56 protein-coding genes, 1 tRNA gene and 1 riboswitch (1 of these 58 only partly in view) are annotated in these 53,901 nt (G+C 65.5%); of the genes, 22 read left to right on the top strand and 35 right to left on the bottom strand.

The window, feature by feature from the left end:
• Nucleotides 1-407, bottom strand: partial view of a phytanoyl-CoA dioxygenase family protein gene (locus tag ACK4SV_RS11075; RefSeq protein ID WP_409917891.1) — the 5' end (the start) only. Its footprint begins 490 nt before the window's first position; only the first 407 of its 897 coding nucleotides appear in the window; it begins with the start codon at nt 405-407; the stop codon falls past the left edge of the window.
• A 12-nt stretch (nt 408-419) separates the two neighbouring features.
• Entirely contained in the window at nt 420-992 is a 573-nt protein-coding gene (locus ACK4SV_RS11070) for a TetR/AcrR family transcriptional regulator (RefSeq protein ID WP_409917890.1), read from the bottom strand.
• A 194-nt stretch (nt 993-1,186) separates the two neighbouring features.
• Here ACK4SV_RS11070 and ACK4SV_RS11065 point away from each other — a divergent pair, with 194 nt between their 5' ends.
• The gene (locus ACK4SV_RS11065) at nt 1,187-2,488 is read left to right on the top strand and encodes an MATE family efflux transporter (protein ID WP_409917889.1); all 1,302 of its coding nucleotides are present in this window, start codon (nt 1,187-1,189) and stop codon (nt 2,486-2,488) included.
• Nucleotides 2,489-2,514: 26 nt separating this feature from the next.
• On the opposite strand, the gene ttcA is transcribed toward ACK4SV_RS11065, so the two are convergent.
• Nucleotides 2,515-3,402 carry a tRNA 2-thiocytidine(32) synthetase TtcA gene (gene ttcA / locus ACK4SV_RS11060; RefSeq protein WP_409917888.1) on the bottom strand — a complete coding sequence of 296 codons (888 nt, stop codon included), beginning with the start codon at nt 3,400-3,402 and terminating at the stop codon, nt 2,515-2,517.
• Between the two features lie 151 nt (nt 3,403-3,553).
• On the bottom strand, nt 3,554-4,957 hold the full coding sequence (gene trmFO, locus ACK4SV_RS11055) for a methylenetetrahydrofolate--tRNA-(uracil(54)-C(5))-methyltransferase (FADH(2)-oxidizing) TrmFO (protein WP_409917887.1): 1,404 nt from the start codon (nt 4,955-4,957) through the stop codon (nt 3,554-3,556).
• Between the two features lie 111 nt (nt 4,958-5,068).
• Here trmFO and ACK4SV_RS11050 point away from each other — a divergent pair, with 111 nt between their 5' ends.
• From ACK4SV_RS11050 to ACK4SV_RS11040, 3 genes are read left to right on the top strand one after another with little or no spacing between them, the layout of a single operon-like run.
• The gene (locus ACK4SV_RS11050) at nt 5,069-5,887 is read left to right on the top strand and encodes a hypothetical protein (RefSeq protein WP_409917886.1); all 819 of its coding nucleotides are present in this window, start codon (nt 5,069-5,071) and stop codon (nt 5,885-5,887) included.
• Nucleotides 5,888-5,920: 33 nt separating this feature from the next.
• Nucleotides 5,921-6,895 (top strand): hypothetical protein, encoded by a 975-nt coding sequence (locus tag ACK4SV_RS11045; RefSeq protein ID WP_409917885.1) that lies wholly within the window; start codon nt 5,921-5,923, stop codon nt 6,893-6,895.
• Between the two features lie 17 nt (nt 6,896-6,912).
• Nucleotides 6,913-7,848, top strand: coding sequence for a hypothetical protein (locus ACK4SV_RS11040; RefSeq protein WP_409917884.1), 936 nt, complete (start codon nt 6,913-6,915; stop codon nt 7,846-7,848).
• Between the two features lie 17 nt (nt 7,849-7,865).
• On the opposite strand, the gene uvrA is transcribed toward ACK4SV_RS11040, so the two are convergent.
• Nucleotides 7,866-10,847 carry an excinuclease ABC subunit UvrA gene (gene uvrA / locus ACK4SV_RS11035; RefSeq protein WP_409917883.1) on the bottom strand — a complete coding sequence of 994 codons (2,982 nt, stop codon included), beginning with the start codon at nt 10,845-10,847 and terminating at the stop codon, nt 7,866-7,868.
• A 227-nt stretch (nt 10,848-11,074) separates the two neighbouring features.
• Between uvrA and ssb the strand changes: the two genes are divergently transcribed.
• Nucleotides 11,075-11,554 carry a single-stranded DNA-binding protein gene (gene ssb / locus ACK4SV_RS11030; protein ID WP_409917882.1) on the top strand — a complete coding sequence of 160 codons (480 nt, stop codon included), beginning with the start codon at nt 11,075-11,077 and terminating at the stop codon, nt 11,552-11,554.
• Between the two features lie 16 nt (nt 11,555-11,570).
• Nucleotides 11,571-12,434 (top strand): OXA-1090 family carbapenem-hydrolyzing class D beta-lactamase, encoded by an 864-nt coding sequence (blaOXA, locus tag ACK4SV_RS11025; protein WP_409917911.1) that lies wholly within the window; start codon nt 11,571-11,573, stop codon nt 12,432-12,434.
• A 114-nt stretch (nt 12,435-12,548) separates the two neighbouring features.
• Here the strand turns inward: blaOXA and ACK4SV_RS11020 are convergent, their stop codons facing one another.
• Nucleotides 12,549-13,604 carry a Kelch repeat-containing protein gene (locus ACK4SV_RS11020; protein WP_409917881.1) on the bottom strand — a complete coding sequence of 352 codons (1,056 nt, stop codon included), beginning with the start codon at nt 13,602-13,604 and terminating at the stop codon, nt 12,549-12,551.
• A gap of 176 nt (nt 13,605-13,780) precedes the next feature.
• Between ACK4SV_RS11020 and gyrA the strand changes: the two genes are divergently transcribed.
• The 4 genes from gyrA to queA are packed head-to-tail and all read left to right on the top strand — an operon-like array spanning nt 13,781 to nt 19,065.
• Nucleotides 13,781-16,561, top strand: coding sequence for a DNA gyrase subunit A (gene gyrA / locus ACK4SV_RS11015; RefSeq protein ID WP_409917880.1), 2,781 nt, complete (start codon nt 13,781-13,783; stop codon nt 16,559-16,561).
• Nucleotides 16,562-16,614: 53 nt separating this feature from the next.
• Nucleotides 16,615-17,112 (top strand): pantetheine-phosphate adenylyltransferase, encoded by a 498-nt coding sequence (gene coaD, locus ACK4SV_RS11010; RefSeq protein WP_409917879.1) that lies wholly within the window; start codon nt 16,615-16,617, stop codon nt 17,110-17,112.
• Entirely contained in the window at nt 17,109-17,990 is an 882-nt protein-coding gene (locus tag ACK4SV_RS11005; RefSeq protein ID WP_409917878.1) for a peptidylprolyl isomerase, read from the top strand. Before coaD ends, ACK4SV_RS11005 begins: the two co-directional genes overlap by 4 nt.
• Before the next feature lie 19 nt (nt 17,991-18,009).
• On the top strand, nt 18,010-19,065 hold the full coding sequence (gene queA, locus ACK4SV_RS11000) for a tRNA preQ1(34) S-adenosylmethionine ribosyltransferase-isomerase QueA (protein WP_409917877.1): 1,056 nt from the start codon (nt 18,010-18,012) through the stop codon (nt 19,063-19,065).
• Nucleotides 19,066-19,082: 17 nt separating this feature from the next.
• On the opposite strand, the gene ACK4SV_RS10995 is transcribed toward queA, so the two are convergent.
• The 4 genes from ACK4SV_RS10995 to rnhB form a co-directional block, all read right to left on the bottom strand.
• Nucleotides 19,083-19,547 carry a GIY-YIG nuclease family protein gene (locus ACK4SV_RS10995; RefSeq protein WP_409917876.1) on the bottom strand — a complete coding sequence of 155 codons (465 nt, stop codon included), beginning with the start codon at nt 19,545-19,547 and terminating at the stop codon, nt 19,083-19,085.
• A gap of 57 nt (nt 19,548-19,604) precedes the next feature.
• Nucleotides 19,605-19,976, bottom strand: coding sequence for a nuclear transport factor 2 family protein (locus ACK4SV_RS10990; protein ID WP_409917875.1), 372 nt, complete (start codon nt 19,974-19,976; stop codon nt 19,605-19,607).
• A complete protein-coding gene (locus tag ACK4SV_RS10985; protein WP_409917874.1) occupies nt 19,973-21,223 on the bottom strand; it encodes an FAD-dependent oxidoreductase in 1,251 nt (416 codons plus the stop codon). The genes ACK4SV_RS10990 and ACK4SV_RS10985 overlap by 4 nt, the downstream gene beginning before the upstream one ends.
• A gap of 66 nt (nt 21,224-21,289) precedes the next feature.
• Entirely contained in the window at nt 21,290-21,868 is a 579-nt protein-coding gene (gene rnhB / locus ACK4SV_RS10980) for a ribonuclease HII (protein ID WP_409917873.1), read from the bottom strand.
• A gap of 253 nt (nt 21,869-22,121) precedes the next feature.
• On the opposite strand from rnhB, the gene ACK4SV_RS10975 reads away from it, so the two are divergent.
• Together ACK4SV_RS10975 and ACK4SV_RS10970 are read left to right on the top strand one after the other, a co-directional pair.
• Nucleotides 22,122-22,547 (top strand): hypothetical protein, encoded by a 426-nt coding sequence (locus ACK4SV_RS10975; RefSeq protein WP_409917872.1) that lies wholly within the window; start codon nt 22,122-22,124, stop codon nt 22,545-22,547.
• Between the two features lie 88 nt (nt 22,548-22,635).
• Complete coding sequence (locus ACK4SV_RS10970) at nt 22,636-23,409, top strand: SDR family NAD(P)-dependent oxidoreductase (protein ID WP_409917871.1); 774 nt, start codon at nt 22,636-22,638, stop codon at nt 23,407-23,409.
• A gap of 14 nt (nt 23,410-23,423) precedes the next feature.
• Here the strand turns inward: ACK4SV_RS10970 and ACK4SV_RS10965 are convergent, their stop codons facing one another.
• A complete protein-coding gene (locus tag ACK4SV_RS10965) occupies nt 23,424-24,407 on the bottom strand; it encodes an alpha/beta fold hydrolase (protein ID WP_409917870.1) in 984 nt (327 codons plus the stop codon).
• Between the two features lie 183 nt (nt 24,408-24,590).
• Here ACK4SV_RS10965 and ACK4SV_RS10960 point away from each other — a divergent pair, with 183 nt between their 5' ends.
• On the top strand, nt 24,591-25,379 hold the full coding sequence (locus ACK4SV_RS10960; RefSeq protein WP_409917869.1) for an enoyl-CoA hydratase/isomerase family protein: 789 nt from the start codon (nt 24,591-24,593) through the stop codon (nt 25,377-25,379).
• A gap of 109 nt (nt 25,380-25,488) precedes the next feature.
• Here the strand turns inward: ACK4SV_RS10960 and ACK4SV_RS10955 are convergent, their stop codons facing one another.
• Nucleotides 25,489-25,857, bottom strand: a complete 369-nt coding sequence (locus ACK4SV_RS10955; RefSeq protein WP_409917868.1) for a VOC family protein — start codon at nt 25,855-25,857, stop codon at nt 25,489-25,491.
• A 136-nt stretch (nt 25,858-25,993) separates the two neighbouring features.
• Between ACK4SV_RS10955 and ACK4SV_RS10950 the strand changes: the two genes are divergently transcribed.
• Nucleotides 25,994-26,971, top strand: a complete 978-nt coding sequence (locus ACK4SV_RS10950; protein WP_409917867.1) for a quinone oxidoreductase family protein — start codon at nt 25,994-25,996, stop codon at nt 26,969-26,971.
• Nucleotides 26,972-26,995: 24 nt separating this feature from the next.
• Here ACK4SV_RS10950 and ACK4SV_RS10945 read toward each other — a convergent pair whose 3' ends face one another.
• Together ACK4SV_RS10945 and ACK4SV_RS10940 are read right to left on the bottom strand one after the other, a co-directional pair.
• Entirely contained in the window at nt 26,996-27,169 is a 174-nt protein-coding gene (locus ACK4SV_RS10945) for a hypothetical protein (protein ID WP_409917866.1), read from the bottom strand.
• A gap of 30 nt (nt 27,170-27,199) precedes the next feature.
• Nucleotides 27,200-27,616 carry a hypothetical protein gene (locus tag ACK4SV_RS10940; RefSeq protein ID WP_409917865.1) on the bottom strand — a complete coding sequence of 139 codons (417 nt, stop codon included), beginning with the start codon at nt 27,614-27,616 and terminating at the stop codon, nt 27,200-27,202.
• A gap of 204 nt (nt 27,617-27,820) precedes the next feature.
• Here ACK4SV_RS10940 and ACK4SV_RS10935 point away from each other — a divergent pair, with 204 nt between their 5' ends.
• Together ACK4SV_RS10935 and ACK4SV_RS10930 are read left to right on the top strand one after the other, a co-directional pair.
• Complete coding sequence (locus ACK4SV_RS10935) at nt 27,821-28,159, top strand: hypothetical protein (protein WP_409917864.1); 339 nt, start codon at nt 27,821-27,823, stop codon at nt 28,157-28,159.
• A 67-nt stretch (nt 28,160-28,226) separates the two neighbouring features.
• Nucleotides 28,227-28,709 carry a TspO/MBR family protein gene (locus ACK4SV_RS10930; protein WP_409917863.1) on the top strand — a complete coding sequence of 161 codons (483 nt, stop codon included), beginning with the start codon at nt 28,227-28,229 and terminating at the stop codon, nt 28,707-28,709.
• 99 nt (nt 28,710-28,808) lie between these two features.
• Here ACK4SV_RS10930 and ACK4SV_RS10925 read toward each other — a convergent pair whose 3' ends face one another.
• The 3 genes from ACK4SV_RS10925 to ACK4SV_RS10915 are packed head-to-tail and all read right to left on the bottom strand — an operon-like array spanning nt 28,809 to nt 30,900.
• Nucleotides 28,809-29,639: a kinase gene (locus tag ACK4SV_RS10925; RefSeq protein WP_409917862.1), complete on the bottom strand. Its 831-nt coding sequence runs from the start codon at nt 29,637-29,639 to the stop codon at nt 28,809-28,811.
• A 2-nt stretch (nt 29,640-29,641) separates the two neighbouring features.
• Entirely contained in the window at nt 29,642-30,694 is a 1,053-nt protein-coding gene (locus tag ACK4SV_RS10920; protein WP_409917861.1) for a M23 family metallopeptidase, read from the bottom strand.
• Entirely contained in the window at nt 30,691-30,900 is a 210-nt protein-coding gene (locus ACK4SV_RS10915; RefSeq protein WP_409917860.1) for a DUF2093 domain-containing protein, read from the bottom strand. The genes ACK4SV_RS10920 and ACK4SV_RS10915 overlap by 4 nt, the downstream gene beginning before the upstream one ends.
• Nucleotides 30,901-31,055: 155 nt before the next feature.
• On the opposite strand from ACK4SV_RS10915, the gene recA reads away from it, so the two are divergent.
• Both recA and alaS read left to right on the top strand, forming a co-directional pair.
• Nucleotides 31,056-32,150, top strand: coding sequence for a recombinase RecA (recA, locus tag ACK4SV_RS10910; RefSeq protein WP_409917859.1), 1,095 nt, complete (start codon nt 31,056-31,058; stop codon nt 32,148-32,150).
• Nucleotides 32,151-32,323: 173 nt separating this feature from the next.
• Nucleotides 32,324-34,969, top strand: coding sequence for an alanine--tRNA ligase (gene alaS / locus ACK4SV_RS10905; protein ID WP_409917858.1), 2,646 nt, complete (start codon nt 32,324-32,326; stop codon nt 34,967-34,969).
• 70 nt (nt 34,970-35,039) lie between these two features.
• Here the strand turns inward: alaS and ACK4SV_RS10900 are convergent, their stop codons facing one another.
• The 5 genes from ACK4SV_RS10900 to ACK4SV_RS10880 form a co-directional block, all read right to left on the bottom strand.
• On the bottom strand, nt 35,040-35,279 hold the full coding sequence (locus ACK4SV_RS10900; protein ID WP_409917857.1) for a GIY-YIG nuclease family protein: 240 nt from the start codon (nt 35,277-35,279) through the stop codon (nt 35,040-35,042).
• A 246-nt stretch (nt 35,280-35,525) separates the two neighbouring features.
• Nucleotides 35,526-35,602, bottom strand: a tRNA-Pro gene (locus tag ACK4SV_RS10895).
• 141 nt (nt 35,603-35,743) lie between these two features.
• Nucleotides 35,744-36,109, bottom strand: a complete 366-nt coding sequence (locus tag ACK4SV_RS10890; RefSeq protein WP_409917856.1) for a hypothetical protein — start codon at nt 36,107-36,109, stop codon at nt 35,744-35,746.
• 31 nt (nt 36,110-36,140) lie between these two features.
• On the bottom strand, nt 36,141-36,971 hold the full coding sequence (locus tag ACK4SV_RS10885; protein WP_409917855.1) for a universal stress protein: 831 nt from the start codon (nt 36,969-36,971) through the stop codon (nt 36,141-36,143).
• Nucleotides 36,972-37,066: 95 nt separating this feature from the next.
• Complete coding sequence (locus tag ACK4SV_RS10880; RefSeq protein ID WP_409917854.1) at nt 37,067-38,128, bottom strand: Glu/Leu/Phe/Val dehydrogenase dimerization domain-containing protein; 1,062 nt, start codon at nt 38,126-38,128, stop codon at nt 37,067-37,069.
• A 146-nt stretch (nt 38,129-38,274) separates the two neighbouring features.
• Here ACK4SV_RS10880 and ACK4SV_RS10875 point away from each other — a divergent pair, with 146 nt between their 5' ends.
• Nucleotides 38,275-39,729 (top strand): TrkH family potassium uptake protein, encoded by a 1,455-nt coding sequence (locus tag ACK4SV_RS10875; RefSeq protein WP_409917853.1) that lies wholly within the window; start codon nt 38,275-38,277, stop codon nt 39,727-39,729.
• On the opposite strand, the gene ACK4SV_RS10870 is transcribed toward ACK4SV_RS10875, so the two are convergent.
• Both ACK4SV_RS10870 and ACK4SV_RS10865 read right to left on the bottom strand, forming a co-directional pair.
• Nucleotides 39,726-40,550, bottom strand: coding sequence for a sulfite exporter TauE/SafE family protein (locus tag ACK4SV_RS10870; protein ID WP_409917852.1), 825 nt, complete (start codon nt 40,548-40,550; stop codon nt 39,726-39,728). The two genes, ACK4SV_RS10875 and ACK4SV_RS10870, sit on opposite strands and share 4 nt — an antisense overlap.
• 268 nt (nt 40,551-40,818) lie before the next feature.
• Entirely contained in the window at nt 40,819-41,052 is a 234-nt protein-coding gene (locus ACK4SV_RS10865; RefSeq protein WP_409917851.1) for a hypothetical protein, read from the bottom strand.
• A 186-nt stretch (nt 41,053-41,238) separates the two neighbouring features.
• Between ACK4SV_RS10865 and ACK4SV_RS10860 the strand changes: the two genes are divergently transcribed.
• Nucleotides 41,239-41,619 carry a hypothetical protein gene (locus ACK4SV_RS10860; RefSeq protein WP_409917850.1) on the top strand — a complete coding sequence of 127 codons (381 nt, stop codon included), beginning with the start codon at nt 41,239-41,241 and terminating at the stop codon, nt 41,617-41,619.
• A 33-nt stretch (nt 41,620-41,652) separates the two neighbouring features.
• Here ACK4SV_RS10860 and ACK4SV_RS10855 read toward each other — a convergent pair whose 3' ends face one another.
• The 5 genes from ACK4SV_RS10855 to ACK4SV_RS10835 form a co-directional block, all read right to left on the bottom strand.
• Nucleotides 41,653-42,069 carry a DUF1489 family protein gene (locus ACK4SV_RS10855; protein WP_409917849.1) on the bottom strand — a complete coding sequence of 139 codons (417 nt, stop codon included), beginning with the start codon at nt 42,067-42,069 and terminating at the stop codon, nt 41,653-41,655.
• An 11-nt stretch (nt 42,070-42,080) separates the two neighbouring features.
• Nucleotides 42,081-42,821 (bottom strand): hypothetical protein, encoded by a 741-nt coding sequence (locus ACK4SV_RS10850; protein WP_409917848.1) that lies wholly within the window; start codon nt 42,819-42,821, stop codon nt 42,081-42,083.
• Nucleotides 42,822-43,003: 182 nt separating this feature from the next.
• Nucleotides 43,004-44,260, bottom strand: a complete 1,257-nt coding sequence (locus ACK4SV_RS10845; protein WP_409917847.1) for an amidohydrolase family protein — start codon at nt 44,258-44,260, stop codon at nt 43,004-43,006.
• Nucleotides 44,257-45,657, bottom strand: a complete 1,401-nt coding sequence (locus tag ACK4SV_RS10840; RefSeq protein WP_409917846.1) for an amidohydrolase — start codon at nt 45,655-45,657, stop codon at nt 44,257-44,259. Before ACK4SV_RS10840 ends, ACK4SV_RS10845 begins: the two co-directional genes overlap by 4 nt.
• 110 nt (nt 45,658-45,767) lie before the next feature.
• Nucleotides 45,768-46,085 (bottom strand): hypothetical protein, encoded by a 318-nt coding sequence (locus ACK4SV_RS10835; RefSeq protein ID WP_409917845.1) that lies wholly within the window; start codon nt 46,083-46,085, stop codon nt 45,768-45,770.
• Nucleotides 46,086-46,249: 164 nt separating this feature from the next.
• Between ACK4SV_RS10835 and ACK4SV_RS10830 the strand changes: the two genes are divergently transcribed.
• Complete coding sequence (locus ACK4SV_RS10830) at nt 46,250-47,647, top strand: acyltransferase family protein (protein WP_409917844.1); 1,398 nt, start codon at nt 46,250-46,252, stop codon at nt 47,645-47,647.
• Between the two features lie 22 nt (nt 47,648-47,669).
• Here ACK4SV_RS10830 and gcvPB read toward each other — a convergent pair whose 3' ends face one another.
• From gcvPB to ACK4SV_RS10800, 6 genes are all read right to left on the bottom strand, one after another.
• Nucleotides 47,670-49,199, bottom strand: a complete 1,530-nt coding sequence (gcvPB, locus tag ACK4SV_RS10825; RefSeq protein WP_409917843.1) for an aminomethyl-transferring glycine dehydrogenase subunit GcvPB — start codon at nt 49,197-49,199, stop codon at nt 47,670-47,672.
• Complete coding sequence (gene gcvPA / locus ACK4SV_RS10820) at nt 49,199-50,542, bottom strand: aminomethyl-transferring glycine dehydrogenase subunit GcvPA (RefSeq protein ID WP_409917842.1); 1,344 nt, start codon at nt 50,540-50,542, stop codon at nt 49,199-49,201. Before gcvPA ends, gcvPB begins: the two co-directional genes overlap by 1 nt.
• Before the next feature lie 3 nt (nt 50,543-50,545).
• On the bottom strand, nt 50,546-50,917 hold the full coding sequence (gcvH, locus tag ACK4SV_RS10815; protein ID WP_409917841.1) for a glycine cleavage system protein GcvH: 372 nt from the start codon (nt 50,915-50,917) through the stop codon (nt 50,546-50,548).
• 29 nt (nt 50,918-50,946) lie between these two features.
• On the bottom strand, nt 50,947-52,101 hold the full coding sequence (gene gcvT / locus ACK4SV_RS10810) for a glycine cleavage system aminomethyltransferase GcvT (protein ID WP_409917840.1): 1,155 nt from the start codon (nt 52,099-52,101) through the stop codon (nt 50,947-50,949).
• Nucleotides 52,102-52,287: 186 nt separating this feature from the next.
• Nucleotides 52,288-52,379: riboswitch (glycine riboswitch) on the bottom strand.
• A 236-nt stretch (nt 52,380-52,615) separates the two neighbouring features.
• Nucleotides 52,616-52,981 carry a DUF6768 family protein gene (locus ACK4SV_RS10805; protein WP_409917839.1) on the bottom strand — a complete coding sequence of 122 codons (366 nt, stop codon included), beginning with the start codon at nt 52,979-52,981 and terminating at the stop codon, nt 52,616-52,618.
• Nucleotides 52,978-53,523, bottom strand: coding sequence for an RNA polymerase sigma factor (locus tag ACK4SV_RS10800; RefSeq protein WP_409917838.1), 546 nt, complete (start codon nt 53,521-53,523; stop codon nt 52,978-52,980). Before ACK4SV_RS10800 ends, ACK4SV_RS10805 begins: the two co-directional genes overlap by 4 nt.
• Before the next feature lie 61 nt (nt 53,524-53,584).
• On the opposite strand from ACK4SV_RS10800, the gene ACK4SV_RS10795 reads away from it, so the two are divergent.
• Nucleotides 53,585-53,785 carry a hypothetical protein gene (locus ACK4SV_RS10795; protein ID WP_409917837.1) on the top strand — a complete coding sequence of 67 codons (201 nt, stop codon included), beginning with the start codon at nt 53,585-53,587 and terminating at the stop codon, nt 53,783-53,785.
• Nucleotides 53,786-53,901 lie beyond the last annotated feature (116 nt).

The raw sequence follows: 53,901 nt of genomic DNA, 5'->3' as shown, positions 1-53,901 counted from the left end.
GGTTCGATTGCGCGGGGCACATATCCGCCCCAGGCGAGCCGGTCGCGGTGCAGCACCTGCGCGTCTTGACCTGGCTTGATGCGGATGACCTGCGTGACGTGCAGCTGGAACCGCTCACAAAAGGGCGCGAGGAATTTTTCCGTCGCGCCGAGGATGAGCGGGTGCATCACAAGTTCCCGGCAGGCGGGCGAGCGGGCGACCAGCGCGCCGGTGCGCGTCGTCAGATGGCCGGTGAAATCATCCTGGCCAACGGGCGTTGCCTCGATATACGGCGCCAGCTCCGTCCGTACGCGGTCGAGCAGGGCCGGCTCCATCAGCCCGTCGATGATGACGGCAGCGTCCGCGGCAATGATGGCAAGCACGTCTTCCGGCGTGGCGGTTGCCGGCAGGTGGCGCAGGGCAGGCATGGCAGGTCTCCTTCACGTGTCAGGCAGCTGGAGGGGATCGATCAGGGGGCTGAGCATCAGTTTCAGCATGGCGCGCTGGCGCTCAGGCGGCCAGCATTCCGGCTCCAGCGTGGCCCGCGTGCCGATACCGTCGATGGCCGCAATGATGGCGGCGGCAAGGTCGCGCGGGGCATCCGTCAGGCGGGCGAGCTGGTCGGCAAGCGCGGTCTCGATATCGAGATAATACTGGGTGTGGATCTGCCGCAGCTTTTCGGAATAGGGCGCGCGGCCCCAATAAGCGAGCCAGACGCGCCATTCCCGGCGGCTCTCATCGCAGAGCGGCAGCGTCTCCGCGATGTCCTCGAAAGAGGGGAGCCCTTCCGGCGGGCCGATATGCAGCATCAGCCGTGTGCACACTTCCTCCAGCGCAGCCGCAAGGACGGCGTCCTTGTCGGGAAAGAAATGCGCGATGGCGCCGGTCGTGACCCCTGCAGCACGGGCGATGTCGGCAAGGCGCGCGCCTTCCAGCCCATGCTCGGCAATCGTATCGACAGCGGCGCTGGCGATGGCGCGGCGGCGTTCTTCATGATCGACTATTTTTGGCATAACGGTGATAATAAAAAAATTCTGGGGCGAGTCAAGCAGGATTTGAGGGCAAGCGCGGGTGGGGAGAGTAAGCGGACAGGGCGACCGGGACCTGCGAAACCCACGAGACCTGTGGAACCTGTGGGAGCGGGTTGGGCGGCGGTGTTTGCGCGCCACATTTCCCGGCGGCGCAAAAGCCGCTAACGCCTGCGCGCATGACACCCGCCCCGCTCACCCGCACCCGCGCCCTCGCGCTTGCCTGGCCGATCATGCTGGCGCAGATGGCGACAGCGACGACCGGCATCGTCGATACCGCAGTGATGGGCCGCTATGGCACAGCCGCCGAGCTGGCTGCGGTGGGCCTCGCGGCGGTTGTGTTCAGCTTCCTCTATTGGGGCTTCGGCTTCCTCCGTATGGCAACAACCGGCCTCACTGCTCAGGCCGGCGGGGCGGGCGACGGGCCGGAGGCGAATGCCATCCTGAAGCGCGCGCTGATGCTGGGCGGCTGGCTAGGCCTTGCAATCCTGATCCTGTTTCCCGTCCTCTCCTGGGCAGCGCTGGAGCTGTTCCAGGCCGAGGCGGAGGTGGAGGAAGAGGCGGCTGCCTATTTCTTCGCGCGGATCTGGGGGGCGCCCGCCGCGCTGATGGTCTATGGCGTCACCGGCTGGCTGATCGGCACCGGGAGCACGCGCGCGTTGCTGGCGGTGCAGATTGTCATGAACGGGGTCAATGCCGGGCTCGACTGGGCCTTTGTGGCGCTGCTGGACTGGGGGCCGGCGGGCATCGGGGCGGGCACGGCGATTGCCGAATGGGCAGCGCTCGCCTTCGGGCTTTACTGCGTCCGCGCGGGCCTCGCCCCCGGCGCCCGCGTTTTCGACCGGGCGCGCCTCGCAGCAATGTTCAATGCCAATCGCGACATCATGATCCGTACACTGGCGATGCTGTTCATGTTCGCATGGTTCGTCAATTCCGGCGCCCGGCAGGGCACGGCGACGCTGGCGGGCAACCAGGTGCTTCTGCAGTTCATCGCGGTCTCCGCCTTCGTGCTGGATGCGTTTGCCTTCGTGGCGGAGAAGGAGGCGGGCGCCGCCTATGGCGCACGCGACCGCGCCCGGCTGCTGCGCGCCATGCGGATCACCAGCGAACTGGCCGTGGCCTGCCGCATCGTCTTTTCGCTCCTGTTCTGGCTGGGCGGCGGGGCGGTGATCCATGCCTTTATTCTTGATCCCGCCGCACGGGACGCCGCGCTCGCCTATCTGCCCTGGTGCGCGGCGGTGCCGCTGATCGGCGTCGCCACCTGGCAGATGGACGGGCTGTTCCTCGGTACCACGCAGGGCGAGGCCGTGCGCAATGCGGGTCTCCTCGCGATGATCGCTTATCTGTTCACGGATGTTCTGTTTGCCGCGCCGTTTGGCAATACAGGCGTCTGGGCGGCGTTCCTGCTCGGCTATGCCTACCGCGCCGGGGCGCTTGCGCTTTACTGGCCGCGCCTGATGGGGCGGCTGGCCCCGGCCTGATCAGCCAACCTGATCAGGCAACCCGATCAGAATGGCACGTTGGGATCGTCTTCGCCCTGGCCGCCGATGGCGAGGCTGGCGAAGTCGAAGATGCGGGCGTCATGCAGATGGCTCGGCCGCACATTGGCGAGGGCGCGGGCCATGACCTGCCGCGTGCCGGGCTTCTTGCGCTCCCATTCATCCAGAAGCTGTTTCATGGCGACGCGCTGAAGCCCGTCCTGGCTGCCGCAGAGATTGCAGGGGATGATGGGGAATTCCATCGCCTCGGCAAATTTCGCGAGATCATCTTCAGCGGCAGTGATCAGGGGACGGAAGACCTGCACATCGCCCTCGTCGTTCAGCAGCTTTGCCGGCATCGCGGCGAGGCGGCCGCCATGGATGAGGTTCATCATGAAAGTGGCAAGCGCATCATCGCGGTGATGGCCGAGCACGATCGCCTCGCAGCCCTCCTCCCGCGCCACGCGGTAAAGAATGCCCCGGCGCAGGCGCGAACACATCGAGCAATAGGTCCGTCCCTCCGGCACCTTTTCCGTCACGATGGAATAGGTGTCCTCGGTAATGATCCTGTACGGAACACCATTCTTCGCCAGCCAGTCTGGCAGGATATGTTTCGGAAAGCCCGGCTGGCCCTGATCGAGATTGCAGGCGAGAAGATCAACGGGAAGCGCGCCCTGCCATTGAAGGTCGAGCAGCACGGCGAGGAGTCCATAGGAATCCTTGCCGCCGGAAAGACAGACCAGCCATTTCGGGCGGGGCTTTTCGCCGGTCTCAATCGCGCGCCGGTCGACGAGGCCATAATCGTGAATCACCTCCTGCGCGCCCCGCACGAGGCGCTTCCTCAGCTTCTTGAAGCTGACGCTCGACGGCGTGTTCGCAAACAGCGGCAGGACAGGGGAGAGGGCGGTGTCGGGCATGGAAGGGCTGTGCCATGAGGCGGGGTGTGCGGCAAGGCCCCCTTCCGTGTCATCCCGGACATCGCGCAGCAATTATCCGTGACCTTGTTGGTGCAGCGCGCTTGGAGAGCTGGTCCCGGATCACCGCTGCGCGGTGTCCGGGATGACACGCTTAATTGGCCGGGGCGAGGGCCTGTCTTTCGAGCCACCCGTCAAAATCTGCCAGCGCCCGAACCGCCTGTGCCCGCTTCTTCGCCCGGCCCTTGTCCTTGCCGCGGAGGCGTTTGCCAGTCTCATCCGTCTTCGGATAATCGGTGATGTCCGGGAAGAGGCCGAAATTGACATTCATCGGCTGGAAGGTCTGGCCTTCGCTCAAGTGCCCGCCAGTGATGTGGTTGACGAGGGCGCCGATGGCTGTGGTTGGCGGCGGAGGTTCGAGGCGGCGGCCGAGGCGTTCGGCGGCGGCGAGGCGGCCGGCGAGCAGGCCCATTGCGGCGCTCTCCACATAGCCCTCCACGCCCGTCACCTGCCCGGCAAAGCGCAGGCGCGGCATCGTCTTCATGCGGAGCTGGTTGTCGAGCAGTTTGGGGGAGTTGAGGAAAGTGTTCCGGTGGATGCCGCCGAGGCGCGCGAATTCTGCATTCTCGAGGCCAGGGATCATCCGGAAAATATCCGTCTGCGCCGCATATTTGAGCTTGGTCTGGAAGCCGACCATGTTCCACAGCGTGCCCAGCGCATTGTCCTGCCGCAGCTGGACGATGGCGTGGGCTTTCACGGTGGGGTTATGCGGATTGGTGAGGCCAACGGGCTTCATCGGGCCAAAGCGCAGCGTCTCGCGCCCCCGCTCGGCCATCACTTCGATGGGCAGGCAGCCCTCGAAATACGGCGTGTCCTTTTCCCAGTCTCGGAACTCGGTCTTGGGGGCCGCCAGCAGCGCATCGAGGAAGGTGTTATACTGTTCCTCCGTCATCGGACAATTGATATAGGCCGCCGTGTCGCCTGAGGGGCCGGCCTTGTCATAGCGGCTCTGGCGCCAGGCCTTGGTCATATCAATCGAGTCGAAATAGACGATGGGGGCGATGGCATCGAAGAAGGCGAGATCGGCCTCGCCCGTATGCGCGCGGATCGCTTCGGCGAGGGCAATCGAGGTGAGCGGACCGGTCGCGACGATCACGCTGTCCCACTCCTCCGGCGGGATGCCGGCGATCTCCTCGCGCAGGATGGTGACCAGCGGATGGGCTTCGAGCTTCGCCGTCACGGCCTCCGAGAAGCCCTCCCGGTCGACCGCCAGCGCGCTGCCGGCGGGCACCTGATGGTCCCTTGCGGTAGTGATGATGAGGCCGCCGGCGCGGCGCATTTCCTCATGGATCACGCCGACGGCGTTGGAGGTGTGGTCATCCGAACGGAAGGAATTGGAACAGACAAGCTCGGCCAGCTTGTCGGTATGGTGGGCATGAGTCCCGCGCACGCCCCGCATTTCGTGCAGGATGACGGGAACGCCGGCGGAGGCGATCTGCCAGGCGGCTTCGGAGCCGGCCATGCCGCCGCCGATCAAATGAACAGGTTTCAGGGTCATAGGGGGCAAATGAGCCCCGGCCCGCGGCGCGTCAAGATGGCGTTTGCGGAGCGGGGGCGCGCGGCCTAAGTCTCGCGGGCACAGTTTCCAGACCCCGAGCGAGCCTGAAGAATGACCCGGCGTATCGAAATCCTGCCCGTTGCGGCTGAAAGCTGGCGCCGGGGGCTGCAGGCGATGGGCGCCGTTTATCCCTGGCTGCTGCTGTTTGCGCTGGCGGGCGGGATCTATGCGGCAGGGCTGTATTCGGATTATGGTCTCTGGTTGCCGCTGGCCGGGGCAATCGCGAGTTTCGCCGCCGGGGTGGAGCTGTCGCGCCGGATCTATGCGGCGCTGGGCCATGGCGCAGCGGGCGCTTACATGCCGCTCGCCCATGCGAACCTGGCCGTCTATGTGGCCTTCCTGTTCATGGGCTTCTTCGTCGGATTTTTCCTGCTGATCCTGCCGGGCATCCTGATCGAGGCGGCGGGACAATACGCGATCGACAAGGATTCCCCGCCCGAACAGGTGCAGGAGGCGTTCGTGGCAATGCTGGGCACGGCCTATGGCGCGGCATATCTGGCGGTGGCCGCAGTGGGCGCGGCCTTCCTCGGCTGGTCGGCGCTGCGGCTGACCGTGTTTGGCGCGGCCACAGCGGCGCGGGGCGAGGCGATGGTATTCCGCACCTGGCGCTGGACGCGGGGCAATGTGCTGGCCCTTGGCGTGGTCAGCTCCTTCACACATGTGATGCCGTTCCTGGCCGGCCTTGCTGCCAATTTCGCCCTGCAGGCGGCGCTGCCGGATACGCTGACGGGGCATTTCCTGGCGGGCATGGCGGGCATCCTGCTGTTTGCGCCCTTCCTGCTGGCCGGGCATGGGCTCGCGGCGGCAGCTTTTGAGCGGCTGAGGCCGGAAGAATCGGCGCCGATTGATGAGGCGGACGGTTCCAGCTAGGGCTGTGCCTCAGCTTTCGCGGAGCCCCCTGCCATGTCCTCCGGGTTCACTTTCGAGCGGGCGCTCGCCTATCCTTTCGCTGCGCCGCATTTCAACACCTTTCCCTGGGCCTTCGGCGCGGCTTATGCGGCCAGTTTCATGGCCGTGTTCACGATCATCGCGGTGATCGGCTGGCCGGCGTTGTCCGGCTGGGTTTCGGCAGTGGCCACCCTTTCAACGGATCCGAGGCCGGATCAGGTGGCCATTATCCTGAGGAATGCCGTCGTCTCGCTGCTGCCGGTCGGCCTGATCGGCGGGGTGGCCACCTGGGTGCTGTGGGCGATGTTCGAGACGGCCTCGCAGCGGCGCTATATCTGGGGCAAGCCCTTCTCGCTTGGCTTCGGCGCGGACGAGGCGCGCATCATGGTGGTCGGCTTACTCTGGGGGCTGATCGGCCTGGTGATCTATGCGCTGCCGGCGTTCTTGATTGTCGGCGGCCTCCTTGGCGCGCTTCGGACTTACCTTCAAGGCGCGCAGGATGACACCTTGCCAATTGGGATAATCGGATCATCCCTGGTGGTGAGTTTCCTGGTGCTCCTGCTGTTTCCGCTCTATGTGTTTGTGGCGACGCGCCTGGCGCCCTGTTTCGGCCTGACGGTGAAGGACGGGCGAATCCGGTTCTTTGAGGCCTGGGCTGTCTCGCGCGGGCGGTTCTGGCCGATCCTGATGGCGTATGTGATCCTTGTCCTTGGCGGCGGGGTCCTTTTCCAGATTGTCCAGATCACCGCCCAGTTGATGATGGTGCCCGTCTTTGCAGGCGTGATCTCGACCGAGCCGGAAACACCGGCTGAGGTCTTCGCCATCCTGGCATCGCCGGGCTTCCTTGTGCCGCTGGCGATCTACATGTTCGTCGTCCTGTTCGTGCAGGGCGTCATCCAGCATGGCGTGAGCGCGCCGGCGGCGCTGGCGGCGCGCAATGATCCGGCCGGCAGCGTGGATGATCTCGGCCGGATCCAAGCCTTCCACTGACCCATCGGAGACCGAAGATGGACATGCGCCCTTTCACGATTTCTAACGCGCTCACGCACGCCTTCTGGACGCCGTCACCGCGCGGCTCTCTGCTGGTTTTCGCGGCTGCCTATGTGGCCGGCTCGATGGCGATGCAGCTTGTCGGCCTCTTTACGCAAAGCGAAGTCTACGCCCTCTATCTGCGGGCTTTTGTCGATGGGGGAGGCGATTTCACACCCTATCTGGACGACCTCGAAGATGTGAGCGGCCAGTCGAACCTGGCGTCTTTGCTGTTGATGCCGCTGGGTTTCCTGGTCTGGGTCGTGTTCGAGGGAGCGAGCCAGCGCCGCTATATCCGCTGGGAGGGATTCAGGCTTCGCCTCGGCGCGGATGAGGGGCGCCTGGCGGTGGTCGGTCTGATCTGGTTTGCGCTGATCATGGGCGCGTCGATTGCCGGGGTGATTGCGATTTTTGTGTCGTTCGGGATCGGCGCGCTGATCGGCGGGATAACGGCGGGCAGCGGGCTGGCGCTGGTCGCGACACTGGTGTTCGGGGCCGGGATGGTCTGGGTGTTCGCCCGTCTCTCTCCGGCCAGCGCGCTGACCATCCGTGACCAGAATATCCGCTTTTTCGAGGCCTGGTCTGCGACGAAGGTCTGCGCGACGCCGCTTTTCCTCAGCTATCTCGCGCTCGCCGCGATGATCACAATTCTCTACTTCGCCGCGATGTTTGTGATGCTCGTGATGGCGATTTTGCTACTCGGCCCCGCCGCGACGGGGGACGGGGCGAATGCCGGCACGATCCTCGCCGCAATCGGGCAGCCTGGATTCTGGGTTCCGATGGGGATTGCCCTGATCGCGCTGAGTTTTGCCGGCGCAGTGATAACCCATGTTTTTGCCGGCCCTGCCGCGCTGGCGGCAAAGACAGACCCGAACTGGATCGGCGAGGAAGGCGTGCCTGGCGCGTTCAGCTAACGGCCGGGGCGGGGCGCCTATTTGGCGCCTGCGCCGGCCTTGGTCTTGCGGGCGGCGGGTTTGGCTTTTGGCTTCTCGGCGCCTTTTGCGTCAGCCGTTCGGGCCGCCGCCTTTTCGCGCTTGTTGCGGGCGGCGCGGCGTTCGTCCTGCCGGCGGAAGGTTTCGGCCAGGAAGCGGCCGGTCCAGCTTTCCGGGATCACCGCGATGTCTTCCGGCGTGCCTTCGGCCACCAGCCTGCCGCCGCCATCCCCGCCCTCGGGGCCAAGGTCGAGCACCCAGTCAGCCGTCTTCACGACATCCAGATTGTGCTCGATCACGACCACTGTGTTGCCCGCATCGACGAGTTCATGCAGCACTTCCAAGAGCTTCCTCACATCCTCGAAATGCAGGCCCGTCGTCGGCTCGTCGAGGATATACAGTGTACGGCCGGTTGCGCGTTTTGACAGTTCCTTGGCGAGCTTCACGCGCTGCGCTTCGCCGCCTGACAGCGTGGTGGCCTGCTGGCCGACCTTGATATAGCCGAGGCCGACCTGGTTCAGCGTGTCGAGCTTCGAGGCAATCGCCGGCACGGCGGAGAAGAATTTCGCCGCATCCTCCACCGTCATGTCCAGCACATCAGCAATCGACTTGCCCTTGAACAGGACCTCCAGCGTCTCGCGGTTATAGCGCTTGCCCTTGCAGGTCTCGCAGGTGACGTAGACATCGGGCAGGAAGTGCATCTCGATCTTGATGACGCCGTCGCCCTGGCACGCCTCGCAGCGCCCGCCCTTGACGTTGAAGCTGAACCGGCCCGGCGCATAGCCGCGCGCCTTGGCCTCCGGCAGGCCGGCGAACCAGTCGCGGATCGGCCCGAAGGCGCCGGTGTAGGTGGCGGGGTTGGAGCGCGGCGTACGGCCAATCGGCGACTGGTCGATGTCGATGACCTTGTCGAGATGCTGCAGCCCCTCGATGCTTTCATAAGGCGAGGGCGCATCCGACGCGCCATTCAGCTTGCGGGCGAGCGCCTTGTAGAGCGTTTCGATGATCAGCGTGGACTTGCCCCCGCCCGAGACGCCGGTGATGGCCGTGAAGGTGGCAAGCGGGATCGAGGCGGTGACATTCTTGAGGTTGTTGCCGGTCGCGCCTTTCAGCGTGATGCGGCGCGAGCCTTTCACCACCGGGCGGCGCTTGGGAATGGCGATCTCGCGCGTGCCATTGAGATAGTCCGCCGTCAGACTTTTCGGGTTCGAGATCACCTCTTCCGGCGTGCCTTCGGCGATGATCTTCCCGCCATGGACGCCGGCCGCCGGGCCCATATCGATGACGTGGTCGGCAGTGAGGATCGCGTCCTCGTCATGCTCCACGACGATCACGGAGTTTCCAAGGTCGCGCAGCCGTTTCAGGGTTTCCAGAAGCCGCTCATTGTCGCGTTGGTGCAGGCCGATGGACGGCTCGTCCAGCACATAGAGCACGCCGGTCAGGCCGGAGCCAATCTGGCTGGCGAGCCGGATGCGCTGGCTTTCCCCGCCGGAGAGTGTGCCCGAGGCGCGGTTCAGCGTCAGGTATTCAAGGCCCACATCATTGAGGAAGACCAGCCGGTCATTGATCTCCTTCAGGATCCGCCCGGCGATCTCGTTCTGCTGTTTGGTCAGGGATGTGTGCACGCCGGCAAACCAGTCGCCCGCCTTGCGGATGGAGAATTCGCCCGCCTGCGAAATATCCAGGCCCGCAATTTTCACCGCGAGGGCCTGCGGTTTCAGCCGCTTGCCGCCACAATCCGGACACGGCGCAGCGGACTGGAACTTGCCGATCTCCTCGCGCACCCAGGCCGAGTCCGTTTCGCGGTAGCGCCGGTCGAGATTGGGGATCACGCCTTCGAAGGTCTTCTTGACCTTGTAGCTACGCATCCCGTCATCATAGACGAACTGGATTTCCTCCTCCCCGGTTCCATAGAGGATGATGTCGTGGACTTTCTCCGGCAACTTGTTCCACGGCTTGCCGAGATCGAACCGGTAATGGGCCGACAGCGCCTGCAAGGTCTGCGTCTGATAAGGCGAGGTGGACTTCGCCCAGGGCGCGATGGCACCGTTCAGGAGGTCAAGGTCCTTGTCCGGCACGACGAGGGCCGGGTCGATCTTCAACTGTTCGCCAAGGCCATCACAGGACGGGCAGGCGCCGAACGGATTGTTGAAGGAGAAGAGCCGCGGCTCGATCTCCGGAATGGAAAAGCCGGAGACGGGGCAGGCGAAATTGGCGCTGAAGGTGATGCGCTTCGGCTCGGTTTCGCCCGGTGCGATGTCGGCATATTCGGCGACCGCGATGCCCTGCGCGAGACCGAGCGCGGTCTCGAAACTTTCGGCGAGGCGCTGCTCCATGCCGGCGCGCACGACGATCCGGTCGACCACCACATCGATGTCATGCTTGAATTTCTTGTCGAGCTTCGGCGGGTCTTCCAGCTCATGGAACTCGCCGTTCACCTTCACGCGCTGGTAGCCGTTCTTCAGCAGCTCGGCGAATTCCTTGCGGTATTCGCCCTTGCGCCCGCGCACGATGGGGGCGAGCAGGTAAAGCCGCGTGCCTTCTTCGAGCGCCATCGTCCTGTCGACCATCTGGCTGACCGTCTGGCTCTCGATCGGCAGGCCGGTGGCGGGCGAATAGGGAATGCCCGCCCGCGCCCAGAGGAGGCGCATATAGTCATAGATCTCGGTGACCGTGCCGACGGTCGAGCGCGGATTGCGGCTGGTCGTCTTCTGCTCAATGGAGATTGCGGGCGAGAGACCCTCGATACTCTCCACATCCGGCTTCTGCATCAGCTCCAGGAACTGGCGCGCATAGGCCGACAGCGACTCCACATAGCGCCGCTGGCCCTCGGCATAGATCGTGTCAAAAGCCAGCGAGGATTTGCCCGAGCCCGACAGGCCGGTCATCACCACCAGCTGGCCGCGCGGGATATCCACGTCGATATTCTTGAGATTGTGTTCCTTGGCACCGCGCACGCGAATGAAGGGGGATTCGGCCATGAGAGAGGGTCGCTATCGGGATCGGGAGGGAGGAGACGCGGAAGTTTCTATATGTGTGGCGCGAGTCTGTCTTGACGACAAGAACAAAATGTGAACGATTGGAGTCAACTGTATTTCGGGGGGCGGCGGGCGGTGGAATTCATCCGGCGTCAGGCGACATCGCCTGCCGGGCAGGGTAGAACAACTCGAATCGAATTCGAAACAGATTTTCAGCGCGGAGGGCCCTCATGGCGGGTTCAGTCAACAAGGTGATCCTGATCGGCAATCTCGGAGCCGATCCGGAAGTGCGGCAGTTCCAGAATGGCGGGCAGGTGTGCAACCTGCGCATTGCGACGTCAGAGACCTGGCGGGACAAGGCGACCGGCGAGCGCCGGGAGAAGACCGAGTGGCACGCCGTGGCAATCTTCTCCGAAGGCCTGATCAAGGTGGCGCAGAGCTATCTGAAGAAAGGCTCCAAGGTCTATCTCGAAGGCAAGCTGCAGACCCGCAAATGGCAGGACAAGGACGGCAATGACCGATACACGACCGAAATCGTGCTGCAGGGCTATGACGCCAGCCTTGTGATGCTTGACGGGCGCGGCGAAGGCGGCGGCGCAGGAGCCGGCGGCGGGCGCGAAACCGGCTATTCCGGCGGCGGCGGGCGCCAGCAGATGAGCGGGCCGAAAGAGACCTTCAACCAGGACCTCGACGACGAGATCCCGTTCTAGGGGTCTCAGGATGGGTATGGGCCGCGCCATCGCCGTTCACAAACAAGGCGTTCTGGCCGGGTTGATGGCGGCGGCGGCCCTGCTGCTGGCGGCCTGCGCGAGCCCTGTCTGCTGCGTTCCGGCGCCGGTGAAGGATCCGCTGGAGCAGGCGCTGCTGGCCGAGGGCGTAAATCCTGCGCGGTCGGCGCTGGTGATCTACCGGCTGGAGGATGAAAAGCTGTGGGCGAGCGGCGGGGCGCGCATCCGCGAACGCTTCACGCCGGCTTCCACCTCGAAGATTCCTCATGCGCTGCTGGCGCTGGAAACCGGCGCCGTGACCGGCCCGGAGGAGCGGTTTGAATGGGACGGCGAGACACGCTTCGCCGCCAGCTGGAACGAAGATCAGGATTTCGCCGCCGCCTTCCAGCGCTCGACCGTCTGGATCTACCAGATCGTCGTGCCGCGCATCGGGGCGGAGCGCCTCCGCGAAGGCCTTGCCGCGTTCGATTACGGCAACGCCGACATTGGCGGGCCCGGCCAGATCACACGCTACTGGCTGGAAGGCCCGCTGGCGATTTCGGCGTCCGAGCAGGTGGCGTTCCTGTCGCGGCTCGCCCGGCGCACCCTGCCGCTTTCGGCGCGCACTTATGAGCTTGCCCTGCCGCTGATGGTGCTCGCGGAAGGGGAGGGCTGGACGCTCTATGGCAAGACCGGCTGGAAAAGCGTGCCCGGCCAGACGGATATCGGCTGGTTTGTCGGCTGGCTGGAACAGGCGGGTGGCGAGGCCCCCGGCACCTACACCTTCGCCCTCAATATGGACATGCCCGGCGGCATGGAAGAAGCGCCGAGGCGCCGCGCGGCGGTCGAACGCGCGCTGCGGGAGATCGGGGCGATGCCTTGATTTTTCAGGGTTCGGGGTGGTGCACCTCCACCGGCTTGAGCCGGTGTCGCTGCACCCTACGAGCGTCCCGAAACTGTAGGGTGCAGTGAGGCCAAAGGCCGAAGTGCACCACGCTCACCCCCGATAAATCTCCACAATCTCGCTCGTTTCATTGCCGCCGACTTTCAGCGCGCCGCCGATGACGTGGATGGCGCCGTCCAGCGTCACGGCGCCGAGGCCGTGGCGGGGGTGGGGCATGGGGGCGATGGCGGCCCAGCTGTCGGTGGCCGGATCATAGACCCAGGCTTCGGGATAGACCCCGCCGCCATCATTGAAGAATTCGCCCCCGAAGGCGTAGAGCTTGCCGCCGAGTTCTGCTGCGGCGAGGCCGCCTTGCGCCTGCGGCATCGGGGCGGCGTCCCGCCAGCGGTCTTCGGCCGGATCGTAAACTTCATGGACGGCGGTGTTGCCACCCGCCACGCTGCGCCCGCCGACGATGTGGAGCCGGCCATCGATGACTGCGCCGGAGGCGGAATTGCGCGCCGTCGGGCAGGGGGCGGCCTCCCGCCAGCGCCCATCCGTGGCGTCGAGCACGAAATGATGCGTCTGGTCGGTCTGGTCCTGCCAGCTGGCATTGCTCTCGCCAGCAGGGGAGCGTCCGCCCATGAAATGCATCAGCCCCGTGCCGCCGACGAGCAGGACGGCCTCGGCGCTGCGGGCCGGCAATTCCGGCGCAGCCTGCCAGTTGCCGGAGGCCTCATCCAGAATCCATCCGGTGGACTGAGCCTGCCAGATCGCCTCGGCGGACGGGGATTCAAAGCCCCCGATGACAAACAGGCGCCCCGCGAAGCTGATCAGGTGCGGATGGTGGCGGGCCGCCGGCAGGGCCGGGGCGGGCTGCCAGCAGCGGCCATCGGGGCGCCAGACATGATGGGCGGCGGTCGGCCCGGTGATGCGGCCGGCTTCGGCGATGAAGCCGCCGGCGAGGTGGATCGCGCCATCATGCAGGCATGGATAGATTTCCTGCACCGGGAAAGGCAGCGGATCCCCCATCGACCAACCTTTCGGGGCGGGCTCCGGGCCATTTGCGAGGAGGCTTTCCGGCGCGGCGCAGGCGGCGGCAGCAAGGGCGGCGCCAAGGCCGAGGCACGCCTCGCGCCGGCTGGGATGAAACTTCAATGAATTCTGCATGTTACCCTCCCGATCAGATGAGGCCCAGCCGGGGCCGGATGCCCGGAAATCACTGCAAAAACCGGAGCCTGGACGGTAGCGGCGCTCGGGCACGGCTGCTAGGGTGAAAGCCAGTAAATTGGCGATTCGGACACAGTTTTTCCGCACGTCGCCCGAAACACCCAGAAGGCCTTTCCATGAGCGATCCGACCACCCCTCCGGACGAGCCGGAAACCCCGGAAAATGGCGCCGGCGCACCCCCGCCGCAGGATGGCATCGAGCCGATTTCGATCGAGGCGGAGTTGAAATCCTCCTATCTCGACTATGCGATGAGCGTCATCGTCAGCCGCGCGCTGCCGGATGTGCGCGACGGGCTGAAGCCGGTGCACCGGCGCATTCTGTTTGCGATGAATGAGGGCGGCAACACGCCGGACAAGCCCTATTCGAAATCCGCGCGGATCGTCGGCGACGTCATCGGCAAATACCACCCGCACGGCGACAGTGCCGTTTATGACGCGCTGGTGCGCATGGCGCAGCCTTTTTCCATGGGTGTGCCGCTGGTCGACGGGCAGGGCAATTTCGGCTCGATCGACAATGATCCGCCCGCCGCCATGCGTTACACCGAAAGCCGGATGACGAAGGAGGCGACCTATCTGCTCGCCGATATCGACAAGGACACGGTCGACTTCCAGGACAATTATGACGGCAAGGAACGCGAACCGGTCGTGCTGCCGGCGCAGTTTCCGAACTTGCTGGTCAATGGCGGCGGCGGGATCGCGGTTGGCATGGCGACCAATATCCCGCCGCACAATCTGGGCGAGGTGATCGATGCGACGCTGGCGCTGATTGATGATCCGGCGATCACCGAGGAAGCGCTGTGTGATATTGTTCCGGGGCCGGACTTTCCGACCGGCGCGCTGATCATGGGCCTGTCGGGCAGCCGCAAGGCGCTGCTGACCGGGCGGGGCAGCGTGATCATCCGCTCCAGGACGGAAATCGAACAGGCAAAGAATGGTCGCGAGGCCATCATCGTCACCGAGATTCCCTATCAGGTGAACAAGGCGGCGATGATCACCAAGATCGCCGAACTCGTCCGTGAAAAGAAGATCGAGGGCATCTCGGACCTGCGCGACGAGTCTGACCGTAACGGTATCCGCGTGGTGATCGAGCTGAAGCGCGATGTAAGCTCAGATGTGGTGCTGAACCAGCTCTACCGGTTCAGCCAGCTGCAGAGCTCCTTCGCGGTCAACATGCTGGCGCTGAATGGTGGCCGGCCGGAGCTGATGAACCTGCGCAAGGTTCTCGAATGCTTCATTGCCTTCCGCGAGGAAGTCATCGTCCGGCGCACGAAGCATGATCTTGGCAAGGCGCGTGACCGGGCGCACGTCCTCGTCGGCCTCGCGCTGGCCGTGGCCAACATCGATGAGGTCATCCGCCTCATCCGCACTTCGCCCGATCCGCAGACGGCGCGAGAGCGCCTGCTGGAAAAAGCCTGGCCGCAGCAGGATATGGGCCCGCTGATCGACCTGATCGCAGACCGGCGCACGCGCCGCGGCGGTGATCCGGACACGATCTATCTCTCCGACGAGCAGGCCCGCTCCATCCTGAACCTGCCGCTCCACCGGTTAACCGGTCTTGGCCGCGACGAGATCGGAAACGAGGCGCGCGGCCTTGCCGAGAAGATCGCGGATTACCTTGACATCCTGCGCTCGCGCAGCCGCATCCTCAGCATCATCAAGGCCGAGCTTGGCGAGGTGAAACAGAAATTTGCCGTGCCGCGCCGCTCGCAATTCGTCGAGGGCGGCGTTGACATGGACGATGAAGACCTCATCGAGGTCGAGGACATGGTCGTCACGGTGACCCATGGCGGCTATGTGAAACGCACGCCGCTGTCGACCTACCGCACGCAGAATCGGGGCGGGAAGGGCCGCTCCGGCATGTCGATGAAGGACGAGGATTTCATCACACGCGTCTTCTCGGCCACGACGCATACGGAGATCCTGTTCTTCTCCTCCGCCGGCATGGTCTACAAGGAAAAGGTGTGGCGCCTGCCCATTGGCGGGCCGGCCTCGCGTGGCAAGGCGCTGGTCAATATTTTCCCTCTGGCCACGGATGAGCGCATTGAAAGCGTGATGCCCCTGCCGGAAAGCGAAGAGGCGGCGGAAAATCTCGATGTGATGTTTGCGACCCGCTCCGGCAATGTGCGGCGCAACCGGCTGGCGGACTTCACGCGCGTCAACCGCGCCGGCAAGATCGCCATGAAGCTGGACGAAGGCGATGGCATCGTCTCGGTCCAGATCTGTTCGGACAAGGATGATGTGCTGCTGACCACCGCGCTCGGCCAGTGCATCCGCTTCCCGGTCACCGATGTGCGTGTGTTCGCGGGCAGGGATTCGACCGGTGTTCGCGGTATCAGGCTTGGCGAGGACGATACCGTGATTTCCATGGGCATCCTGCGCCACATGACCGTCACGTCCGAAGAGGCGCGGGCTTACCTCAAACACGCTGCGGCCATGCGCCGCGCAGCCACCGGCGAGGAAGAGGAAATCTCCGAGGACGAGGACGAGCCCGTCGCCGAGGCGGCCCTGTCGCCGGAGCGGATCGCCGAGCTTGGCGCGGCCGAAGAGTTCATCTTCACCGTGGCCGATGATGGCATGGGCAAGCGCTCCTCCGCCTATGATTACCGGATCACCGGGCGCGGCGGCAAAGGCCTTGTCGCCCAGAATATCTGGGGCCGCGACAAGAAGAATGGCCCGGTCAAGCGCGTGGCCCAGGCCTTTCCCGTGGGGGAGGGCGATGAGGTCATGCTGGTCACCGATGGCGGCCAGCTGATCCGCACGCCGGTCGACCAGATCCGCATCGCCGGGCGCTCAACGGGCGGCGTCTGGGTGCTGCGCACGGCCGATGGCGAGCGGGTTGTCTCTGCGGCGCGGCTTGTGGATGACGGCGAAGGCAGTATGGATAAGGCTGAGGGCTGATTGCTGCAGTGCGGCGCGGACGCTCTCGTCATGTTTGAGAGAGGAGGCGCATGATGCACCGTATCGGACTTTACCCGGGCACGTTCGATCCGCCGACCATCGGCCATATCGATATATTCGGCCGGGCGATGAAGCTCGTCGATACGCTGATCATTGGCGTTGCCATCAATGAGGCCAAGAAGCCGCTTTTCTCGCTGGAAGAGCGCGTGGAAATGGTGCGCTATGAGTGTGCGCGCCTGAACGGGCCGGGCCTTGCCGAGATCAAGGTGATGCCGATGCATGGCCTGCTGATGAAGTTCGCCGAAGCCTGCGGCGCCCAGATCATCGTGCGCGGCCTGCGCGCCGTGCAGGACTTCGAATACGAATTCCAGATGACAGCGATGAACGAGCAACTGAATCCCGACATTGAAACCGTCTTCCTGATGGCCGATGTTCGCCATCAGGCGGTGGCCTCGCGCCTCGTGAAAGAGATTGCGAGCCTCGGCGGCGACATCACGCCGTTCGTTACGCCGGCGGTGAAACAGGCGTTGTTGGAGAAGTACCGGAAATGAGATTGCGCGGAGTTCTGGTGGGTGCCTTGGTGGCGGGTCTGATCCTGCCGGCCTGCGCCGAGGCGGCCGGCAAGGCCTGGACATTCGAAGCGCCGGCAGACCCGGCCGCTGCGCCGGACATGTGGCGCGAAGTGCCCGCAGAGCGGCTTATCGTTTTCGAGACGACCAAAGGCCGTATCCTGATCGAGGCGCTGCCCGAAGTGGCGCCGAACCATGTGGAGCATTTCACCACCATCATCCGCTCCGGTGACTATGATGGCACAAGCTATCACCGCGTGATCGACGGCTTCATGGCGCAGGGCGGGGATATCTTTGCACTGAAGGGCCGCGAGTCCGGCCTGCCCAGCGTGCCGGGCGAATTCACGTTCAGGCGGGACGTTGATGTGATGCCCCTGGAAGCGACCATCGGCCCGGAAGATACGGCGCCTGCAGGCTTCTATGCTGGCTTTCCCCTGCGCACCCAAGCCTCGTTTTTTGCCGAAATGTCGGGCGACAGCAAGGTTGAGAGCTATATCCCGCATTGCCCGGGCATTGTTTCGACCGCGCGGACGAGTGATCCGAACTCCGCCAACGGACAATATTTCCTGATGCGGGGCCATTCGCCCCATCTGGACCGTCAGTATACGGCCTGGGGCCGGGTCGTGTCCGGGCAGGATGTCGTGAATTCCATTAAGGTCGGCCAGAATCCGATGTCGGGTGAAGTGACCAATCCGGACATTCTCAATTCTGCGAAGATTGCGGCGGACATACCGGCCGGCCAGCGGCCGCGGGCCTTTGTCATGCGCACGGATTCCGAAGACTTCCGGGTGCAGCTCGAAGCTGTGGGCGAACCCGACATCTGTACGCTGCCGCCGGTGCCGGCCATTATTATCGAGTGATGTGTCCGCAGGTTCTCACGTGGACCTTTCAGCCTTCGAGTTTGATCTTCCCGAGGCGCTGATCGCGCTGCGGCCGGTGGAGCCGCAGGACGCGGCAAGGCTGCTGGTTGTGCACGGCGACGGGCGGCTGGAAGATGCCGGCGTGCGCGATCTGCCGCGCTATCTCTCGCCTGGCGATGTGCTCGTCTTCAACGATACGCGCGTTTTGCCGGCTGCGCTGAAAGGTGTCCGCCCGGCGCGGGACGGGGCGAGCCGCGATGTGGAAGTGGACCTCAATCTGGTCGAGGATCAGGGCGATGGCCGCTGGCTCGCACTTGCCCGGCCGGGCCGGCGCCTGAAGGAAGGCGACGAGATCCGGTTCGCGGACGGATTTTCCGCCCGCATCCTGGCCCGGCGCGAGGGCGGCGAGGTGCTGATTTCGTTCGAGGGCGGAGGATCAGACCTTCATGCCGCTCTGGACGCGCACGGCGCCATGCCCCTGCCGCCTTATATCGCGCGGCGCCGCCCGGCCGATGCCAAGGACCGCGAAACCTATCAGACGAGCTTTGCCGGGGAGGAGGCCGCCAGCGTCGCCGCGCCCACCGCCGGCCTGCATTTCACCCCGCGACTTCTGGCGGACATCGATGCAGCGGGCCTTAAACGAGAGGCTGTGCGCCTGCATGTCGGCCTTGGCACGTTCAAGCCACTTGAAGAGCGCCACCTCGCCGAAAACCGTCTGTATGAGGAATGGCGGCGCCTGACGCCGGAGGTTGCCGCCCGTCTCAATGCGGCGCGGGTGGGCGGCGCGCGGATCGTCCCGGTGGGCACCACCGCGATGCGCACGCTGGAAAGCTGCGCCGATGCCTCAAGCCGGCTTCATGCCGCGACGGGGCCCACGGACATTTTCCTTAAGCCGGGTGATCCCATCCGAGCAACAGATGCACTGGTCACGAACTTCCACCTGCCGGCCTCCAGCCTGTTCATGCTCGTCTGTACCCTGATGGGAACGGAGGTGATGCAGGCGGCCTATGCCCATGCCATTGCTGAGGGCTACCGGTTCTATTCCTATGGGGATGCGTGCCTGCTGCTGCCGTGACAGGCGCGAAGCGGGCGCTATCCCGCCTTGCGCCTGCCGACGCCAATGAGGCGCCCGGGCAGACTCGTCCACCAGCGCCGCCAGCGCCAGGACCGCGCGAGGCGTAGATCATTCGGCGCATCATCCGTAGCCCTCGGGATATGGATATTGTTCATGCGCGGCCTGTAACGCCGGATCAAGTCTTCCTCGATGCGGGCATGGTCGCGCGGATTGCTCAGCACAAGGACATGCCGCTCCGTGGCGCCGCGCTTCCACCAGGCTTCCCACCAGCGCTCATGCCCCAGCAACCGGGAGCGGAAATTCGCTGCCTTGCCGATATAGAGCGGGAACAGGAAGAAGCCGAAGCGCCGCTGAACGAAGATGTAGATGCCGCCGCCGGGCGGAATGCCCTTGCGCGTCAGCGTGATCTTGAACCGGTAGAGCGCGCCGCTTTCGCCCTGCCAGGTATGCCAGCCGAACAGGAACCAGTTGAGCAGGAACATGATGCGCCTCGTTTACAACTCCCCGGGAGCCTAGCGTGATCCGGGGTTAACAGCGCATTAACCAGCCGCCTCCGCTGGAAGGGCGTGAACGTAAACTTCGTTCAGCGTGATCTGCCCATCCTGCACGAGGCAAAGGTCAAAACCCCGCATGGCGCCGTCCTTGCCGCCCTCGCCGATGGCGCAGTACCAGCGGCCGCAGAACCCGCCCGGGATCGGCCAGGTTTCGTCCGGCGTGTAAATCATCTGAGGTGTCGCCGCGAACAGGCCCTCAAGGTAAGCCCGCAACGCCGCGTGGCCGGAAATTCCGGCCGCCGTGTTCATGTCCTTATAGACCGTGTCCGGAGCATAAAAGCCGATGAGGCGGTCTACATCCTTCGCGCTCCACGCGGCCAGCCAGTCAGCATTGAAGCGGGCAATGTCGAAACTCATGGCGCGGCCTCGCCCAGCACGCGGGCACGGTGGGCCTGCGTGAAGATCTCCGCCGGCGCATTTTCAGGGCCTGCCATGATGGCCACGCCGTGCAGGCCGAGCGTTGGGTCAGCGGCCTTGCGCTCATGATAGAGGCGCCGCCGCTCCCGCGCTGCCTCGCCGAACTCCATATCGAGGGCGGCCTGTAGCTGCCCCGCAAAGCGCAGCCGCCGCATCCGCTCGGCGCGCTCCTCCGCATACGGCCGGAAATCCGGCGCTTCGCCGTCCGGGGTCGACAGGAGGATATCGGACACGATGCGCACATCGCGGTAAGTGATCGACAGGCCGAGCCCGTTGATCGGGTCATTCCATCCGGCGGCATCGCCGACCAGGACACAGCCCTCCGCATACGGTGCATCGGTCCAGCTGTCATTGTTGAAATATGAGTAAAGCGGGCCTGCTGGCGTGCCCTTGGCGATGGCTTCATTCTCCGGCGCGCAGCTCATGCGGAATGCTTCGAGGAAGCGGCGCGCGCCATCCTCGCCGCCGAACCGGCGTTTTTCGGATAGCGCATAGCCGCCATAGACGCGCACGCGCCCGCCGCCCTGCGGAAAGGCAAGGAACCCAAACGTGTCCTCCGTTCCGATCGCCTGGCGCTTTGGATTCCAGCCTTCAACATTTTCGACCAGCAGGCCGGCAAACCAGTGATGGGGTTTGTCCTGATGCAGAGGAATGCCCGCCGCCGCGCGCACGCCCGATTGGCGCCCCTCCGCCCCGACGATCAGGGGGGCCGCCGCGGTCCGCTGCTCGCCGCCATGCGTGAAGGTGACCGATGGCGCCGCGCCGAGCGTTACTGTCTCGACATCCACCGGCCGCAGGCAGTCTGCGCCATTCTCCGCCGCCACTTCGATCAGCGTCTGGCAATGCAGCGGGTGACCAAGGCAGAGCGGCCCCGGCACATCCGGCGCAAAGATGCCGAGCGGCAACGCGGCAGCCTCGCACGCTGCCGGGTCGAGGCTCTCATCATAGGTCACATGGTCGGTCAGGTGGTGCCCGCCGGCTGTGACCAGCAGGTCATAGAGGCCGAGGCGTTTTGTTTCTCCAACGCCCCAGGGCGCGATCCATTCGCCGCGCACGCGGTCTTCAAATTGCGCAGATTTCTCCAGCAGCAGCACCCGCCGGCCCGCCCGCGCCATCACCGCCGCCAGCGCGCTGCCGCCGATGCCCCCGCCGATGATGATCAGGTCATAGGTCATCGCTGTGGTCATGTCTGGTTCCTCCGCAGGCAGGGTAACCCGCCGCCGGCCGCCAACAAACCTTGACGCAGCGTCACTTCAGGCGCGGACAAGTGCGCGAATGGGCGCAAAGCTCTTGCGGTGCACCGCTGAAGGCCCAAGCCGGGCGAGCGCCTCGGCATGGGCGGCGGTGCCATAGCCCTTGTGCGCGGCAAGGCCATAGCCCGGATGAGCGGCGCAAAGCTCTGCCATCCGCGCATCGCGGTGTGTCTTCGCCAGGATCGCGGCGGCAGAGATCGAAGGCTCGGTCAGGTCGCCCTTGATGATCGCCTCGGCCGGCGCGGGCAGGCCGCCGGGCAGGGCATTGCCATCCACGCGGATCAGGCCGGGCCGCAGCGCCAGCCCCTCCACCGCGCGGCCCATCGCCAGGAAGGTCGCCTCGCGGATGTTCATGGCGTCGATTTCCTCAACGCTCGCCTCCGCGATGCACCAGGCCAGCGCCTGTGCACGGATCAGCGGGGCGAGGCGATCGCGCTGTTTTTCCGAGAGTTTCTTGGAATCGGTCAGGCCGTCTATGGGCCGGGCGGGATCCAGGATCACCGCCGCCGCCGTCACCGGCCCGGCCCACGGGCCCCGCCCGGCCTCATCCACGCCGCAGAGGAGAAACGGTTCCTGCATCCGCAAGAACTAAGCCGGAGTCGGACCGGCTGGCGAGAGGCGGGCCGCATTAACGGGCGCGCGGTGCAGGCATATCCGTCCACATCATGAAGATTTCGAGCGCCCTTTCGCAACAGCAGGCACGCCGCCGGGCGGCGCGGGCGCGCGGGATTTGGCGACAGGGTAGCTGACCTTCGCCTTCCCCGAATGACCCGATGCCCGCCCGGATTTCCGAGGCGGGCTTTTTCTTATCCGAGACCGACGAGACGAGCAGATGATGTTTCACACAGACGACGAGATCGAGAAGATCGGCAAAGGTTTGCTCGATCGCACTCTGCCAAAGGCAGACTGGACCCATGCCGCGCATTTCGCGGCCGCGGTCTGGATGCTGCGCCGGCGCGGGCAGGCCGCATTTTCAGAGATGCCCGGCATCATCCGGGCCTATAATGAGGCAACCGGGGGGCGGAACACCGATGCCGAAGGCTATCATGAGACCATCACGAGGGCCTCTCTGATCGTGGCGCGCGCGCATTTGGCCGCGCAGGCTGACCGGCCGATGTTCAAACAGGTCAACAGCCTCCTCGGCGGGCCTTGCGGGCAATCGGGCTGGATCCTGCTCCACTGGTCGCCAGAGCGCCTGTTCTCTGCAGAAGCGCGCCGGGCTTGGGTCGATCCGGATCTCGCGCCCTTGCCTGCCTGACCGTCTCCCCCCCTTCGCGCCGCGTCAGGGCTGGCCATGCTTGAGAGGCGGGGCCAGCATGGCAGCGAGCAAAGTGAGGACAATGGCCATGGATCTCGGGTTGAAGGACAAGGTGATTTTCATCGCGGGCGCCAGCCGGGGCATCGGCCACGGCATCGCCGAAAGCCTGCTGAAGGAAGGCGCCCGCGTGGCGCTGACCGCGCGGGGCGCAGAGGCGCTGGAAGCCACGCGCGCAGCTTTCGCGGCCGAATATGGCGCGGGCAGCGTCTGGTCCTTCGCGGCGGATCTGACGCAATCGGCGGGCATCAACGCCGCCGTCGCCGCCTGCGAGGCGGAGTTCGGGCCTCTAAGCGGCGCGGTCGCGAATGTCGGCCTCTCGCCTTCGCCGCTTGGTATCGATGTGAGCGATGAGGATTGGGACGCAGGCCTCGACCAGAACCTCAACTCCGCCTTCCGCCTCGCCCGCGCGGCCATTCCCCGCATCAGCGCGAATGGCGGCGGCAGTTTTCTGTTCATCTCCTCCATCGCCGGCCTCGGCGCGCTCGGCACGCCGCTGATCTATGGCGCGACCAAGGCGGCGGTGAACCATCTGTCGACCTCGATTGCGCGCTTTGCCGATGACACGAAAGTCCGTGTCAATACAATTGCGCCGGGCAACATCATCTTCCCCGGCAGCACCTGGGAGAAACAGTCGACCGGCCCGCGCGCAGAGGCATGGTGGCGCTGGATCCGCCGCGAAGTGCCGATGAAACGCTTCGGTACGCCGCAGGAAATCGGCGACACGGCGGCCTTCCTGCTGTCGGAGCGCGCGAGCTTCATCAATGGCGCGGTCATCGCCGTGGATGGCGGACAGACGCGGTAGGGCCAGGCGGGCCGTCAGACCACCCGGCCCTTGAGCGATTTCAGCCACGGCACCAGCGCGGCGTTCACTTCCGCCGGGCGTTCCTGCTGGGTCCAGTGGCCGCAGCCGGGCAGCACTTCAGCGACTTCGAGGTTCGGCACGTGGTCTCGCATGCGCCCGACCGGGTCCTTGATCATGCCGAAGCCGGAGAAGGCGGGGTCCTTGTCGCCGGCGATGAACAGGGCCGGCTGGCCGATCTTCCGGTCCCGGAAGGGCTGCAGGAATTCCCAGTCACGCGTGTGATTGCGATAGCGCGAAAGCGGCCCGAAAAACCCCGAAGCCTCGAACTCGCCCACATAGTAATCAAGGTCCGCTGGGCTCATCCAGGCGCCGATGACGTCCGGCGGGTGAAGCCCGTCCATCAGCGCGAAATCCGACGGTTTGCCTACCGGGAAATCGCCTGGTTTCGCCTCGCCGGAAATGGCATGGTAGAAGCCTTTCAGGAAATGTCTGGGCTCGGCCTCGAAGGCGGCTTCGGCGCGGCCGGGCTCGCGGAAATAGGACTGGTAGAAGAACCGGTTCTTGTCGTCCCACACCTGTTTGATCACTGTATCGAAGGACACGTTCGGCACACCGAAGAACGGCACCGACAGGGCCGCCGCCGCCGCAATCCGGTCCGGATGCAGCAGCGCCGTGTTCCAGACCTGCGGCGCGCCCCAATCATGCCCGATCAGGATAAACGGGGCTTCCGGCGAGAGCGCCGCGCCGACGCCGAGGATATCCCCGATCAGCGCCTCCATCCGGTAGTCTGCCACTTCGCCGGGCTTGGATGAGCCGCCATAGCCGCGCACATCCATCGCCGCCGCCGTGAACCCCGCCGCCGCAATGGGGCCGATCTGGTGGCGCCAGGAATACCAGCTTTCGGGAAAGCCATGCACCATCAGCGCGAGCGGGCCATCGCCCTCCAGCGCCACGCGGATCTGCGCCGCGCCGGCATTGATCATGCGGAATTCGGGCATCTTCGCCTCCTGCTTTTCCGCCGAAGCTGGGGCAGGACGAGGCCGCTGGCAAGCCGGGCCGCCGGGGAAGGCCGGGCGCCATTGACGTTGCGGCGGGGCTTGCGCGGGGCCCGCGCCAGGGCGCAAGCTCCCCTCGACGACCCGCCGGAAACAGGCAGGCAGCTCAAAGGGAGGAGACCCGGTATGACGGCGCATCATATCACCTTCACGCGTGAGGAAGACGGCATTGGCATCCTCACCATCGACCGGCCGGACAAGCGCGGCGCGATGACCTATGCCATGCTCGCCCGCTTCATCGAAGCGGTGCGCGAGGCCGGCGCGGATGACACTGTCCGGGTACTGATCGTGACAGGTTCCGGTGGCAGCTTCTGCGCCGGCACCGACCTGTCGGACCTGTCTACAATTCCCGGGGAAACGCGCGGCGTGCGCGGCGAGGCGCATCAGGGCGATGTCTGGTGGCCGCTCGTCTCCTGCCCGAAGCCGGTGATCGGGGCGATAGATGGCTACGCCGTCGGCATGGGCGCGGAATTCTCCAGCCAGTGCGATGTGCGCATCATCACGCCGCGCACGCGCTTTGCCTGGAATTTCGCCCATCGCGGCCTGGTGCCGGATACCGGCGCGGGCAGCTGGCTCTTGCCGCGCCTGATCGGGCCGAGCCGGGCGCTGCGCCTGCTCTATTCCGGCAGCTTCCTCGAGGCGGAAGAGGCCCTCGCCATCGGCTATGCCAACGCCGTCGCCGAGCCGGAAACCCTGATGGACGCCGCCCGCGCCGAAGCGCGGCGTTACCTTGCCTCCTCGCCCTTCTCCATCCGGCGGATGAAAGAGCTTGTCTGGAAGGGCCTCGAGCGCGATGTTGCGGGCCATATGCAGGCTCATGTGACGGCCCTTTCGGCCTGTTTCAAATCCGCTGACCACAAGGAGGGCGTTGCCGCCTTCCTCGAGAAACGGCCCGCAAAGTTCACGGGCTCGTAACGGGGCGTCACCCAATTTCTTGTCATCCCGGCATAAGCGGTGACGAGGGGCAAGCGTTGCAGCCCCTCATCCCCAACCCCTTCTCCCAAGGGAGAAGGGGCTTTTCGGGCTAACCCATCACGAAGGCGTTGAGCTTGTTGCCGTCCAGGTCGCGGAAATAGCCCGCATAGAAGCTGTCCCCGCGCGGGCCGGGCGGGCCGTCACAGGTTCCGCCAAGGCTGAGGGCGAGGGCATGGAGCCGGTCTACCTGCGCCTTGTCCTTCGCCTGCAGGGCGACCATGACGCCATTGCCAACGCTCATCGGATTGCCGTCAAACGGGTAACAGAGGCCGAGGCCTGCCTGCCCATCGGGCGCGCCCCAGGCGATGAAGGTCTCGGTTGCGAACATCCGCGGTGTGCCAAGCTCTGCCGCAATCGGATCATAGAAGGCCGCCGCCTTCTCGAGGTTGCGTGTGCCCAGTGTGACATAGCCGATCATTGTCGTCCTCCCATCCAGCGACAGCGCAGAACATAAACAGAACATCAGGCGGAATCCAGCGCCGCCGGCGAAAAATTTGACGCAGCCGCCGGGCTGGGCTTCAGTGCGCCCCGAATCGATCCTGGAGCCTCGCCTGATGACCCTGCCGAATGCCTATGCCATCCGTATACAGAAAACCGGCGGACCCGAGGTGCTGGAGGTTGAGGCCATCGCGCCGCGCGCCCCGGGGCCCGGCGAGGCGCTGGTGCGCCAGACGGCCGTTGGCCTCAACTTCATCGACACCTATCACCGCTCCGGGCTTTATCCGGTGAAGCTGCCCGCGACGCTCGGCTCAGAAGGCGCAGGCGTGGTCGAGACGGTGGGCGAGGGCGTAACCGCCGTGAAGCCCGGCGACCGCGTCGCCTATCTCGCTGGCGGCACCTATGCGACACACTATACCGGCCGGGCCGAGAGCATGGTGAAACTGCCTGAGACGGTCAGCGAGGAAGAGGGCGCCGCGCTGATGCTGAAAGGGCTGACGGCGTGGATGCTGCTGTTTGAAATCCGGACTGTGAAGGCGGGCGACGAGGTGCTGATCTGGGCGCCGGTGGGCGGGGTCGGCTCGATCCTGACGCCCTGGGCTGCGCATCTCGGCGCACGGGTGATCGCGGTGACGTCCTCTGAAGAAAAGGCGCAGAAGGCGCGCGCGCTGGGCGCGGCGGAAGTTGTCGTCGGCTATGAGGGCGTCGCGGCAAAGGTCCGTGAACTGACGGGCGGCAAGGGCGTCGACATTGCGTTCGACAGTGTCGGGAAGATTTCGGCCGAAGCGTCGCTGGGCAGCCTGAAGCCGCGCGGCTGGTTCATCACCTATGGCAATGCGTCCGGCCCCGTCGATCCGATCCCGCCTTCGCGCCTTGCGCAGGGGGGCAGCCTGATCATGACACGTCCCGGCGTGTTCAATTTCCTGCAGGCCCCCGGCGCGCTGGCGCGCGGGGCGGGGCTGGTGTTCGAGGCGCTTGCAAAGGGTGTCTTCAAGGCAGACATCGGCCAGCGCTTCGCGCTGAAGGACGCCGCCGACGTCCACCGCGCGTTGGAAGCAGGCAAGACTGTCGGGGCGACCGTGCTGCTGCCATGAGCCGGAAGAGTGCCCGGCGCCGGGTCAGTTCAGGAACTCATCGGCGCCATGGTTCGGGCATTGGCCTATCTCCGTGGACGTATCATCGCTGAGCACCCAGCATTGCCCGAGGATGGAGCAATAGCAGATGTCTACGGCGTAGCCTTCGATGACCCCGTTCAGCGCTTCGATAAGATCCTCCCCCTCGGCGCCGATCACAATGGCTTCCTCGCCCGGGCTGAAGATTCGCTAGTTGATGAAGCTCCGCCGCAGGCGCACCTCGCGGCCAAGGTCAGGCAGAGCCCCGATGATGTCCCGGTACTGACGGATACGCTCCTCGCCGCGATGAACGCGCATCGAGCGCACTTCCGCCGGGCCGATCCCGCGATTGGCGATGATCACTTCGAACACCGGCTCGCCCGCCTCATTCAGGGTCTGGTTGTTGTAGATCATCAGCCGGGGCCAGACCTGCGCCTCGGTCTGGATACGCGAGGCGCGGGCCTGCTCCCAGGTCGCATACATCGCCGCGCAGGAGATCACCACAGCGACAACAGCGGTAATGGTCTGGGCCAGCGCCATCCGCGCGAAGAAACGCTCTGATTGTGTGAGCCCGGCCTTGTCCTCCGTTGGCGGAGGGGCCGGCGGCGCGTCATTTCCTTTGGTCATCATCCCCTCCGGCTGACACGCGCAGAGCTTGCGAAAAGAAGGCGCTCCGTTCAAGGGCTTTTTGGGTCCCCTGCCATCTCCACTTTTTTTGTGCCGCAATCAGGGCGGAATGTGGCGGTGTACGGAGGAAAACAGTCAAGAAACTTGCCGCCGCCCCAGGAGCGTCCCCCTGATCCGGGCCGGCCTGCAGCAAACGCGTTGTTAATGCCGGCCGTGCTATCAACCTCTCTGGAGGCAGTCATGGTGTCCGGTCCGCTCGATTTGATCCTGCTTGTTGTGGTCGGGGCGGCTGTTGCCTGGATCCTCTACCGATCATTCAGGAATCCTCGCGGCGTGATTGTTCGAAGCCTTGCCGGTTTCGGGATCGCCCTCTGCGCGATCATCGCTGCAGCGTTTCTGGGGAGCCCCTTCATATCGGATGCGGCGGGGCTTGGCGTTTTTCTCATCCTTTGCGCACTGGGTGTGTTTGCTGGCGCTGTTGCGCTGCTCGCGATCATGGCCGCTGCACTGCGCCGTGTTTGGGATGCTGCGGGCCGGGAATGAGTTTTCCTCGTTTTGCGCGCTTGCCATCCCCATATAGGGAGCGCAAGCAAGGGAGCCGCGACCGGTCATGGACTTTTCAGCCTTAATCGCGCTCGGCGTATTCATCGCCCTGAATTTCCTGACATCGCTGAGCGGCGCGCTCTTCAAGCCCGGCGCGTGGTACCAAAGCCTCGCCAAGCCGGGCTGGACGCCGCCGAACTGGGCCTTCCCGTTGGTCTGGTCGGCGCTTTACCTGATGAATGCGGTGTCCGGCTGGCTGGTCTGGCAGGCGGCTGGCATGGCGGCGCTGCCGGCGCTCTGCGTCTACCTTGTCAGCCTCATCCTGAATGCCGGCTGGTCGGCCATGTTCTTCGGCCTCCGGCGGATGGATCTTGGCCTTGTCAATGTCGCGCTGCTTTGGTTGTCGATCCTCGCGGTGGCGATCCTTTTCTGGCCCTACAGCCCCATCGCAGCCGCCTTGCAGCTGCCATATCTCCTCTGGGTCAGCATCGCCTCCGCGCTCAACTTTACTGTCTGGCGGATGAACAGGGGCGCGTCCGCCTCAGCCTGATTCAGGCGGACCAAAGCGGCGTTCCGAAAAGTGGGACCCGGTTTTCGGAAAAACGCCGCGACAAATCATAGACCTGAAACCTCGGGCTGATTCCTTGAATCAGCCCGAGGTTCTGGTAACCTGGCGCTCCGCATCAATATGAAGCTCCGTACCCGGATAGCGTCTACCGGCGATCATCCGCCGGGTGATCCGCTCATAATGCTGCACGAACCGCGCCGTCCACTGCGCCCGCGCCTCCGGCATCGCCTCGCCCCGTGCCTGCCAGAGCGCCGCCTCCTGCTCCAGCCGCCAGTTCAGAACACAGCTGAAGTCCGGCGGCACGATATGGAAAAATCCATCCGCCCGCCGCCAGATTTCCGCATAGAGGGTCGCCAGCTGAGCTTCCTGGTACCAGCGCCAGGCGCCATGCCGGTCTTCTGCCTCGACCTCATTGATCGGAGCGGACTTGGTCGCTTCTGCATCCGGTGCTGCGCCCGCCAGCCAGCCCTCGATCACGATGGCGGCAGGCTGGCCGGTAAAGATCCGCCAGTCCGCCTCCGGCGCCCGGTCATCGGCCAGCTTGTCGAAAACGGGGGTGCGCGTGACCATGTCCGGCCCCGCCGCGCGCAGCGCAATGATGCAGGATGCCAGCAGCGCCAGATCGTGCGTACCCGGAGGGCCGCGGACGCTGAACAGCGGGCAGATATCCCGCGCCATTGCGGCGCGCTCAGCCCGGGTGAGGTAGAAATCGTCGAGGCTTGCCCCGAAGACCGGGCCCGAAAGGCCGCTGATCGCTTCTGCCAGCGCCGTGGATTTGCCCGCGCCCTGCGGCCCCGAAACAAACAGCAGTGGGACATGGCCCGGCGGCGCCGCCTCGATATGGCATGCGATCCAGTCCTTAAGGTAAGGCGTGATCTCGCTCTGCCGCGCGTCCTGCAGGGTCAGGGGCATAATCAGGGGGCGGACATTTCCAGCACCCCGCCGGCATCGGCCACGTCCAACACAGGCAGGTCCAGCAGCAGCGCCGGATCGATATAGAAATCCGCGCCCCGGTTCTCGCTGGCCGGATTGCGCCATTTGACGCCCCAGTGCAGGTGCGGCCCGGTCGAGCGGCCCGTGTTGCCGGTCTTCGCGATCACCGCGCCGCGCGCCACCACATCGCCGGGCGCTACATTCACCTCTGACAGGTGCATGAACACCGACAAGAGCCCGTGCCCATGATCCAGGAAAATCGTGCCGCCTTCATAATAAAGGTCCGGATCGGCCAGCGTCACCACGCCGGCAGCGGGGGCCACAACCGGCGTGCCGACCGGCGCGGCCATGTCATAGCCCTGATGCACCGACATGGATTCGCAGGGCTCGCCGCTCGTCTTCGAAACGCCGATATACCGCCGCGCCGGGCCGAAGGGCGAAGACGGCGGCGCGCTGCTCGGCCGGATGAACCCGTCGAGCGCGCCGCGCCCGGGATGGAACGCGGCAAACGCCGCCTGCTTGATCTCCCAGCTGCGCGCGGCGTGCGCCCGCTGCTCTGGGGTGCGCGCATCGATCCGGTCGCAGTCGAAACCCGGCACCGTGCGCAGCTCGTCGCGCCGCTCGGCAATCTCGAACGCCGCCTCCAGCGCCCGCGCGCGCACGCCCAGCGACAGCGGCGCCTGCCGCGCGAGGCCGAACTGTATGCTGCCGGTCTCGTCCGCCGTCAGTGTCACGCTGCCGAGATGGAACACATCGCCCGGCGCGCCGTCACAGATGATCAGGCCGCCTTGTTTCAGGATGCCGCTGCAGGCCTGCGCCGCAGGTTCAGGCGACGGCGCGGCCTCGGCGTCCGGCGCAATTTCCGCCAGCAGGGAGTCCACTGCATCGGCCAGAGCCTCCGGCGCGGCTTGGCCGATTGTCTGCGCCGCCTCGGTTATGAGGCCCGCGCCAGCTTCGCCCGCCATCGCCTGGCCGGGGCTTTCGCTGCAGCCGGCCAGCGCCAGCCCGGCGATCAGGCAGAGGGCCGCCCTCACTGCCCGTAGGCGAGGCGGCGGGCGGCCGCCTCGGCGTCCCAATAGGCTTCCTGATGGTCGACGCTCCAATAACGCAGCGCGCTCAGCGGAATCCGCCGGCCCGTGACCGCGCAGGTCACATAGCTGCCCGCAGTCAGCTGCTCGAAATCATTGTCGCCAAAGCGAAGCCGCGCCTCGCCCTCGCCGGAAAGGGGTCGTGTCAACATGCGAGCCAGTGTGCCCCGGATCGGGGCGAAAAGAAAGTGCCGGGCTGCAAAGTTTCTGCTTTGTTCTTGTGAACAAATGAGGTACACGAAGTGCAGAGACGGCAATCGGGGGCCTTGCCAAACCGGCCCTCATGGTAGACCAAAGGAGACGACTCATGGCCAAACCCGCTCTCACTCTCGTGGACAAGGAATCCGGCGTGGACAAGCAGAAAGCCCTGGAAACGGCGCTGAGCAATATCGAGCGGTCCTTTGGGAAGGGCTCGGTCATGCGGCTGGGCGACAAGAAGACCCTTGATATTGAAGCGGTGTCGACTGGTTCCCTCGGGCTGGATATCGCGCTCGGCATCGGCGGCCTGCCCAAAGGCCGGATCATCGAGATTTTCGGGCCCGAAAGCTCGGGCAAGACCACCCTGTCGCTGCATTGTGTGGCAGAGGCCCAGAAGAATGGCGGCGTCTGCGCCTTCATCGATGCCGAACATGCGCTGGATCCGGTTTATGCTGCCAAGCTCGGCGTGGACCTCGATGACCTGCTGATCTCCCAGCCGGATACCGGCGAGCAGGGGCTCGAGATTGCCGATACGCTCGTGCGCTCCGGCGCAGTGGACCTTCTGGTGATCGATTCTGTTGCGGCGCTGACGCCCCGGGCCGAGATTGAAGGCGAGATGGGTGACCAGCTGCCCGGCCTGCAGGCCCGCCTGATGAGCCAGGCGCTGCGCAAGCTCACCGGCTCGATTTCGAAATCGAAGTGCACGGTCATCTTCATCAACCAGATCCGGATGAAGATCGGTGTCATGTTCGGCAATCCCGAGACGACGACCGGCGGTAACGCCTTGAAATTCTACTCTTCTGTCCGGCTTGAGATCCGCAGGATTTCCTCGATCAAGGACCGGGACGAGGTGATCGGCAACCAGACCCGCGTGAAGGTCGTCAAGAACAAGGTGGCCCCGCCCTTCCGGCAGGTCGAGTTCGACATCCTCTTCGGCGAAGGCATTTCCAAGACGGGCGAGCTGCTCGATCTGGGGGTCAAGGCCAATGTGGTGGAAAAGTCCGGCTCCTGGTTCTCCTATAATGGCGAGCGGATCGGGCAGGGCCGCGAGAAGGCGCGCCAGTTCCTGAAGAGCAATCCGGCGATTGCCGATGAAATCGAGGATGCCGTCCGGCGCAATGCCGGCCTCCTGGCGGAGGAGCTTCTCTCAGCCGGAATGGACTCCGACGACGACGAAGGATCGATGGCGGTCGGGGACGAATAAGGCAGACAGTTTCTTCCGGCCTTCCTGATCTCCGGGCCGGAAGTACCCCCTTTGCGGCTTGCCTGAGCTTGGCGGGGCGCAAAGGGGGCTTTATATCGCCGGTGTAATGTCGCGTCCGGTCTTCGTCCGGGCTGCGGCAAGTTCCAGTAACCGGCAGGGGCCAGAAACCATCCATGAACGGCGTCAATGATATCCGGGAAACCTTTCTCGGCTTTTTCGAGAAGAACGGCCACACAAGGCGCCCCTCGGCGCCGCTCGTGCCGCAGAACGATCCGACGCTCCTGTTCGTCAATGCCGGCATGGTGCCGTTCAAGAACATCTTCACCGGTGCAGAAAAGCCGTTTGCGCCGCGCGCTACCACCTCGCAGAAATGCGTCCGGGCCGGGGGCAAGCATAACGATCTCGACAATGTCGGCTATACGGCCCGCCACCACACCTTCTTTGAAATGCTGGGGAATTTTTCCTTCGGCGACTATTTCAAGGATGATGCGATCCGCCTCGCCTGGGAGCTGGTGACGAAGGAATACGGGCTGGATGCGCGCCGCCTTCTCGTCACGGTGTATGCCGAGGATGATGAAGCAGCCTTGATCTGGAAGAAGGTCGCCGGTTTCTCCGACTCGAAGATCATCCGCATCCCCACCAGCGACAATTTCTGGTCGATGGGCGATACCGGCCCGTGCGGACCCTGCTCGGAAATCTTCTTCGACCATGGCGACAAGGTCGCCGGTGGCCCGCCCGGCAGCCCCGACCAGGACGGCGACCGGTTCATCGAGATATGGAATCTCGTCTTCATGCAGTTCGAGCAGCATGAGGGCGGGCGCCGCACCAACCTGCCCAAGCCGTCCATCGACACCGGCATGGGCCTCGAGCGGATCGCCGCCGTGCTGCAGGGCCAGCACAACAATTACGATATCGACCTTTTCCGCGCCATCATCGCGGCCGAGGAAGAAGTCTATGGGCAGAAGGCAGCCGGCGACAAGACCGCCTCCTTCCGCGTCATCGCAGACCATCTGCGCACCTCCGCTTTCCTCGTGGCTGACGGCGTGCTGCCGTCGAATGAGGGGCGCGGCTATGTGCTCCGCCGCATCATGCGCCGCGCCATGCGCCATGGCCACCTGCTCGGCGCGCGCGAGCCGCAGATGCACCGGCTCGTGCCGGCCCTCGTCGCTCAGATGGGCAAGGCCTATCCCGAGCTCGCCCGCGCCCAGCTCGCGATCGAGACCGCGATCGAACAGGAGGAAGCCCGCTTCCAGCGCACGCTCGGCAACGGCCTCAGCCTGCTCGAAAAGGCCGCCGCCGATCTCGCCCCCGGCGCGGCGCTGCCGGGCGAAGTCGCCTTCCGCCTCTCGGACACTTACGGTTTCCCGCTCGACCTGACCCAGGACATCCTGCGCGCGCGCGGCATCGAGGTCGATGTCGCCGGCTTCGAGACCGCGCTGGACGCCCAGCGCGAGACAAGCCGCGCGGGCGGGTTTTCCTCCGGCGATCAGGCGACCGGCGAAATCTGGTTCGAAGTCCGCGGCGCGCACGGCGCCACGAAATTCACCGGCTATGGCGCAACGCGCGGCGAAGGCCGGCTCGTTGCCATCGCGGCCGGCGGTGTCCTCGCCGGCGAACTCACCCCCGGCCCGGCTGAACTCGTCTTCGATGCGACCCCCTTCTATGCCGAATCCGGCGGCCAGGCAGGCGACCATGGCGAGATCGTGTTCGAAGGCGGCGCCCGGTTCATCGTGCGCGACGTGCAGAAGCGCGCCGGCGACCTGCATGTGCATGTCGGCGAGCTGGTCTCCGGCGCGGCAAAGCCCGGCGCGAAGGCAGACCTCATCGTCAATGCCGCCCGGCGCAAGGCCGTGATGGCCAACCATTCGGCGACCCACCTGATGCACGCCGCGCTGCGCAAGGTGCTCGGGCCCCATGTCACGCAGAAAGGCTCCCTCGTCGAGGCAGACCGGCTGCGCTTTGACTTCTCCCATTCCGGCCCGGTCACGGCGGCCGAACTCGAAGCCATCGAGGATGAGGTCAACGCCCAGATCAGGGCCAATATCGAGACCGGCATCAGGGTGACGAGCCCGGAAAAGGCCATCGAGGCCGGCGCGCTCGCCCTGTTCGGCGAGAAGTATGGCGACGAGGTCCGCGTCCTCTCGATGGGCGTGCCGGGTGAAGGCGGCCAGTCCTATTCGGTCGAGCTCTGCGGCGGCACGCATGTCGAGCGGTCGGGCGATATCGCGGTCTTCGCCATCCTGTCGGAAAGCGGCGTCTCCGCCGGTATCCGCCGGATCGAGGCCGCCACCGGCGCCGAAGCGCTGGCCTATCTCAAGGGCCGCGCGCATATCGCCGCCGATGTCGCCGAGAGCCTCAAAGTGCCGCTGAAAGACCTGCCGCGCCGCGTGAGCGCGCTGGTGGACGAGCGCCGCAGCCTCGAGCGTGAGCTGGCCGACGCCAAGCGCAAGCTGGCCCTCGGCGGGGGCGGCGCCGCCCCGGCCGGCCCGGAAGTGATCAACGGGGTTAATCTCATCGCGCGCATCGCCGAAGGGGTCGGCGGCAAGGAACTGCGCACCCTCGTGGATGAAGCGAAAGGCCAGATCGGCTCCGGCGTCGTCGTCTTCGTCGGCACCGAAGGCGGCAAGGCTGGCGTCGCGGTCGGCGTCACGAAGGATCTCGCGGAGAAATTCTCGGCTGTGGAGCTGGTGAAAGTCGCCGCCGCTGCGGTCGGCGGCCAGGGCGGTGGCGGCCGGCCAGACATGGCCCAGGCCGGCGGCCCGGATGCGGACAAGGCCGCCGAGGCGCTGGACGCCGTCCGCGCCGCGCTGAAAGGCTGAGCCCGGTTCAGGGCGCTGGAGATGTGAGGAAGGGCCGGGGGTTCCGGCCCTTTTTCGTTTTTGGGGGGTGTCAGAAGTGGCGCTTGGCAAAGGCCCGGCCGGAACCCGTCTTCAGGTAGGCCTCAAACTTCCGGGCTTTTGACGGGTCCGAAAACGCCACATAGCCGGTGAGTTTCCACGGCATGTGCTTGCGCGTATGGGCCGATTGGCCGCTGTTGTGCGCGGCGAAGCGTTGCTTCAGATCACTCGTGCAGCCGACATAGTAGCGATCCGGCTCAGGTTCGCTCTGCAGCATATAGACATAGTGCATCGGACAGCCTCGCTGGCTCCGCCGTGGATTGGGCTTTGGCCAATCACGCCGCAGCTTGAATTTTGATTTCATCAGATTGAGCGGGAGTGGTCTGTCAAGGATGATGGGGTGTAGGGCCGCTGGCCCGCCTTCGCCCCATTGGGGCTTCGTCGTGGCATCCGCCTCGCTGGCTCCGCCGTGGATTGGGCTTTGCCCAATCACGCCGTAGCTTGAATTTTGATTTCATCAAAATTCAGCGGAGGCGGATGGTCGGAGTGAGAAGATTCGAACTTCCGGCCCCTAGCTCCCGAAGCTAGTGCTCTACCAGGCTGAGCTACACTCCGCCGTCCATCGCCTCTGAGGCAGCCCGCTGGCCACCCCGGAAGCCCGGGTGTTTACGCCCGGCCCGGGATTTTTCAAGGGGCAAACACCGCTGATGCCTGCCAAACTGCGCGCCAGCGCCCGCCCGCCCCTTCAGTTACTGGTCAGATCGGCGAAATATCGGTGATCTTGTAGGTCAGCGGCGTTTCGCCGTCGAAATCCACAGTCAGGTATTCGCCCTCGCGCAGCACATGGCCGGCCAGCCGGTGCACCGTCTCCTCCACACCGTCCGCATCCTCGTCATAGCGGAAGAACCAGCGGTTCCCGCGATGGGTCAGCCAGCCTTCGGCCTGCTCGCCAGGGTCCGGATGCCGGCGCAGCACGCGGCAGGCTTTCGGGTTGGCCCTCCAGGCGTCGATGTCGAGATGCTGGTCTGCCGTCATCGGCGCCAGCAGGCTGTAGCCCTGTCCGGGCGCTGCCATCTGGCCGGGATTGCGGGCAAGCTCAAGGGTGATGCGATAGAGCGTCATCGGTCATAAGTCCCTGAAAGAATGAAAGGTCTCAGCGCGCCAGCGCCAGCGCCGGGGCTTCGCTGGCGTTCAACAGCCGCCGCGTTGTGCCGCCGAACAGCCGCTCGCCAAGCCGCGAATGCCCATAGGCGCCGGCGACGATGGCGGTCGCGCCCGTCCCGCTGGCCAGCGCCAGCAGCGAGGCGGCCACCTCGCCCTCGATCGGCGCGCTGCGGGCCTTCACGCCGCGCGCAGCCAGCCAACTCTCCAGCGTATCGGGCGCAATGCCGGGCCGGGCGCCGTCGCGTTCAGCATCCTTGCGGTTCTGCGCGATGATCGCCTCGCCTGCGGCCTGGATCAGTTCCAGATGCAGGCGCACGGCCCGCGCCGCGCCGTTGGAGCCATCCCAGCCAATGATCACCGGGCCGGGCGTGTAGGGCGCGCTGCCGGTGAGGATCAGGGGCAGGCGGGCATCCATCATCACATGGTCGAAGCCGAGTGAGAGCGGCTCGCCGGTCTTCGCGGCGCTTCGGGGAAAGACCAGCGCATCGGCCAGGGTCGCAGCGCTGGCGGCGGCCTGCTCGGCGGTGGCCACCTGATGCACGAACGTGCTCGTCACACCGGCGGCATCGGCGACGCCGGCGCGGAATGCCTCCTCCGCTTTCGACAGCATTTCCGTTTGCATCTGCGCTACGCTGCGCGCGGCGGCGGCGGTCAGCCCGGTCGATTCCGGCGTCGTCACCACCATCACCGCGCTTGCAGGGTCCGGCAGGGCGCAGAGCCCGGTGAGGGATGTATTCAGCATCCGGGCGAGCGCGAGGCCGGACCGGGTGGTCTCCGTATCCGTGTCTGTCGTGCCCTGCAGCATTGCGATGACGGTCATGTCCGTTTCCTCCGTGTCAGTCTGGCTCAGTCCCTCCCTTGGAAGGGCTATACCATAAACCTAACAGGACGGGGGGAGTTGCGGACTAGGTAATACTACCTGACCTGTTCCTTCGCAGGCCGCGCCTCGGCGATACGCCGGCGGGCGATGCGGTCGGCCACGGCATTTGCCGGCTGGCCGGTGGAGAGCGCCTCGTCGAGCACGCTGCCCAGCGTCGCGATCAGCGTGTCCAGCTTGCCGGCCACCCAGTCGCGCGAATAATGCCCGGAAATCTCGGCGGCGACATTGATGATGCCGCCGCCATTGATGACGTAATCGGGCGCATAGAGGATGCCCTTGCGGCGCATCAGCTCGCCCATTTCCGGCACGACCAGCTGGTTGTTCGCCCCGCCCGCCACGCCGCGCACCTTCAGCCGCGCGAGTGTCTGCTCGTTGATGACCGCGCCCAGCGCGTTCGGCGAAAAGATGTCGGCGTCCACATCATAGATCTCGTCCGGCGCCACGATCCGCGCGCCGGTGCGCGCCGAAACCGCCTGCAGCGCGTCAGCGTCAATATCCGTGATCACGAGGTGCGCGCCAGCCTTCGCCAAATGCTCGCACACATACCCGCCGACCGAGCCAACGCCCTGCACCGCCACCGTGCGCCCCGACAGGTCATCGGTCCCGAACAGGCGTCTGGCCACCTCGCGGATGCCGCGATAGACGCCCTCAGCCGTCACCGGCGAAGGGTCGCCGCTGGCCGCAGCGCCGTCTTCCAGCCCGGCCACATGCCGCGTTTCCAGCCGCACGATGGCCATGTCCGCCACGCTGATGCCGACGTCTTCAGCGGTCACATACTGCCCGCCGAGCTGTTCCACCGCGCGGCCAAAGGCGCGGAACAGCGCTTCGCTCTTGTCCTTGCGCGGGTCGCCCCAGATCACCGCCTTGCCGCCGCCGAGGGGAATATCTGCCATCGCGTTCTTGTAGCTCATGCCCTGCGACAGGCGCAGCGCATCGGTCAGCATCGCGCCGGCATCAGTATAGGGCCACATCCGGCACCCGCCGGCCGCAGGGCCCCGTGCGGTCGAATGGACGGCGATCATCGCCCTCAGTCCGCTTTCCGGATCGTGAATAGCATGGACGCCTTCATGGCCGTCGAAGGAGGGGTGATCGAACATGGGCGGGAAAATTTCGTTGCAGGTGAAACCAGTTCCGCGCTGTAGACCCTGCGCCGCCGCAAGGTCAACCGCCTGGGCGCGGCTGGCCGGGCGCCCTGTCCCATCTTGACACCTTTTCAGCAATTTGGGCGTAGCGTGCCCTCGCAATGCAGCTGCGCCCCGTAATCCTGGCCCTGGGCATCATGACGGTCCTCCTCGCCGGGGCGATGATCCCGTGCGCGCTGATCGATCTCGCCGACGGAAAGCCGGAAGCGCACATCTTCGCGCTCTCGGCCTTCGGATCACTGCTGGTGGGCGGGCTGATGTGGCTGCTGGCGCGCGAGGGCGACCAGCGGATCGGCCAGCGCGAGACCTTCCTGCTCACCGTGGCGGTCTGGGTGCTGCTGCCGGCAGTGGCTGCCGTTCCGTTCCTCCTCTCCGGCATCTCGCTGACCGACTCGATCTTTGAAGCCGTCTCCGGCCTGACCACCACTGGCGCCACCGTCATGTCCGGGCTGGACGACCGCCCGCGCGGGTTCCTGCTGTGGCGCGGTATCCTGCAATGGATCGGCGGCATCGGCATCGTCGTGACGGCGGTCGCCATCCTGCCGCAGCTGCGCGTCGGGGGGATGCAGCTCTTCCAGGCCGAAAGCTCCGACATCACCGGCAAGTTCCTGCCGCGCATCACCGATATCGCCGCCTATATGGGCCTCACCTACCTGATCATCTCCGCTGCCTGCGCCTTCTTCTACAGCCTCGCGGGCATGACCTGGTTTGATGCCATCGTTCACGCGATGACGACGGTTTCAGCTGGCGGTTTCGCCAATTACGATGCGTCCTTCGGGCACGAGAACCTGAACTTCGCGATGCCGGTGGCCATGGTGTTCATGACCGTCGCCGGCCTGCCCTTTGCGCTGCTCTCCATGCTCGTCCTGCAGGGGCGCATCGTGCCGATGTTCCGGGATCCCCAGCCGAGGCTCTATGCCGGGCTGCTCCTGTTCTTCACGGCCTTCATTGTTATCTGGCACGAAATGTCCGAGGCGCCGCAGGTCTTCACCGGCCTCGTCCATGCCGCCACCGAGGCCGGCTTCAACATCATCTCGGTCATGACCGGCACAGGCTATGCCTCTGCGCCGTACGACACATGGGGCCAGCCGGTCGTGGCCATCTTCCTGATCGTCACCTTCATGGGCGGCTGCGCGGGCTCAGCCGCCTGCGGGATGAAAATGTTCCGCATCGAGATCACCGCCAAGGCCGTCCTCGCCTGGTCGCAGCGCATGGTCCAGCCCCACCGGCGCGCCCCGGTGCGCTATGCTGGCAAGCCGGTGGACGAGGAAACGCTGCAATCGGTCATGGTGTTCATGTTCCTCTACATCGTCACCTTCATGGTCGCCGCCGCGCTCCTGTCCCTGACCGGGCTCGACACGCTGAGCGCCATTTCAGCCTCCGCCACGATGGTGTCGAATGTCGGCCCCGGCCTCGGGGAAGTCGTCGGCCCGTCCGGCAATTTCGCGCCGCTGACGGATTTCGCCAAATGGGTCTGCTCGGCGGCAATGCTTCTGGGGCGGCTCGAATTCGTGTCGGTCTTCGTGGTGCTGACCGCGCGCTTCTGGCGCGGCTAGAGCCCGGCAGCCTGCAAGAGCATCCGGGCCGAGACCACCGCGAGCAGGATGCCGAACAGCCGCCGCAGCCGGTCCGCGTTCAGCTTGTGGGCGAGGGCGGCACCCACCGGGGCCATCAGCACGGTGAACACAGAGATCAGCGCAAAGGCCGGCAGGTTCACGAACCCAGCCGAGAAGGGCGGCAAGCCCTCCCGCCCCCAGCCCACGATGATCGCGGCAATCGCCCCCGGCAGGCCGATGGCGACGCCCCAGCCAGCGGCGGTCGCCACCGCGCGGTGCATCACCACGCCGCACAGCGTCATCAGCGTCACGCCCAGCGTGCCCCCGCCAATGCCCATGATGGCAGAGAGCGCGCCATTGAACGTCCCGATCCCGGCGCGGACGGGGCCTTTCGGCATCTCGGACGCCAGCGTCCATCCCGGCCGCCCGAAATAGAACTGCGCCGCGAACAAGAGGAGGATCGAACCAAAGATGGCGAGCATCACCTGTTTCGAGAAATAGCCCGCCGCCAGCATGCCGAGGATCGCCCCCAGCACGATCCAGGGCGACCAGCCACGGATGATGTCCCAGTCCACCGCCCCGCGCTTGTGATGCGCCATCACGCTGCGGATCGAGGTGAGGATGATCGTCGCCAGCGAGGTTGCCACCGCGACATGCATCGCCGTCTCCTCATACCCCATGGTGGAGAGCAGGAAGAAGAGCGTCGGCACGATCACCACGCCCCCGCCAATGCCGAACAGCCCGGCAGCAAGGCCAGCGAACAGGCCGGCAACCGCCAGCGCGGCCAGCAGCCCGGCATAGTCGGTCAGGAAATCCATCATCGCCCGCCCCTTAGACCTGCTTGCGATACCTGTCGATTGAGCAAAGCTTGACCCGGGCGTTACCGGCGCGGACACTCGCTCTACGCGCTTAGCATCGGTATCAAGCAGCCGGATTGCCAAAACTCATCCTGAGAATGCCAACGCTCATCCAGAGCGAAGTCGAAGGATGGCCAATCAGAACCGCCCCGCGCCCCGGCTCGCCCTTCGACTTCGCTCAGGGTGAGCCTTCAACAGCGATGAGGAGGATGAGCCGGTCAGCAGCCCGGCGCTAATGATGATGGTGGTGCGCCTCGGTGTTCAGCCGCCCGCACTTGCCGCAGCGGATCACCACGCCGTGCACATCCCGGTGCGCGACATTGATCATCAGCTTGGTCTTGCACGCGCCGCACCGGTGGGTCTCGTCCCCGCCGCCCTCGCGCACGGGGCTGCCGGCGGTATGCTCCAGGATCTCGGCGCCCTGCGCCTCGGCCGGGGTCAGGAGGATCATGTCGAACTGGGGCATAAAGCGTACGGACCTCTCATCAATGCTGTGCATAATTCCGAATGGATTATGGTCAGCCAGCTTCCATTCGCAATGTCGTGCGGAAGAAGCAAGCGCGCCGATTTCCGCCCCATGGACGTTTTGTAACTTTATCGCTTTATCGGGGGGGGTATCTCTACCTATGAGAGACAGGCAAGAGGAATTGCTATGCAAAAGATAATTATCGGCGCAGCCACCGCCATTGCACTTGGTCTCTCGACTCAGACAGCAGCTGCTCAGTTGGGTTGCTTGAACGTGAGCCCCGGATTGTGCATCGGCAACAATTACAACGAACAGGCGGTCATCAATCACTACGTGCCGATTTATCAGGCGCTGATAATGGCAAGCATCGCCAGGGATCGTGATTCTGATCTAAGCGGTGGCGCGGTTCAGTGTATCTCATCATGTGAACTGCAATATCGTGGTCACGTTGCAGCTTGCCGGAACCTGCCGACAAACGATCCGGTAATTGGATCAAGCGCCCAACAGACTTGTTTTGAGATAGCCGAGGAAGCGTTTCGGGCGTGTTTGTTGCAATGTATGCAATAGCGAGCCGGTCAGGTACCAGCTGATCGGAGAAGCCTACCACACTCCGGCATTTTTCAATGCCGCATCGAGATCAGCCGGCAGGTCAACGGCCAGTTCGCCGGATTTGAGGTCTCGCGGGGCTTCTTCCGGTTTCAGGTAGCGCCAGCCCTGGAAGGGGCGTTTGGGCTGGGCATAGGTGCGCACAAGCTCAGGATCGAAGACCAGCTCGCACAGGTCCTTGCCCCCTTCATCCTTCACGACGCGCAGGTCCGTAATTCGTTGGCGCACCCGGATCGCCCGCTTGATCACCCAATAGATCGAGCCGCCATTGAGCAGCTCCTCCGCCCGCTTCGGCACCATCCTCGTATGGTGCACCGGCGCCGGCAGCTGGCGCATCAGCCGCGCCTGCCAGTCGGCAAGATCATCAATATCGTCTGCGCCGACGCACAGCTTCACCAGGTGAATCGTCATGGGAAGAGAGACTAGCGGCCTGCCGCCGCCAGTCCAGCGGTCAGGCTCATGCCGGGATTGGCGCGGGCCATGAATGCCGCTTCTGCCTCAGGCGAGGCGAAGAAGAACTGCACATCCGTCACTTTCGCCTCATACCGCCGCTGGATCCGGCGCATCGCCGCGCGCGCCTCCAGCTCGATCCGGAAGCCGTGCACATAGGAAAACCCCCAGCGCGGCTCGGTATGCAGGATGTAGGACTGGTTATAGCTCACCAGCCGCCCGCCATTCGGGCCGTTGACCGGGCGCGGCAGGGCATAATCGATCCGCAGGAACCGCTCGCCCACCGGGTCCAGCCAGGCGGTGGCCTGAAGGCGCTCAGCCGCCCAGCGGTCGAACTCTGTATCGCTGTGCTTGGTATGGTGGCGAAAGCCGACCCGCCAGGCTGCGCCGTCGGTGTTCACATCCACCGTCTGGCCGAGGCACAGCCGCAGCTGGTCGGGAAACAGCCGCCCGTCCGGCGCAGCTTCTGCGGCCCAGGTGCGCGCCACAGCGTCCAGTTCCGGGTCATGCCCATGCCTTGAAACAAGCTGCCACCGCTCCGCCGGCGCCAGCCTCGGATCGAACGCATACACATGCCGCGCGGTGGAGGAGGACAGCTCGACCCGGAACGACGCCCTCAGCGTATCCGGCGCCTCGGTCGCTTCCAGCGCCGCGTGCATCGGGCCGGTACCGGTCGTCATCGTCATCGACGCAAGGAACAACTGCAGAAACATCAAGACCACCCGTCCGCAGCGGCGTGCCGCCTGCTCCTCCCGCCCTGCAGCCGGCCTGCCGCAGGATCGGGGTAGGTCATGCAGGGCGTTGCCAGCCGTCTGAACAGACTAGTCTGGCGCGCTGAAGATTTACAGCAGCTGAACAGCCCCGAACTGCGCAAAGCCCGGCCCCGCCCGTTTGCTTATCGCGGATAGGCGAGCGGGCGGCGGCTTTCGTCGAGACTGCTGTACCGGTCGCGCAGCAGCGTCTGGCGCGAAACCATCGGCTGGCTCACCCCGTCGATGAACACCGCCACCGGGGCGGATGTCACTTCCAGCGGGTCGCCGTCCCAGGCCACGACATCGCCCCGCGCGCCCGGCGCCAGAACGCCCAGCCCCGTCATGCCGAAAATCTCCGCCGGCGCCGTGGTCAGCGCCCGCAGCGCCGCATCCCGCGACATGCCGTTCGCCGCCGCATTGCCCGCCACCTGCGTCGCCAGCCGGCTCAGATGCCCGTCATCGCGCGCCGCGAAGATGGCGACCGTCACGCCGGCCTCTGACAGGCGCGCGGCGTTCCGCATCGTGGCGGCCAGTTGCGAGAAGGTGGACGGCAGGTTCGAGAAGGCATTCACGATCACCGGGATGCGCGCATCGGCCAGCTGTTCGGCCACCCGCCAGCCCTCATCGGCGCCGATAATCGCGATCCTGAGCGCGGGGTTCTCCCGCTTGAACGCGATGATGGCTTCCAGATCGCTCGCCCGGTGCGCCTCCATCAGGATCAGCTGCTCGCCGCGCACAGCCGGCATGAAGGCCTGCGCGTCCATCCGCGTCAGCACATTGCCTTCATTATGCGTCATGTAGCGCGCGCCGAAGAAGCGCACATCGTCGAACGCCCCGCGCAGCGCCGCCCAGGCGCCCGGCCGCGACCCGCCCGACAGCGTCGCCCCGCGCTCGCCCATCACGATGTAGGCAAAGGCCTTCTGCCGCAGCACGCTTCCCGGCAGGCCGCTCGTATCCGCCAGGAAGCCCTGACCGGCAAAGATCGACCGACCGGCATTCGGCGCCACCACCAGGCGCGTGAAGCCGCCAAGCCGCGTCACCGCAATCGCGGTCGTATCCGGATTGAAGCCATCGGCGGCATTGATCGCGGCCGTGAAAGGCGAGGTGCCCCCGCTGGTATCATTCGCCGTGCGCTCGCCCGACACTTCGGTGAGGCCGGTGCGCGTAAAGGACGAGATCAGCCCGGGCGTGACCCACTGGGCCCGCACCGTCTCCATGCCGTCCGGCACGCTGGTGCCGACCGAGACGATCCGGCCATTGTCGACCACGACGACGCCATTCGTCAGCGTGCCCTGCGCCGTGCCGGTCCACACCGTCTCGCCGATGATCGCCACCGGCTGGGCTGCCGCAACCGCCGCAACTGCGGCCGCAGCGAGAGTAGAGAGAAGGGTCCGGATCATTTCTGGTCTCCTTCGCCGGGCTGGCCGAGTTCGAAATCCATCACCGGCTGGTAGGCCGGGTCATTGCGGTCATACATCAGCGCGCCGTCGATATAGACCTGCTCGGCCTGCGCGTAGACGCTGAACGGGTTCGCCGACCAGACGACCACATCGGCCATCTTGCCGGGCTCCAGCGTGCCGGTCTTGTCCGCGATGCCCAGCGAGCGGGCAGGGTTCAGCGACAGCCACTGCCACGCGATCTCGATCGGCACATCGATGCCCATGCGGCGGCCATCGGCCCAGGCCTTCGCCGCTTCCTGGTTCAGCCGCTGGATGCCGATGTCACTGTCCGAATGCACAATGGCGCAGGCGCCGGCGGCATGGACCATCGGGATGTTCTCGGGGATGGCGTCATAGGCCTCCATCTTGAAGCCCCACCAGTCCGCCCACATCGACGAACAGGTGCCATACTCGGCCAGCATGTCGGCCACCTTGTAGGCCTCCACCGCATGGTGGAAGGCGGCGACGCGGTAGCCAAACTCCTCCGACAGGTCGAGGATGATGGCCATTTCGTCCGCGCGGTAGCAGTGCATGTGCACCAGGATGTCACCCGACAGCGCTGCCGCCAGCGTCTCCAGTTCCAGGTCGCGCGTGGGCGCGTCGCCAGTGCCGGCGATGAACCGGTCCCACTTCTTCTTGTAGTCGCTGGCCTTGATCCAGGCTTCGCGATAGCCCGCGACATTGCCCATCCGCGTGTAAGGTGCGCCCCCCGGCGTCACACCCCGGCCATAGCCATAGACGCGCTTGGGGTTCTCCCCGCAGGCCATTTTCAGCGTATGCGGCGCCTCGGGAAATTTCATCGCCTGCACAGTCCGCGCCGGCACATTCTTCAGCGTCACGCCGCGCCCGCCGAACAGGTTCGCGCTTCCGGGAAGGATCTGCATCGCCGTCACCCCGCCCGCAAGCGCCCGGGTAAAGCCCGGATCCTGCGGCCAGACCGAATGCTCCACCCAGACTTCCGCCGTCACCGGCCCGGAAATCTCGTTGCCGTCGCCATGCGCCTGCACGCCGGGCGAGGGGTAGGCCCCCAGATGGCTGTGATTGTCGATGATGCCGGGCGTGATCCATTTGCCGCGCGCATCAATCACCCGCGCGCCTTCCGGCGCAGTGATGCCGGTGCCCACCGCCCGGATCACGCCGTTCTCGATCAGCACCCCGGCATTTTCCAGGAGGTTCCCGGCCCCGTCGATCACCGTCGCATTCGTCAGCAGCGTCGTCTCAGACAGATAGGCCGTATAGGTCGACGGGAAAGGATCGAACACGCGCGGAACATCGCCGCTCTTGCTGCCGCTGTCAGATCCCCCGCACGCCGCGAGCATCAGCGCGGCTGCTGCGGCCGTCCATAATTTGCAGTTCATAGGTCTCGCCCCGCCATCTGCCGGTCATTGCGGCTAACAGGGCAAGATTTGATCGCAGGCGCAAGGGCCTCAGGGCAGGTTTCGCCCCGGATGCCAGATTGGCAGGCGGATCAATCGCGGGAGCTGCGCTTGTCGCGGCCAAACACCGTGCGCATCAGCCAGTTCGGCGCAAAACGTTCCACCCGCGGATGGCGGTGCAGCACGCTTTCCATCCAGCGCCGGCCCCAGACCGCATTACGGCCCAGCAGCACCACGCCGACAATCGCCATCGGCAGGCCGATCGGCAGGATGGGCGTTGCAATCCCGATCGGGATGGACAGGACGATCAGGCCGAGCCCGGACACTGCCAGAACCTGGCGCACGGCCACGTTCACCCCGTTGCGCAGGACGTGAATGGGCTTCGGGGGGGCATAAACCGGGTCGGTCATCTTGGGCTCTGATCGTTCATCGTCTGGCATGGCAACGGATATGGGAGTGAATTTGTTCCGTGCCAGAGTAAACCGGTAGATGTGTCGAAACTCTGGCAAGAGCGTTACCTCATTGCTACACCCATCAAGAATTATGCCGGTTTCTGTGTAGCGTCGGGCGGGAAATGAAACTTCACTCGATACAGATGCTGCGCGGTCTCGCGGCGATGCTGGTTGTCTTCTATCACATCCGTGCCTCCGAAACGCAGATGATCCAGCGCGCCGGCGGGGCTGAGCTGCCGATGATGGGCGGCATCTTCGCCAATGGCTATCTCGGCGTGGATCTCTTCTTTGTCATCTCCGGCTTCATCATGGTGTTCGTCGCCGGGGCGTCGCCGGCCAGCCCCCGCACATCGGCTGAATTCCTGTTTGCCCGCGCCGCGCGGATCTATCCACTCTGGTGGGCCTTCGCCGGCTTGATGAGCGTTTACATGCTGCTGACCTACGGGCTGACCGGTGTCAGCGAGACGGGGCAGACCGCGATTGGCCGGGGCATCCCGCCGCTCGAATACCTGCTGAAATCCTTCCTGCTCGTGCCGCAGCCTGAATACCCCGTCCTCGCCGTGGGTTGGACGCTGGTCCATGAGATGCACTTCTATATCGTGTTCGCGCTGATCCTGCTGGCGCCGCGAATGTTCCGGCCCTGGCTGGTGGCGCTATGGGCGGGCCTCGTCATCGCCGGGGCCCTGATGGGCCTCTCCGGCCCGGTCGGCGGCACGCTGCTGCAGCTGGCAACCCATCCGATGTCGCTGGAATTCATCCTCGGCGCCGGGGCCGCCTGGCTCGTCACCTCCGGGCGCCGCTGGCGGCCGGGACTGATAACGGCGGTAGCCGCGTTCTGGCTGTTGTTTGCCGCCTGCTTCCATGGCGAGCCGACGGCCTACACCCTCGTCTGGGGCCGCGTGCTCTGGTTCGGCCTGCCCTGCGCGCTGCTCGTTTACGGCTTTGCCAGCCTCGACGCCGAAAACCGGCTCGGTGCGCTGGCTGCGCCCGTCATTGGCGCGGTGGCAGGGGCGGCGATCTTCCACTCCTTCGCCCTGCCGGTCTCGGCGCCAGATGCCGTGCGGCTTCAGGCGAGCCTTCTGGCGGTCGGCAGCGGCGGCGCCATCTGCTTCTTCCTCTCGGCGGTGGGTTACCTCTCCGGCCGTCTGGGCGGCGGGCTGCCCGGCCTGCTGACAGCGCCTGGCCGGGCCGCGAAATCCGCGGCCGTCGCGCTGGGGGACTGGTCCTACGCGCTCTATCTCGCCCACATCTTCGTGCTGCAGGGGATGCAGCGCGTCTTCATCCGGCTGGAGGACCTGCCGGGCGGGGCGGGGGCCGTGTTCAACGTGGCCGCCGATGGCCGGCTGGGCAACATCACCTTCATGACGGTCTGCCTGGTCGCCGCCGTGATCGCCGCCTGGCTCGCCTTCCGCTTCCTGGAGCTTCCGCTGATCCGCCGCGCAGGCGATATGCGCCGCCGGGTCTTCACCCGCGACGGCGCCCGCGTGCGCCCGGCAGAGATCCGGGCCACCGTCTGGTAACGGCAGCCCGGCGTCTCATGCATCACTCCGCCGCGATGGGCCGGGCCGGCTCCGGCGCGGTCCATTTCAGCACAGGCTTCCTCGCCGCGCGCGTTTCGTCCAGCCGCCGCATCGGGGCCAGGTAAGGCGCGCCCTTCAGCGACGGGTCGCCCTGCGCCGCCCGCCGTGCCACGCCTTCCAGCGCCTCGCAGAACCGTTCTAGCTCGGCCTTCGACTCGGTTTCCGTCGGCTCGATCAGCATGGCGCCGTGAACGACCAGCGGGAAATACATCGTCATCGGATGATACCCCTCATCGATCAGCGCCTTGGCGATGTCGAGCGTCTCGATGCCATCGGCGGTGAACGCGTCGGAAAACAGCGCCTCATGCATGCAATAGCCCTCAAAGGCCGGGCTCATGATATGCTTCAGGCGCGACTGGATATAGTTGGCGTTCAGCACGGCGTCTTCGGCTGCCTGTTTCAGCCCGTCGGCCCCATGGCTCAGGATATATGACAGGGCACGGACGAACATGCCCATCTGGCCATGGAAGGCGACCATCCGGCCGAAGCTCTCCGACGCCTCGCCCTCCACCTGCTCGACCAGCCGGAAGATGCCATCCTCATCCTTCGTGATCCACGGCACCGGCGCATAGGGCGCCAGCGCTTCGGAGAGGACGGTCGGGCCAGAGCCCGGCCCGCCGCCGCCATGAGGGGTAGAGAAGGTCTTGTGCAGGTTGATATGCATCGCATCAATGCCGAGATCGCCCGGACGCACGCGCCCGACGATGGCGTTGAAGTTCGCCCCGTCGCAATAGAAATATCCGCCTGCGGAATGGATCAGCTCCGCAATCTCGCGGATGTCCGTCTCAAACAGCCCACAAGTGTTCGGATTGGTCAGCATGATGCCGGCGATGTCGTCGGTGCGCTCCAGCTTGCGGCGGAAGTCTTCCATGTCGACACGGCCGCGCTTGTTGGCCTTGATCTCATCGACGATGAAGCCGCACTGCACCGCCGTTGCCGGATTCGTTCCGTGGGCGGACTGGGGCACCAGAACGCGCTTGCGCGTCTCGCCCTCGCCGCGCGCGATCAGCGCCTGGCGGATTGCCATCATGCCGCAGAACTCACCATGCGCGCCGGCCTTCGGGCTCATCGCCACCGCCGGCATCCCCGTCAGCACTTTCAGCCAGGTCGCCAGCTCATCAATCAGCTCCAGCGCGCCCTGCACGGTGGCCTGCGGCTGCAGCGGATGGATGTCGGCAAAGCCGGGCAGGCGGGCCAGCTTCTCGTTGAGGCGTGGATTGTGCTTCATCGTGCACGAGCCGAGCGGGAACAGGCCGAGGTCAATGGCGTAATTGCGCTGCGACAGGCGCATGTAATGGCGCACCGCCTGCGGCTCCGACAGGCCGGCGAGGCCGGTATCGGTCTTGCGCGCGGTGCCGCCCAGCCGGTTCTTCAGCCCCTTGGGTTTCGGCAGGTCCACACCGGTCGTCGCCGGCGTGCCGATTTCGAACAACAGCCCCTCATGCTGAAGCAGCCCGCGCGAGCCTGAAATGGTTTCGATGGTCGTGGTCATCACACAATCTCCTTCAGCGCGTCGGCATAGGCGACAATATCATCCGCCGTCGTACATTCAGTCGCCGCCACAAGAATAATGTCGCCCAGATGCTCCCCCGGGAACAGCCGCGAGGCGCGCACCCCGCCGACCACGCCGCGCTCGTCCAGCATCGCCAGTACCGCTTCGGCATCCATCGGTGTACGGATCGCAAACTCGTTGAAGAAGCGCGGGGTCAGAACCTCGACGCCCTTCACCGACGACAGGGCATCAGCAAGCTCGATCGCCGCCTCATGGTTCAGCTCCGCCAGCTGCTTCAGCCCGCGCCCGCCCAGCAGCGTCATATGCGCCGTGAACGCCAGCGCGCAGAGGCCGGAATTCGTACAGATGTTCGAGGTCGCCTTGTCGCGGCGGATATGCTGCTCGCGGGTCGACAGCGTCAGCACGAAGCCGCGCCTGCCGTCCGCGTCCACAGTCTCGCCGCAAAGGCGCCCGGGCATCTGGCGCACATGCTTCTCGCGCGCCGCGAAAAGGCCCACATAGGGCCCGCCGAAATTCAGCCCGTTGCCGATGGACTGGCCTTCTCCGGCCGCAATGTCCGCGCCCATCTCGCCCGGCGGCAGGATCATCCCCAGGCTGACGGCTTCGGTGAACACCGAGGCGAGCATGGCGCCTTTCTCATGTGCCGCGCTGGCTACGCCGGAAAGATCCGTCACCGTGCCGAACACGTTCGGGCTCTGCCCGACGACGCAGGCAGTCTCTGCGTCCACGGCCTTTGCAAGCTCGGCCTCGCCATCAATTGCCACAGGTAGCTGCACGACGCTCAGCCCCTGCGCTTCGCACAGCAGGCGGGTCGCCGCCGCATAATGCGGATGCAGGCCGCCGGAGAGGATGATCTTCTTCCGCTTGGTCACGCGCGCGGCCATTACCGCGCCCTCGGCGCAGGCGGTCGAGCCGTCATACATCGAGGCGTTGGCGATCTCCATCGCCGTCATCGCCGCCACCTGCGTCTGGAATTCGAACAGCGTCTGCAGCGTGCCCTGCGCGATTTCCGGCTGGTAGGGCGTGTAGGTCGTCAGGAACTCCGAGCGCTGAATGATCATGTCGACCGTGGCCGGAACATGATGCTTGTAGGCGCCCGCGCCCACAAAGAACGGCCCGGACGAGGCCGAGCGGTTCTTCGCCGCCAGATTCGTCAAATGGCGCTCCACCGCCAGTTCGCCCTGATGGTCGGGCAGGCCGGCAATCTTGCCCTTCAGCCGGGCTTCCTTTGGAACATCCGTGTAGAAATCATCGACGGATTTCGCGCCGATGACTTTCAGCATCTCCGCCCGGTCGTCCGGCGTCAGCGGCAGGTAACGCATGGCTCAGTGCCCCTCGCAGAAGGCGTCATAGGCCGCCTTGTCCATCAGCTTTTCCAGCTCTGCCGGATTGTCGATCTTCATACGGACGAGCCAGGCATCCTTCTCCGGATCGGCATTGATCCGCTCCATCTCGGTCACCAGCGGGGCATTGACTTCCAGCACAGTCCCGCTCGCCGGGGCGTACACATCCGATGCCGTCTTCGAGCTTTCGACAATCGCGAAACTGTCGCCCTGCGCGACCTTCGCCCCGTCCTCGGGAAGCTCAAGATAGACAACTTCGCCAAGCTGCTTGGCCGCATGAGCCGTGATGCCCACGGTGGCGGTGTCGCCCTCCAGGCTGATCCATTCATGCTGGTCTGTGTAATAGGTCTTCATACGGAGGGTCTCCCGGGTGATGTCAGTGGTCAGCGTTTGTAGCGGTTCGGAACAAAGGGCAGGGGCGCGATTTCGGCGGGCCGTGCCTTGCCGCGCACGATCAGGTCAATCTTCGTGCCCGGCGCGGCATGGGCGGCGGCCACATAGCCCATCGAGACGGGCGCATTGACGCTCGGCCCGAAACCGCCGGAGGTGACAAGGCCAATGGTCTCGCCGTTCAGCTGGATTTCCGTGCCTTCGCGCGCCGGCGCGCGCTCCAGCGGCAGGATGCCCACGCGCTTGCGGGCCGGGCCATCCTTCATCTCGCGCAGGATACGCTCCGACCCCGGAAAATCGCCCGCCTCGCGCCGCCGCTTCTGGATCACCCAGGTAAGGTCCGCCTCCACCGGCGAAATCTCCGGCGAAAGGTCATGTCCGTAAAGGCACAGCCCCGCCTCCAGCCGCAGCGAATCGCGCGCGCCAAGGCCGATGGGCTTCACCCGTTCATCCGTATACATCTCTTCAATCAGCGGCAGGCCTGCCTCCGCCGGGATCAGCACCTCAAACCCGTCCTCGCCGGTATATCCGCAGCGCGACACGATACAGCGCGCCCCGTTCACCTCGAACGGCATATGGTGCATGAAGGTCAGCTCCTCGCATCCGGGGAAAAAGTCCGCCATCACGGCGGCCGCCTTCGGCCCCTGCAGCGCAAACAGGATGCGGTCATCAGCCCGCGTCAGCACGGCCTTGCCAGCCAGCGCCGCCTCGAAAATCGCCCAGTCCTGCGCCTTCATCGCGCCGTTGACGACAATATAGAGCGCGCCCTGCGCCTCCTCGCCCAGCGGCCGGGTGATGATCAAATCGTCCAGGATGCCGCCGGCTTCATTCAGCAGCACGGTCAGACGCGCCTGTCCCGGCTTCAGGCCGGCAATGTCGGACGGCACCAGCGTCTCGATCAGCGCGGCGATCTCGGCATGGGCCTCATCGCCCCCGCCAATTCCGCGCTCCAGCGTCAGGAAACAGGGGCCCATATGCGAGACATCGAACAGCCCCGCCTCGGCCCGTGTCCACAGATGCTCGGGCATCACGCCGTCAAACTGCACCGGCATTTCATAGCCCGCAAACGGCACGATGCGCGCGCCTTGGCGCACATGGATGTCATACAGCGGCGTGCGCTTCAGTGTCTCGGTTGCGGCCTCGGCCATGGGCGCCCTTCCATAGAGAGACGGCGCAGCCAGAGGCTGCCGGTCCGTCGCCCCCGCTGTCCGGGCGCCTGAGAGATTCCGCCGCTCCCGCTTCCCCGACCCCGGCTCATCCTGAGCGAAGTCGAAGGAAGAGCCAGGCGGCTTGCTCCTTCGGCGAGGCGTGTTCCAGCCTCTTTCCAGCGTGTTGATCCTCTACCGGCCCTTTTGCCTGAGCGTTTCCGGGGCGGTTGCGCCTTCGGCGGCGGCCTCGTCGAGCCGCTCTCTCCCGGTAGGGGATGAATTGAGGGCTGAGCTAGCCCGGATTCTGCCCCGCGGCAAGGGCGCGCAGGGCGCGCACGCCGCGATCTCCACAAGCCGCCCTGAAAGTGGGCAGCCTCGTCCCACCGTCATCCCGGAAAGCGCGCCAGCGCTTGTCCGGGACCCAGCGTCAGCAAAAAATCGAGGTCCCGGTCTTCGCCTCCGGCGAAACCGGGATGACGGCGCGGTGGGCGAACTGTTCGATGGTGAGCCCCTCTCAGCCCCCGCCGCGCGCAATCCGCAACTCGATCCGCTTCAGCTCCCGCAGCAGCGCCAGGTGATGCATCCGCAGCCAGAACCAGACCTTGATCATCCCCGTCGCCACCATGAAGAACACGAGCGCCCCGAGCCACAGGCCCACCGCCTGCACCGTCTCCGCCCGGGTGATCTGCACCATCGACCAGACGACCCCCACAAAGAACACAAAGCCCAGCAGGAAGGCGAACCCGGTCCAGACTTTCATCGGCCCGGAAAACGTCGCCCCCAGCTGGCCGAACAGGCTTTCCCCTTCCTCGAGGTTCTTCAGGAACGCCTCGTCCTCCGCCGTCAGGCCGTCCTTCAGCCGTGTCTCGAAATTCGTCATGTCTGCTCTCCTTCAAGAAGCGTTTTCAGCTGCTGGCGCGCATGGAAGATGCGCGACTTGGCCGTGCCCACGGGAACGCCCATGGCGGCGGCAGTTTCGGCAAGGGTCAGCCCCTCGCTGAAATAGAGTATGGCGGCTATGCGGTGGTCCGGGCTGAGCGCCCCCAGCGCCGCAAGAATGGCATGGCGCACCGGCGCGGCGTCCGGCGCGGCGGGCTCGGGCGCTGCCTCTGCCGCCACGAACCGCGCCCGCGCGGCGCTCACCCGGCGGATCCGGTCGGCGCATTTGCGGCTCAGGATTCCATAGGCCCAGGCCGGGAACATCGCCGGGTCCGACAGGCGCACCCAGCCCCGGCAGATCCCGCCCCACGCCTCCTGCACCGCCTCGCGCGCCTCATCCTCCTCGCCCAGCATCCGCCGCGCGGTGCGCATCAGCCGGGGCTGCCAGCGCGCCGCCAGCCGCTCTGCCGCCGCCCGGTCGCCCCCGCGCACCAGCGTCACCAGCAGTTCGTCATAAATCCGGTCAGTCTCGCTGAGGGCCATCGCCGCGCCTTGTGTTACAGGGGGATAGTCGCGCAGGCGCGGCCAAAGGTTCAATGGGCGTGTGCAAGTCCGCCCCGGACACACCCGGCAGGGCCGCAGGCCGCAATCTGCTGCCGCGTGGATTTCCACTGGGGAATCCTGGGGCATCGGCGGCGGCGTGCGCCTGTCAGAGCGCTGGAACGTCGCCCTGCACTACGAACACGTCTCCAGCGGCGACGTCTGCATCAAGGGCGCCCTGGGTCTGGAGAATGTGGGCATCTGAACCTCCCCGGTAACCTCGGAGGCCGTTTGGTTGGGGTTACGCAGCCATAGCGGTCTGCGACTGTGCTGCATAGAAATCATTCTCTGCCTCTGCGGGCGGGATGTGACCGATGGGCT

The organism is Hyphomonas sp. (assembly GCF_046313735.1).
Taxonomy (GTDB): domain Bacteria; phylum Pseudomonadota; class Alphaproteobacteria; order Caulobacterales; family Hyphomonadaceae; genus Hyphomonas.
This window is presented reverse-complemented; position numbering and strand designations above follow the sequence as displayed.

Bases quoted from the DNA above. Each gene is read 5' to 3' on its own strand.
- ACK4SV_RS11070 (WP_409917890.1), bottom strand. From the start codon at position 992: ATGCCAAAAATAGTCGATCATGAAGAACGCCGCCGCGCCATCGCCAGC.
- ACK4SV_RS11065 (WP_409917889.1), top strand. From the start codon at position 1,187: ATGACACCCGCCCCGCTCACCCGCACCCGCGCCCTCGCGCTTGCCTGG.
- ttcA (WP_409917888.1), bottom strand. From the start codon at position 3,402: ATGCCCGACACCGCCCTCTCCCCTGTCCTGCCGCTGTTTGCGAACACG.
- trmFO (WP_409917887.1), bottom strand. From the start codon at position 4,957: ATGACCCTGAAACCTGTTCATTTGATCGGCGGCGGCATGGCCGGCTCC.
- ACK4SV_RS11050 (WP_409917886.1), top strand. From the start codon at position 5,069: ATGACCCGGCGTATCGAAATCCTGCCCGTTGCGGCTGAAAGCTGGCGC.
- ACK4SV_RS11045 (WP_409917885.1), top strand. From the start codon at position 5,921: ATGTCCTCCGGGTTCACTTTCGAGCGGGCGCTCGCCTATCCTTTCGCT.
- ACK4SV_RS11040 (WP_409917884.1), top strand. From the start codon at position 6,913: ATGGACATGCGCCCTTTCACGATTTCTAACGCGCTCACGCACGCCTTC.
- uvrA (WP_409917883.1), bottom strand. From the start codon at position 10,847: ATGGCCGAATCCCCCTTCATTCGCGTGCGCGGTGCCAAGGAACACAAT.
- ssb (WP_409917882.1), top strand. From the start codon at position 11,075: ATGGCGGGTTCAGTCAACAAGGTGATCCTGATCGGCAATCTCGGAGCC.
- blaOXA (WP_409917911.1), top strand. From the start codon at position 11,571: ATGGGCCGCGCCATCGCCGTTCACAAACAAGGCGTTCTGGCCGGGTTG.
- ACK4SV_RS11020 (WP_409917881.1), bottom strand. From the start codon at position 13,604: ATGCAGAATTCATTGAAGTTTCATCCCAGCCGGCGCGAGGCGTGCCTC.
- gyrA (WP_409917880.1), top strand. From the start codon at position 13,781: ATGAGCGATCCGACCACCCCTCCGGACGAGCCGGAAACCCCGGAAAAT.
- coaD (WP_409917879.1), top strand. From the start codon at position 16,615: ATGCACCGTATCGGACTTTACCCGGGCACGTTCGATCCGCCGACCATC.
- ACK4SV_RS11005 (WP_409917878.1), top strand. From the start codon at position 17,109: ATGAGATTGCGCGGAGTTCTGGTGGGTGCCTTGGTGGCGGGTCTGATC.
- ACK4SV_RS10995 (WP_409917876.1), bottom strand. From the start codon at position 19,547: ATGTTCCTGCTCAACTGGTTCCTGTTCGGCTGGCATACCTGGCAGGGC.
- ACK4SV_RS10990 (WP_409917875.1), bottom strand. From the start codon at position 19,976: ATGAGTTTCGACATTGCCCGCTTCAATGCTGACTGGCTGGCCGCGTGG.
- ACK4SV_RS10985 (WP_409917874.1), bottom strand. From the start codon at position 21,223: ATGACCACAGCGATGACCTATGACCTGATCATCATCGGCGGGGGCATC.
- rnhB (WP_409917873.1), bottom strand. From the start codon at position 21,868: ATGCAGGAACCGTTTCTCCTCTGCGGCGTGGATGAGGCCGGGCGGGGC.
- ACK4SV_RS10975 (WP_409917872.1), top strand. From the start codon at position 22,122: ATGATGTTTCACACAGACGACGAGATCGAGAAGATCGGCAAAGGTTTG.
- ACK4SV_RS10970 (WP_409917871.1), top strand. From the start codon at position 22,636: ATGGATCTCGGGTTGAAGGACAAGGTGATTTTCATCGCGGGCGCCAGC.
- ACK4SV_RS10965 (WP_409917870.1), bottom strand. From the start codon at position 24,407: ATGCCCGAATTCCGCATGATCAATGCCGGCGCGGCGCAGATCCGCGTG.
- ACK4SV_RS10960 (WP_409917869.1), top strand. From the start codon at position 24,591: ATGACGGCGCATCATATCACCTTCACGCGTGAGGAAGACGGCATTGGC.
- ACK4SV_RS10955 (WP_409917868.1), bottom strand. From the start codon at position 25,857: ATGATCGGCTATGTCACACTGGGCACACGCAACCTCGAGAAGGCGGCG.
- ACK4SV_RS10950 (WP_409917867.1), top strand. From the start codon at position 25,994: ATGACCCTGCCGAATGCCTATGCCATCCGTATACAGAAAACCGGCGGA.
- ACK4SV_RS10940 (WP_409917865.1), bottom strand. From the start codon at position 27,616: ATGACCAAAGGAAATGACGCGCCGCCGGCCCCTCCGCCAACGGAGGAC.
- ACK4SV_RS10935 (WP_409917864.1), top strand. From the start codon at position 27,821: ATGCCGGCCGTGCTATCAACCTCTCTGGAGGCAGTCATGGTGTCCGGT.
- ACK4SV_RS10930 (WP_409917863.1), top strand. From the start codon at position 28,227: ATGGACTTTTCAGCCTTAATCGCGCTCGGCGTATTCATCGCCCTGAAT.
- ACK4SV_RS10925 (WP_409917862.1), bottom strand. From the start codon at position 29,639: ATGCCCCTGACCCTGCAGGACGCGCGGCAGAGCGAGATCACGCCTTAC.
- ACK4SV_RS10915 (WP_409917860.1), bottom strand. From the start codon at position 30,900: ATGTTGACACGACCCCTTTCCGGCGAGGGCGAGGCGCGGCTTCGCTTT.
- recA (WP_409917859.1), top strand. From the start codon at position 31,056: ATGGCCAAACCCGCTCTCACTCTCGTGGACAAGGAATCCGGCGTGGAC.
- alaS (WP_409917858.1), top strand. From the start codon at position 32,324: ATGAACGGCGTCAATGATATCCGGGAAACCTTTCTCGGCTTTTTCGAG.
- ACK4SV_RS10900 (WP_409917857.1), bottom strand. From the start codon at position 35,279: ATGCACTATGTCTATATGCTGCAGAGCGAACCTGAGCCGGATCGCTAC.
- ACK4SV_RS10890 (WP_409917856.1), bottom strand. From the start codon at position 36,109: ATGACGCTCTATCGCATCACCCTTGAGCTTGCCCGCAATCCCGGCCAG.
- ACK4SV_RS10885 (WP_409917855.1), bottom strand. From the start codon at position 36,971: ATGACCGTCATCGCAATGCTGCAGGGCACGACAGACACGGATACGGAG.
- ACK4SV_RS10880 (WP_409917854.1), bottom strand. From the start codon at position 38,128: ATGTTCGATCACCCCTCCTTCGACGGCCATGAAGGCGTCCATGCTATT.
- ACK4SV_RS10875 (WP_409917853.1), top strand. From the start codon at position 38,275: ATGCAGCTGCGCCCCGTAATCCTGGCCCTGGGCATCATGACGGTCCTC.
- ACK4SV_RS10870 (WP_409917852.1), bottom strand. From the start codon at position 40,550: ATGATGGATTTCCTGACCGACTATGCCGGGCTGCTGGCCGCGCTGGCG.
- ACK4SV_RS10865 (WP_409917851.1), bottom strand. From the start codon at position 41,052: ATGCCCCAGTTCGACATGATCCTCCTGACCCCGGCCGAGGCGCAGGGC.
- ACK4SV_RS10860 (WP_409917850.1), top strand. From the start codon at position 41,239: ATGCAAAAGATAATTATCGGCGCAGCCACCGCCATTGCACTTGGTCTC.
- ACK4SV_RS10855 (WP_409917849.1), bottom strand. From the start codon at position 42,069: ATGACGATTCACCTGGTGAAGCTGTGCGTCGGCGCAGACGATATTGAT.
- ACK4SV_RS10850 (WP_409917848.1), bottom strand. From the start codon at position 42,821: ATGTTTCTGCAGTTGTTCCTTGCGTCGATGACGATGACGACCGGTACC.
- ACK4SV_RS10845 (WP_409917847.1), bottom strand. From the start codon at position 44,260: ATGATCCGGACCCTTCTCTCTACTCTCGCTGCGGCCGCAGTTGCGGCG.
- ACK4SV_RS10840 (WP_409917846.1), bottom strand. From the start codon at position 45,657: ATGAACTGCAAATTATGGACGGCCGCAGCAGCCGCGCTGATGCTCGCG.
- ACK4SV_RS10835 (WP_409917845.1), bottom strand. From the start codon at position 46,085: ATGACCGACCCGGTTTATGCCCCCCCGAAGCCCATTCACGTCCTGCGC.
- ACK4SV_RS10830 (WP_409917844.1), top strand. From the start codon at position 46,250: ATGAAACTTCACTCGATACAGATGCTGCGCGGTCTCGCGGCGATGCTG.
- gcvPB (WP_409917843.1), bottom strand. From the start codon at position 49,199: ATGACCACGACCATCGAAACCATTTCAGGCTCGCGCGGGCTGCTTCAG.
- gcvPA (WP_409917842.1), bottom strand. From the start codon at position 50,542: ATGCGTTACCTGCCGCTGACGCCGGACGACCGGGCGGAGATGCTGAAA.
- gcvH (WP_409917841.1), bottom strand. From the start codon at position 50,917: ATGAAGACCTATTACACAGACCAGCATGAATGGATCAGCCTGGAGGGC.
- gcvT (WP_409917840.1), bottom strand. From the start codon at position 52,101: ATGGCCGAGGCCGCAACCGAGACACTGAAGCGCACGCCGCTGTATGAC.
- ACK4SV_RS10805 (WP_409917839.1), bottom strand. From the start codon at position 52,981: ATGACGAATTTCGAGACACGGCTGAAGGACGGCCTGACGGCGGAGGAC.
- ACK4SV_RS10800 (WP_409917838.1), bottom strand. From the start codon at position 53,523: ATGGCCCTCAGCGAGACTGACCGGATTTATGACGAACTGCTGGTGACG.